This is a genomic window from Streptomyces sp. NPDC086989, assembly GCF_044745505.1.
In the GTDB taxonomy this organism is placed as follows: domain Bacteria; phylum Actinomycetota; class Actinomycetes; order Streptomycetales; family Streptomycetaceae; genus Streptomyces.
The window spans coordinates 624,558-681,804 of the sequence record NZ_JBIVAL010000001.1; the positions used below are offsets into that span (position 1 = coordinate 624,558).

Genomic DNA, 57,247 nt, shown 5'->3' on the forward strand with positions numbered 1-57,247 from the left:
TGCGCGGCCGTTTCTGGCGCGCCCCCACCCCCCCGCGGCGGCGCGCCGCCCGCCCCCCCCCCCCCGGCCGCCCCCCCCCCCCCCGGGGGGGGGCGCCCCCCCCCCCCCCCACCACCCCTTCGCCGTCCCTCCCCCCTCCCGCGCCCCGTGTCCCTGTGCACCGTGTCCCCGCTTCCCGCCCCGCGCCCCGTGTCCCCGCGCCGACTGGAGAACCGCCCATGCGCCCCCGTTCCCGCCCCCGCGTCCTCGCGTACGGTCCGCTGCTCGCCCTGCTGCTGGTCGCGGGCCTGCTCCTGCCGGCCACGACGGCGACGGCCGCGGACAACGGCACCTGGGGGGTGTTCCCGACGCCCCCGGCCGGCGCGCCGATGACCGACCGCGCGTACTTCTTCCACCAGGGCGCGGCCGGGACCACGGTCAGCGACAGCGCGACGATCCTCAACTCCTCCGACAAAGAGCTGACCTTCCAGATCTTCGCCACCGATGCGGTGAACACCCCGGCCGGTGGCGCGTTCGCACTGCTGCCGGTGGAGCAGAGGCCCCGGGACGTGGGCGCGTGGATCGCACTGCCGCCCGGGACCGCGACCACGGTGACCGTGCCGCCCAAGGGCCGCAAGGACATCCCGTTCACCGTGAAGGTCCCGCAGGACGCGACGCCCGGCGACCACGTCGGCGGGATCGTCGCCCTCAACACCGCCGTGGAGGGCATCCGGCAGGAGGGCAGGGTCCAGGTCGGGGTGAAGCGGCAGGTCGGCGCACGGCTGTACTTCCGGGTGCCGGGTCCGGTGACGCCGGGGCTGAGCGTGGAGGACGTGAAGGTCAGCCGGTCCGCGCCGCTGCTGCCGTGGGTCAAGGAGGCCCGCGCCACGGTCTCGTACACGCTGGTCAACCGGGGCAACGTGGTCGTCGGGCCCAAGGTGGCGGTGGCCGCCGAGGGGTTGTTCGGCCGTACGGTGCTGGACCGGCCGGCCCGCGAGCTGAAGCTGGTGCTGCTGCCCGGCCAGCGGGTGCGGCTGACCGAACCGTGGGCGGACGCACCGCAGTCGGACTGGGTCACCGTACGCATCTCGGCCGGGGCGACGGCCTATCCGGACCTGGCCTCGGAAGCCGGGGCGGAGTTCGTCGCCGTGCCGTGGCCCGCCGCCGGCGGGCTGCTCGTCCTGGCGGGCGCAGCCCTCGCCCTGCTGGTCCTGCGACGGCGCCGCGCCGCCCGGTCGGCCGCGGACGACGGCGAAGGCGCCGAGCCCGCGGCGGACTTGGCCGGGACGCGCTGACCCCGGGCCCGGGAGCAGGCCCGGGCCCGAGCCCGGCAGCGGGCAGCCGGCATCGGGCAGCGGGCAGCCGAGGCCGGGGCGGGCCGCAGGGGGCCGGGAGCGGGTGGGCAGCGGGCAGCGGGCAGCGAGGAGCGGGGGCAGGAGCAGGAAACGGAGCTCGCCCCCCGATTGAGGGGTGCGGGGGGCGAGCCGGACCGGGAGTCCCGGGGCCCGTCGGCCCCGGGGTCCTGCGTGCGGGTGGTGGTTGCGGGTCAGTGGTTGCGGGGGAAGCCCAGGTCCACGCCGATGTGGCCTTCCGACGGGTCCGGCCAGCGGGTCGTGACGACCTTGCCGCGGGTGTAGAAGTGGATGCCGTCGTTCCCGTAGATGTGGTGGTCGCCGAAGAGCGAGTCCTTCCAGCCACCGAAGGAGTGGTAGCCCACCGGCACCGGGATCGGCACGTTGACGCCGACCATGCCCGCCTCGATCTCCAGCTGGAAGCGGCGGGCCGCGCCACCGTCGCGGGTGAAGATCGCGGTGCCGTTGCCGAACGGCGATGCGTTGATCAGCGCCACGCCCTCCTCGTAGGTCTCGGCGCGCAGCACGCACAGCACCGGGCCGAAGATCTCGTCGCGGTAGGCGTCGGAGTCGGTCTTGACGTTGTCGAGCAGCGAGAGGCCGATCCAGTGGCCCTTCTCGAAGCCGTCGACCGTGTAGCCGGTGCCGTCCAGGACCACGTCGGCGCCCTGGTCGGCGGCGCCCTTCACGTACGAGGCGACCTTGTCGCGGTGCGCGGCGGTGATCAGCGGGCCCATCTCGGACGCCGGGTCGTTGCCGGGGCCGATCTTGATCTTCTCGGCGCGCTCGCGGATCTTCTCGACCAGCGCGTCGCCGATGGCGCCGACGGCGACGACCGCGGAGATCGCCATGCAGCGCTCGCCCGCCGAGCCGTACGCCGCCGAGACCGCCGCGTCGGCGGCCGCGTCCAGGTCGGCGTCCGGCAGCACCAGCATGTGGTTCTTGGCGCCGCCCAGGGCCTGGACGCGCTTGCCGTTGGCGGAGGCGGTGGTGTGGATGTGGCGGGCGATCGGCGTGGAGCCGACAAAGGAGACGGCCGCGATGCCGGGGTGGGCGAGCAGCGCGTCGACGGCGACCTTGTCACCGTGGACGACGTTGAGCACACCGTCCGGCAGTCCGGCCTCGGACGCCAGCTCGGCCAGCTTGTTGGCGGCCGACGGGTCCTTCTCGCTCGGCTTGAGGATGAAGGTGTTTCCGCAGGCCACAGCCAGCGGGAACATCCACATCGGCACCATCGCCGGGAAGTTGAACGGGGTGATGCCCGCGACCACGCCGAGCGGCTGGCGGATGGCGGCGACGTCGACCCGGCTGGAGACGGAGGTCGACAGCTCGCCCTTGAGCTGGGTGGTGATGCCGCAGGCCAGCTCGACGATCTCCAGGCCGCGCGCGACCTCGCCGAGCGCGTCCGAGTGGACCTTGCCGTGCTCGGCGGTGATCAGCTCGGCGATGGCGTCGCGGTTGGCGTCGAGCAGGGCGCGGTAGGCGAACAGCACCTTGGTGCGGGCGGCCAGCGAGGACTGGCCCCAGGTCTGGTACGCCTCCCGGGCGACGCGTACGGCGGCGTCGACCTCGTCGGCGGACGCCAGGGCGACCTGCGTGGTGACCTCGCCGGTGGCCGGGTCGGTGACCGGGCCGTAGTTGCCCGACGCGCCCTCGACGGTCTTGCCACCGATCCAGTGGTTGACGGTCTTCATGCCTATTGCTCCTTCACAGATGGCGACGTCGCTGCGCGGCTTGCCGGTCGTACTCTTCGCGGGCCGCGTTCGCGGACGCACGGGTCGCGGTCTCGGCCACAGGAACATCCCACCACGCCTGTGCCGGGGGCGGGCCCGACACAGTGTCGGGTGTTCGGGTCTGTGCGTAGACACATGTGGGGCGGTCTGCCTCACGTGCTTCGATAAGGGCTTTCCGCAGGTCACCGATGGTGCGGGTGCGGATCACGGCCATTCCCAGGGAGGCTGCGTTGGCCGCGAGGTCCACCGGGAGGGGTGCGCCGGTGTACGAGCCGTCCTGCGCCCGGAAGCGGTAGGCGGTGCCGAAGCCCTCGCCGCCCACGGCCCCGGAGAGGCCGCCGATGGAGGCGTAGCCGTGGTTGTCGAGGATCACCACCTTGATCGGAACGCCCTCCTGGACCGCCGTGACGAGTTCGGTCGGGTTCATCAGGTACGTCCCGTCGCCGACCAGCGCCCACACGGGACGGCCGGGCGCCGCGAGGGCGGTGCCGATCGCGGCCGGGATCTCGTAGCCCATGCAGGAGTACCCGTACTCCACGTGGTACTGGTCGGCCCCGCGGGCCCGCCACAGCTTGTGCAGGTCGCCGGGGAGCGAGCCGGCGGCGTTGATCAGGACGTCGTCGGCGCCGACGATCCGGTCGAGCAGCCCGAGCACCTGGACCTGTGTCGGGGCGGCGTCCTCGTCGGGGGCCGCCCAGGCCCGGTCGACCAGGTGCTCCCAGTTCCGTTTCCCCTCTTTGTACGCCGACTCGTACCCGGGGTCCACGCGGTACCCGGCAGCCGCGTCCCGGAGGTCCTCCAGGCCCACCCGCGCATCGCAGACCAGCGGCCGGGCGGCGAGTTTGTGGGCGTCGTACGGGTCGAGGTTGAGCCCGAGGAAGCGGACGGCGGGGTTCTGGAACAGGGTCGACGAGGCGGTGGTGAAGTCCGTCAGCCGGGTTCCGGCGGCGATGACCAGGTCGGCGCCGCGGGCCAGCTCGTCGGCGGTGGCCGTGCCGGTGTGGCCGATGCCGCCGACATCGGCGGGGTGGTCGTAGGGGAGCGCCCCCTTGCCCGCCTGGGTGGAGGCCACCGGGATCCCGGTGGCCTCGGCGAACTGCGCCAGCGCGGCCCCGGCCCCGCTGTGCCGGATCCCGCCGCCGGCGACGATCAGCGGGCGCGCGGAGCCCCGTACCGCCTCGGCGGCCCGCGCGAGCTCGTCCCGGTCGGGCCGGGGCCGGCGCACCCCCCACACCCGTTCGGCGAAGAACTCGGGCGGCCACTCGTGGGCCTCGGCCTGGACGTCCTGCGGCAGCGCCAGGGTCACCGCACCGGTCTGGACGGGGTCGGTGAGCACCCGCATGGCCTGGAGGGCGGCCGGGATCAGGGCTTCGGGCCGGGTGATCCGGTCGAAGTGGCGGGAGACGGGCCGCAGGGTGTCGTTGACGGTGACGTCACCGGCGTGGGGCACCTCCAGCTGCTGGAGCACGGGATCGGCGGGCCGGGTGGCGAAGCCGTCGCCGGGCAGCAGGAGCACGGGAATCCGGTTGATGGTGGCGAGGGCGGCCCCGGTGACGAGGTTGGTGGCGCCCGGTCCGATCGAGGTGGTGACGGCGTGGGCCGAGAGCCGCCCGCACTGGCGGGCGTACCCGACGGCGGCGTGCACCATGGCCTGCTCGTTGCGCCCCTGGAGGAACGGCATCTCGCGCGGGCCGCTCTCCAGGAGGGCCTGGCCGATGCCGGCGACGTTCCCGTGCCCGAAGATCCCCCAGGTGGCGGCGATGAGCCTGCGGCGCCGGCCGTCGCGCTCGGTGTACTGCTGCGCGAGGAAGCGGACGAGGGCCTGCGCGACGGTGAGCCTCATCGGGTCTCCTCCTCCTGCACCTGGTGGAAGGGCAGCCGGGAGTCGGCGTCCTGACCGGCCCAGGTGTCCCGGATCCAGGCGTGGTCGGGGTGGTCGCGGATCAGCCACTCCCGGGGCGGGCCCGGGGGTCCGGCCATGACGTTGAGGTAGTACATGTCGTGCCCGGGCGCGGCGATGGACGGGCCGTGCCAGCCGTCCGGGATGAGCACCGCGTCACCGGTCCTCACCTCGGTGAGGATGTCGGTCTTCCCCGCCGGTGAGGGGGTGACACGCTGGTAGCCGATGCCGGGGGTGTCGCCGTGCGGGGCGATCTCGAAGTAGTAGACCTCCTCGAGGCGGGACTCCTGGCCGGGGTGGAACTCGTCGTGCTTGTGGGGCGGGTACGAGGACCAGTTCCCGCCGGGCGTGAGCACCTCGACGGCGATGAGGCGGTCGCAGTCGAAGACGTCGGCGGCGGCGAAGTTGTTGACCTGGCGCGTGCACCGGCCGGCCCCGCGGATCTCCACCGGGACGTCCTGGGCGGCCCCGTACCGGGCGGGGAGCACCCTCTCGCACCGCGCCCCGACGAGCGCGAACCGCCCCCCTGCGGCGGAGCCGATCCCGGCCCGCCCGTCGCGGGGCAGGTACGCGAAGTCGGTGACGGCGGTGAACACGCCGTCGCGTCCGCGCAGTTCGAACACGGCGGCCGACGGACCGCCTTCGGGTTCCGCGCAGCGGACCGTGCACCCGCCGGCCAACGGGAGGACGATCCACTCCCGGTCCCCGCACGCGTGCGCGTACGTCTCGCCCGGGGCGAGGTCGAGCACCCGCAGCGCGGCGTACTCCATCTCGTGGGAAGCGGTCAGCGTCACGTCTCCAGCACCTCTTCCACTTCCCCGGCGTACGGCATCGCCGCCGAGCACGCCAGCCGCGAAGCCACGATCGCCCCGGCCGCGTTGGCGAAGCGCAGCACCCGTTCCAGGTCCCAGCCCGCCAGCAGCCCGTGGCACAGCGCCCCGCCGAAGGCGTCGCCCGCGCCGAGCCCGTTCACCACCTGCACCGGGACGGGAGCGGCTTCCGCCACCGTTCCGTCCCGCCGCATCGCCAGTACCCCCTCCGGCCCCCGTTTCACCACCGCCAGCTCGACCCCGGCCGCGAGCAGCGCCCGTGCGGCGGCCCGCGGTTCGCTCTCACCGGTCGCGATCGCGCACTCCTGCGTGTTGCCGACGGCGACCGTGGCCAGGCCCAGGGCCCGCGCGTACGCCTCCCCCGGCTCCTCCTGCCACAGCATCGGCCTCCAGTCGAGGTCGAAGACCGTGATCCCGGACTTCGAGCGCGCCTCCAGTGCGGCGAGGGTCGCGGAGCGGCTCGGCTGCGCGCTCAGCCCCGTACCCGTCATCCAGAAGACCCGTGCGGCCCGTACGGCGGCCAGGTCCAGCTCCTCCGGTTCGATCTCCAGATCGGGGGCCTTCGGCAGCCGGTAGAAGTACAGCGGGAAGTCGTCCGGCGGGAACACCTCGCAGAACGTCAGCGGGGTCGGGTACTGCGCCACTTCCCCGGCCCACCGGTCGTCGACCCCGAACCCGCGCAGCTCGGCGCGCAGATAGGCCCCGAAGGGGTCCGCGCCGGTGCGGGTGATCACTGCCACGCGTCGGCCCAGCCGGGCCGCCGCGACGGCGACGTTGGTGGGCGAGCCGCCCAGGAACTTCCCGAACGTGTCCGCCTCCGCCAGCGGTACGCCCGTTTTCAGCGGGTAGAGATCCACCCCGATCCGCCCCATCGTGATCAGGTCGAACCCGACATCGTCCGCGGTGGTCACAGGCAGTCCTCCCACTCGTCTCTCACCCTAAGGTGGCCGTCATGACGTCCTCCCCGCCCGCGTTGACCCGTATCCGCATCGGTTCGGCTCCGGACTCCTGGGGTGTCTGGTTCCCCGACGATCCGCTGCAGACCCCGTGGAACCGGTTCCTCGACGAGGTCGCCGAATCCGGGTACGAGTGGATCGAGCTCGGCCCGTACGGCTACCTCCCCACCGACCCCGCGCGCCTCACGGAGGAGACCGGCAAACGGGGCTTGCGCGTCAGCGCCGGCACCGTCTTCACCGGACTCCATCACGGACCCGCGGTCTGGGCGCAGACCTGGGAGCACGTGTCGCGGATCGCGGAGCTCACCCGGGCCACGGGCGCCGGCCACCTCGTCGTCATCCCGTCCTTCTGGCGGGACGACAAGACCGGCGAGGTGCTGGAGGACCGCACCCTCACCGCCGCGCAATGGCGTGAACTGACCACGCAGACTGAGCGGCTGGGCCGCGAGGTGCAGGACCGGTACGGGCTGCGGATCGTCGTCCACCCGCATGCGGACACGCACATCGACACTCCGGAGAACGTGGCCCGCTTCCTGGACGCCACCGACCCTGACCTGGTCTCCCTGTGCCTGGACACCGGGCACTACGCCTACTGCGGCGGCGACAGCGTCCAGGCCGTCGAGACCTTCGGCGAGCGGATCGGCTACCTCCACCTCAAGCAGGTCGATCCGCGGATCCTCGCGGAAGTGGTCGCGCAGCAGCTGCCGTTCGGGCCGGCCGTGGCCCGCGGGGTGATGTGCGAACCGCCGTCGGGGGTGCCCGCGCTGGAGCCCGTACTCGCGGCCGCCCAGCGGCTCGGCGTGGACCTGTTCGCCATCGTGGAGCAGGACATGTACCCGTGCCCGCCCGACCGGCCGCTGCCGATCGCCCGCCGCACCCGCGCCTACCTGCGCTCCTGCGGCGCCCGCTGACTTCCAGGAGGGACACACGACATGAGCACGCTGGGCATCGCCGTCATCGGGACGGGGAGGATGGGCGCCGACCACGTCCGCCGGATCGGCGGGACGGTCGGCGGGGCACGGGTGGTGGCCGTGGCCGACCCGGACGGGGACCGGGTCAAGGCGGTCGCCGCCGGGCTGGACGGCGCGAGCGCGCACACGGATCCGGCGGCGGCCATGGCCGCACCCGGGGTCGAGGCGGTGCTGATCGCCTCGCCGGGGGCCGCCCACGAGGAGGCGATCCTGCACGCGTTGGGGCGGGGGCTGCCGGTGCTGTGCGAGAAACCGCTGACGCCGGATCCGGCGGGGGCGCTGCGGGTGATGGAGGCGGAGCAGCGGCTGGGCCGACGCCTGGTGCAGGTGGGGTTCATGAGGCGGTTCGACGCCGAGTACGAGCGGCTGAAGGAGCTGCTGGACGCGGGCCGGATCGGCCGGCCGCTGTTCCTGCACTGCCGGCACCGCAACGCCGCCTCGCCGTCCTTCTTCACCAGCGACATGCTGATCAGCGACTCGGTCGTGCACGAGGTCGACGCGGCGCGCTGGCTGCTCGGGCAGGAGATCACCGCGGTGTCGGTGCTCTCCCCGGCACCGACCTCGGCGGCCCCGGAGGGGCTGCGCGATCCCCGGCTGGTGCTGCTGGAGACGGCGGGCGGGGTGATCGTCGACGTGGAGATCTTCGTCAACTGCGGCTTCGGCTACGAGGTGCGGTGCGAGGCGGTGGGCGAGTCCGGCAGCGCCCAGATCGGTGAGGGGCAGGCAATGGTGGTGCGGTCCGCGGGCCGCCGCTACGACGAGATCGCCCAGGACTTCACCGTGCGCTTCGCCGACGCGTACGACCGCCAGCTGCGGCGCTGGGTGGCCGCGGCGGCGCAGGGCCGGGTGGCCGGGCCCGACGCCTGGGACGGCTACGCGGCGGCCGCCGTCTCCGCGGCGGGGCTCACCGCCGCGCACGGCGGCGTGCGGACCCCGGTGGAACTGGTGGACCGCCCGGCCCTGTACCGCTGACACCTGAAGCCCTGAGCCGCTGAATCGCCGAGCCCCCGGCCCGCCCGGACTCCCGGGACCGCCCGGACCGCCGGGCTCGCCCGATCCGCCGATCCGCCGGACCGCCCGACCGCGGGATCGCCGGACCCGCCGGGCCGTCCGTCGTCCAGGGGGACCGTTGTGCCGCCGCTGTCACAAGGGTCGCCCTTGTGTCACGTATGTCCGCATGACGCGGGTTTTCCGTCACAGCAGGTCAACAGCCGCTCCCCGGCCTTCACCCTCCGTCGCTCTCCGGGCACAACCCGGGGTGATCGTCTTGTCCACGCGACGGTTCCCCCGACGGCCTCCAGGCCGGCCCCGCGCCGTGGACTAGGAGGTGTCGTCGATGAGCGACCGACAGCTGTGGTCGTACAGGGAGATCGCCGCCCACATCCGGGTCCAGCCGGACACGGTGCGCTCGTACCGCAAGCACGGACTGCTCCCCACCCCCGACCATGTGGAGGGCGGCAAGCCGTACTGGTACGCCGACACGATCCGCACCTGGGTGGCCCGCCGCCCCGGCAACCGGGGCCGCCGCGAGGACTGATCCGCGTCCGAGGGCCCGGCGGGCTGCTGCCCGCGGGGCCCTCCGGGGCGCGCCCGTGCCCCCGTGCGCCGTGCGTCGGCTACGGGTGCTCGACGTGGACGGCGCCCCAGACGGGCCCGGTCGGCGGTACGGGCCTGCGCCGCCGCGCGACCAGTGCGGCGATCCCCAGCCCGATCCCCACGGGCAGGAGGCACAGCCCGGCGAACACCGCCAGGCCGATGCCCATCGCCAGCGGGCTCTCCTGGTCCGCTTCGACCCCGGTGACGGCCGAGACCGGCAGCGTGCCCTCGTCGCGCCCCGGGTGGAAGCGGGAGTCCGCGGAGTTGCCCCGGTTGTCGCCCAGGATGAAGATCCGGCCCTGCGGCACGACGACGTCGAAGGGCACTCCGCCGTCCCCCGGGGCGTTCTTCACATAGGGCTCGACGAGCGGCTGCCCGTTGAGCTTCAGGGCTTCCTCCCCCCGCGCGTAGGAGATGCGGTCGCCGCCCACCGCCACCACACGTCCGAGGAACGGGCCCTGCAGCCCCCACTCGCGGGGGTCGTACAGCACCACGTCGCCGCGCCGGACCCGGTGCGGAGCCTTGTGCAGGACGACGGCATCCCCGCGGACGATCGTGGGCTGCATGTTGTCGCTGAACTCACGGGCCCCGGTGTACCGGCTCGCCATGAGCGCGACCGACCCGCCGATCAGTACGACTCCCAGCACCAGCAGGACGATCGCCCAGATGCCCCTTCTGCGCCCGGGCCTGCGTTGCATGGATCCGTTCCCCTCCGACCAACATCAATGGCCAGAACAATACGATCCGTCCGAAAGTCGAGGAAGCGGCCGGGCGCGGCACCCGCTAGCGGCTGCCCGCCGGTATCCGGTCCGGCTCCGGCTCCGGGGTTCCAGCACCCGGCGGCTGCGCCGCGGGGGACGGCGCGGACTCGCCCTCGCTCAGTCCGAACCGTTCGTGCAGCCTCCGCAGCGGGGCCGGCGCCCACCAAGTGGCCCTCCCGGTCAGCTTCATGACCGCCGGTACCAGCAGACTCCGTACGACCAGCGCGTCCATCAGGACGGCCAGCGCGATCCCGAGCCCGAGCATCTTGGTGTTGGTCACCCGGGAGCTGCCGATGGCGACCATCACCACCGCCAGGATCACGGCGGCCGCGGTGATCAGCCCGCCCGTGCGGACCAGTCCGGTGCGCACCGCCCTCTCGTGGTCCCCGGTCCGCTCGTACTCCTCCTTGATGCGGGATATGAGGAACACCCCGTAGTCCATGGAGAGTCCGAAGGCGATGCAGAACATCAGCACGGGCAGGTTGGTCTCGATGTCCCCGGTGGAGGTAAAGGAGAGCAGTCCGGAGAGGTGTCCGTCCTGGAAGACCCAGACGACCGCCCCGAACATCGCCGTCAGGCTGAGCGCGTTGAGAAGGACCGCCTGGACGGGTATCAGCACGCTCCCGGTGAGCAGGAAGACCAGCAGCAGCGTGGCCAGGACCACCAGGGCCAGAGCGGCCGGGAGTTTCCCGGCTATCGCCTTCTGGGCATCGACGAGGACCGCCGCCTGGCCGGTCACCGATGTCTCGAAGGGGGCTTCGACCCCGCGCACCTCGCCGACGAGTTCCTGGGCCCGCTCTCCGGCCGGCTCGCCGTCGGTGACCACCGAGATGTACGCGGTGCCCGACCCCGGCCCGGAGGTCACCGGCCCGTTCACCCGCACCCCGGGCAGGGCGGCCAGCCGGTCCCGGTAGGCGGCGAGCTCGGCGGGGCCGGAGGCGCCTTCGGCCAGCACGGTCAGCCCGGCGCCCGGACTGCCCGGGAAGCCGTCGCGGATCTGCTGCTGGACGATGTGGGAGCCGGCGGTCGCCGGCAGCTGGCGGTCGTCCACGGTGCCGAACTTCACCCCGAGGAAGGGCAGTCCGAGCAGCAGCAGCCCGGCCGTGGTGGCGAGGGCGAAGACCGGGGCCCGGCGCATCACCAGCGCCGTCGCCCGCGCCCAGCCCCGACCGTCCCCGGCGGCCGGTGTCCCGCCCGCCGGCAGCTCGTCGGCCGCGCCGGCCCGGTTGCGGTTGCGGCTGCGCGCCCACAGCCTCCGCAGGTCGAGGGAGTTGACCCGCTCGCCGAGCAGCACCAGCGCGGCCGGCAGCAGGAGGAGCGCGGCGGCCGCCGCGAGCAGGACGACCGCGACCCCGGCGTAGGCGAAGGAGCGCAGGAAGTACATCGGGAAGAAGAGCATCGCCGAGAGCGAGACGGCCACGGTCAGCGCCGAGAACAGCACCGTACGCCCGGCGGTGCGCAGGGTGGCTCCGACGGCCGCCGCCGGATCCCGCCCGGCGGCGAGCTCCTCGCGGAACCTCCGCACGATGAACAGGGCGTAGTCGATGGCCAGCCCGAGGCCGAGCGCGGTGGTCAGGTTCTGGGCGAAGACGGAGACGTCGGTGAACTCGGTGAGGCCGCGCAGCACGGCATTGGTGCCGAGGATGGCGACGATGCCCACGCCCAGCGGCAGCAGTGCGGCGACGGCGCTGCCGAAGACGAGGACGAGCAGGACGAGGGTCACGGGCAGGGCGATGACCTCGGCGCGCAGCAGGTCTTCCTGGATGGTGGTGGTCACCTCGCGCTGGACGGCGACCGGCCCCCCGAGGGAGACGCGTACGGGCCCGTGCTCGCCCCGGTAGTGCGGGGCGATGCGCTCCAGCACCGCGGCGCGGGTCTTCTCGTCACCGAGGACCCGGGCGGCGATCAGGGCCTGGCTGCCGTCCTCGGAGCGCAGCGCGGGCAGGTGGCTGCGCCAGTAGGAGCCGACCCCCGCCACCCCCTGCTCGGAGGCGAGTCGCGCGGTCAGCCGCTCGGCCTCGGCGGCGACGGCGGGATCGTCCACGCCCGCTCCGGCGCCGTCACCGGCGTCCACCAGCAGGAGCAGGTTGGGCTGCGAGCCCGGGAACTCGCGCTCCAGGACCTTGGCGGCGTAGGTGGACCGGGCGTCCGGGTCTTCCCAGCCGCCGCTGCCCATCCGTTCGGCGACGCCGCCGCCCGCGAGGACGGCCAGTGCCGTGACCACGAGGGCGAGCAGCAGCGACAGCCGCGGCCGGGCCGTGACGATCCGGGTCCACCGTCCGCTCTCCCCTGACGACGGCGCTTTTTTGACTTCGGACATGACTCGGTGTCCCCTTCACCGTGATTGCCAGCGACTTTAAACTGGCAAACACGAGCAGTCGCTCGCATTTCTCAAGAATGCGAGCGCCCTCTCGCGTTTGTCAATCACCCACGGGAAGCAAGGGACGGAACATGCCGGAGAGGTCCCAGGCCGAAAGCGCCACCAAGGCCCCAAAGGCCCCCAAAAAGACCGCCGCCCCGCGCCGCCAGGCCCGCGGGGAGCGCCGGATCGCCCAGCTCCTGGCGGCCGCCGCCAGCGTGTTCTGCCGCACCGGCTACGCCGCGGCCAGCACCAACGCCATCGCCCGCGAGGCCGAGGTCTCGCCGGGCACGCTCTACCAGTTCTTCCCGAACAAGGAGGCCATCGCCATCGAGCTGGGCGGCCAGCTGCTGCGGCGCGCCCACGAGATGCACGGGCAGGCCTTCCTCCCGGAGAACCTGGAGAAGCCCCTGCCCGAGCTGCTCGACGCGGTCCTGGACCCGGTCATCGCCTTCAACTGCGAGAACCCGGCCTTCTGGGCGCTCATGCACGGCACCGGCATCCCCGGCATCGCCCAGGAGCACGAGGAGCTGCACTCGGGGCTGCTGACCCGCGTCGAGGGCGTCCTGCGCACCTTCTGCCCGGACGGTACGCCCGAGGAGATCACCCGCACCTCCAACATGATCCTGGCCATCTTCAAGTCATCGCTCGACCTGATCCTGGCGAGCGAGGGCGCCGAGCGCGCCGCGTACATCGCCGAGGCGAAGACCGTCCTGCTGCGCTACGTCGAGCCCATGGTCACCGCGCCCCACCCCCACTGACCGCACCCCGGGGCCCCGGTCACGTCCGGACGGCCGGGCCCGGCGGCGAGCCCGGCCGGGACGGTCGGGGCGCTCCGGCCGGACCGGCCCGAGCGTCCGGAAGTGGCGGCACACACTCGCATTGATACCCCCTAGGGGTATAGTCTCGGAGTGTCGGGAGGACGGTGGAGTGACACCGCCGCCCCCGGCGACCGGATACGCCCTCGAAGAGGAGAACGACATGACCGCCGAGACGGACACCCAGACCACCACCGTCTACCGCGTGACCGGCATGACCTGCGGCCACTGCGAGGGCGCGGTGACCACCGAGATCTCCGCCCTCCCGGGCGTGAGTTCGGTCAAGGCCGTCGCCGCGACCGGCGAGGTCACCGTGGTCTCCGCCGCCCCGCTCGCCGACGACGACGTCCGCGCCGCCGTCGACGAGGCCGGGTACGAGTTCGCCGGCCTGGCCGGCTGAACGGCCCACCGCCCCGCCCCTCCTCCGCAGTACCCCGCCGGGCCGTACCGGCCAGCTCATACTGGTTCCGTACGGCCCGGCCCTCCCCCTGGAGCCGGACATGAGCAGCAGCACAGTGCACGACGGGCCCATAGCGGCGGCGCCCGCCGCCGAGGTCGAGCTGAGCATCGGCGGGATGACCTGCGCCTCCTGCGCCGCCCGCATCGAGAAGAAGCTGAACCGGATGGACGGGGTCACCGCCACGGTGAACTACGCCACCGAGAAGGCCCGCGTCTCGTACGGCGGCGGCGTCGAGGTCGCCGACCTGATCGCGACGGTCGTCAGGACCGGCTACACCGCCGAGGAGCCCCCGCCGCCGGCCCCTGAGCCCGAAGCGGAGGCGCCCGCGGCTCCCCGGCCCGCGCGCGACCCCGAACTGGCCGCGCTGCGCCAGCGGCTGCTGGTCTCCGCCGCCCTGGCCCTCCCCGTCGTCCTGCTCTCCATGGTCCCGGCCCTCCAGTTCGACAACTGGCAGTGGCTCTCGCTGACCCTGGCCGCCCCCGTGGTCGTCTGGGGCGCCCTCCCCTTCCACCGGGCCGCCTGGACGAACGCCCGGCACGGCGCGGCCACCATGGACACCCTGGTCTCGGTCGGCACGCTCGCCGCCTTCGTCTGGTCGCTGTGGGCCCTGTTCTTCGGCCACGCCGGCATGCCCGGCATGCGCCACGGCTTCGACTTCACCGTCTCGCGCACGGACGGCTCCTCCACGATCTACCTGGAGGTTGCCGCCGGCGTCGTCGCCTTCATCCTGCTCGGCCGCTACCTGGAGGCCCGCTCCAAGCGGAAGGCGGGCGCCGCCCTGAAAGCCCTGCTGGAGCTGGGCTCCAAGGACGTGGCCGTCCTGCGCGGCGGCGGTGAGGTACGGATCCCGGTGGCGCAGCTCACCGTCGGCGACCGGTTCGTCGTCCGCCCCGGTGAGAAGATCGCCACCGACGGCACGGTCGTCGAAGGCGCGTCCGCGGTGGACGCCTCGATGCTGACCGGGGAGTCCGTCCCGGTCGAGGTCGCCGTGGGCGACTCCGTCACCGGCGCCACCCTGAACACCTCGGGCCGCCTCGTCGTCGAGGCCGGCCGGGTCGGCGCCGACACCCAGCTCGCCCGGATGGCCCGGCTCGTGGAGGAGGCGCAGAACGGCAAGGCCGAGGTGCAGCGCCTGGCCGACCGGATCTCCGGGGTCTTCGTGCCGGTCGTGCTGCTGCTGGCGCTCGGCACCTGGGTCAGCTGGCTGCTGATCACCGACGACCCCACCGCCGCCTTCACCGCCGCCGTGGCCGTCCTGATCATCGCCTGCCCGTGCGCCCTGGGCCTGGCCACGCCGACGGCGCTGATGGTCGGCACCGGGCGGGGCGCGCAGCTCGGCATCCTGATCAAGGGGCCGGAGGTGCTGGAGTCCACCCGTCGCGTCGACACCGTCGTACTCGACAAGACCGGCACGGTCACCACCGGCCGGATGACCCTGTCCGGCGTGCACCCCGCCGCCGGTGTGGACGAGGTGGAGCTGCTCCGCCTCGCGGGCTCGCTGGAGCACGCCTCCGAGCACCCGGTCGCCCGTGCCATCGCCACCGGCGCGGCGGAGAGGGCCGGGGCCCTGCCGGTCCCGGAGTCCTTCGAGGCCCTCGCCGGGCTCGGCGTCCGGGGGGTGGTCGACGGCCACGCCGTCCTGGTGGGCCGCGAGCGGCTGCTGACCGACCGGTCGATCGAACTGCCGGCCGCCCTGGCCGAGGTCAGGGCCGCGGCCGAGGCGCTGGGCTCCACCGCCGTCCTGGTGGCCTGGGACGGGGCGGCCCGCGGGGTCCTGACCGTGGCCGACGCGGTCAAGGAGACCAGCGCCGAGGCGGTGTCGCGGCTTCGCGCGCTGGGCCTGACCCCGGTCCTGCTGACCGGCGACAACAGGGCCGTGGCCGAGACGGTGGCCCGCGAGGTGGGCATCGACGAGGTGATCGCCGAGGTGCTCCCGCAGGACAAGGTGGACGTCGTACGCCGGCTCCAGGCGCAGGGGCGTACGGTCGCCATGGTGGGCGACGGCGTCAACGACGCGGCCGCACTGGCCCAGGCCGACCTGGGCCTGGCCATGGGCACCGGTACCGACGCCGCGATCGAGGCGGGCGACCTGACCCTCGTACGGGGGGACCTGCGGGTCGCGGCGGACGCGATCCGGCTCTCCCGCCGGACCCTGGCCACCATCAAGGGCAACCTCTTCTGGGCCTTCGGCTACAACGTGGCGGCCCTGCCGCTCGCAGCCGCGGGCCTGCTCAACCCGATGATTGCGGGGGCGGCGATGGCGTTCTCCTCCGTTTTCGTGGTGAGCAACAGCCTCCGGTTGCGATCCTTCCGCTAGGGCGATCTTCTCCCCACTCTGCGCACACTTCCTTCACGGGAGACGCAGATCACAGTGATTGCAACGTAACCATCCGGCACTGCAGTGGGTCTAATGGGGCGATGCCAGGAACGTCTTGGGGGACGTTCACGGAGGTCTTGGGGGACGTCCGGGGCATCAGCCGGCCGGGACACGTGCTCAACGGGGTGCTTTGAGCGGCCCTCCCGACCCGTACGGGTCCCGGCAGACACCCATATGGGGCGCGCTCCGCGTGCGCCCCTCGCCGACGCCCCGGCTCGGGTCCCGTGGGGGGAATCCGTTCCGGGGAAAGGAAAGCGCCCCGACCGTCGACCCGTGGGGGGATCGACGGCGGGGCGCTTTCGCTTGCCTGCGGGTCTCGGACGGAGCCTCGGGTCAGCGGGCTTCCGGGTGAGACACGGGTCAGCGGGCCTCGACCGGGACGAAGTCGCGCAGGACCTCGCCGGTGTAGATCTGGCGCGGACGGCCGATGCGGGAACCCGGCTCCTTGATCATCTCGTGCCACTGGGCGATCCAGCCGGGAAGGCGGCCGAGCGCGAAGAGCACGGTGAACATCTCGGTCGGGAAGCCCATGGCCCGGTAGATCAGGCCGGTGTAGAAGTCCACGTTCGGGTAGAGGTTGCGCGAGACGAAGTACTCGTCGGCCAGCGCGTGCTCTTCCAGCTTGAGCGCGATGTCGAGCAGCTCGTCGCTCTTGCCGAGCGCCGAGAGGACGTCGTGCGCCGCCGCCTTGATGATCGTGGCGCGCGGGTCGAAGCTCTTGTAGACGCGGTGTCCGAAGCCCATGAGGCGGACGCCGTCTTCCTTGTTCTTCACCTTGCGGATGAAGGCGTCGACGTCGCCGCCGTCGTTCTTGATGCCTTCCAGCATCTCCAGAACGGACTGGTTGGCGCCACCGTGCAGCGGGCCCCACAGGGCCGAGATGCCGGCGGAGATCGAGGCGAACATGTTCGCCTGCGAGGAGCCGACCAGGCGGACGGTGGAGGTCGAGCAGTTCTGCTCGTGGTCCGCGTGCAGGATCAGCAGCTTGTCGAGCGCCGAGACCACGACCGGGTCCAGGTCGTACTCCTGGGCCGGCACGGAGAAGGTCATGCGCAGGAAGTTCTCGACGTAGCCGAGGTCGTTGCGCGGGTAGACCACCGGGTGGCCGACCGACTTCTTGTACGCGTACGCCGCGATGGTCGGGAGCTTGGCCAGCAGGCGGATCGTCGAGAGGTGGCGCTGCTTCTCGTCGAACGGGTTGTGGCTGTCCTGGTAGAAGGTGGACAGCGCGCTGACCACGGAGGACAGCATCGCCATCGGGTGCGCGTCGCGCGGGAAGCCGTCGTAGAACCGCTTGACGTCCTCGTGCAGCAGCGTGTGCTGGGTGATCTCGTTGCGGAACGACGCGAGCTGGTCGACGGTCGGCAGCTCACCGTTGATCAGCAGGTACGCGACCTCGATGAAGGTCGAACGCTCGGCCAGCTGCTCGATCGGGTAACCGCGGTAGCGCAGGATGCCCTGCTCACCGTCGAGGTAGGTGATCGCGGACTTGTAGGCAGCGGTGTTGCCGTAGCCGCTGTCCAAGGTGACGAGCCCGGTCTGGGCCCTCAGCTTCGAGATGTCGAAGCCCTGGTCACCGACGGTGCTTTCGACCACCGGGTAGGTGTATTCACCGTCCGCGTACCGGAGTACTACAGAGTTGTCGCTCACGTCATCCCTCACCGACGTAGTGCCTCTTCTTCGAGGTGCCCTGACTGCCTCTACCTTCCCCCATTTGGCGCAGGAGAGTGCACTCGGGGTCGGCCTTTGGTCCTTTTGACGGCACTGAGTGCCTTCAACCTGCTCATCCTGCCCCCTCCGCACCGGTGCGGGAACCCCAAATGATCGATCATTTAGGTGATGTTTCCCACCGGTATCCGGCCGGACAGTCTGGCCGCGACCGCCGTATGCCTCCTGCCTGCGGAAACGGTACGCACGGCTTGGGCGAGGGCCTTGCGTGACCCGACCAGCACGACGAGTTTCTTCGCCCTGGTCACCGCCGTGTAGAGCAAGTTGCGCTGGAGCATCATCCAAGCGCCGGTGGTGACGGGGATCACCACCGCCGGATATTCACTTCCCTGGGAGCGGTGGATCGTGACGGCGTACGCGTGCGCCAGCTCGTCCAGCTCGGCGAACTCGTAGGCCACCTCCTCATCCTCCTCCGTCCGCACCGTCAGCCGCTGCTCCTCCGTGTCGAGGGCGGTGACCACGCCGACCGTGCCGTTGAAGACGCCGTTGGCGCCCTTCTCGTAGTTGTTCCGGATCTGGGTGACCTTGTCGCCGACCCGGAAGACGCGGCCGCCGAACCGCTTCTCGGCGAGACCCGGCCGGGCCGGAGTGATCGCCTGCTGGAGCAGCCCGTTGAGGTTTCCGGCGCCGGCCGGGCCGCGGTGCATCGGCGCGAGGACCTGGACGTCGCGGCGCGGGTCCAGCCCGAACCGGGCCGGAATCCGCCGGGCGGCCACGTCCACGGCGAGCCGGCCCGCCTCCTCGGTGTCCTCCTCCGGGAAGAGGAAGAAGTCCGGCAGCCCGTCGGTGAGCGGCGGCAGTCCGGTGTTGATCCGGTGGGCGTTGGTGACCACGCCCGACTGCTGGGCCTGCCGGAAGATCCGGGTCAGCCGGACCGCGGGCACCGGGCCGCCCTCGGCCAGCAGGTCCCGCAGCACCTCCCCGGCGCCGACCGACGGAAGCTGGTCCACATCGCCGACGAGCAGCAGGTGGGCGCCCGGCGCCACCGCCTTGACCAGCTTGTTCGCCAGCAGCAGGTCCAGCATCGAGGCCTCGTCGACGACCACCAGGTCCGCGTCCAGCGGACGCTCCCGGTCGTACGCCGCGTCCCCGCCCGGTTTGAGTTCCAGCAGCCGGTGCACGGTCGAGGCCTCGGCCCCGGTGAGTTCCGCGAGCCGTTTCGCGGCGCGCCCGGTGGGCGCGGCGAGCACCACCTTGGCCTTCTTCGCCCGGGCCAGCTCCACGATCGAGCGGACGGTGAAGGACTTCCCGCAGCCCGGCCCGCCCGTCAGGACGGCCACCCGCCGGGTCAGCGCCAGCCGGACGGCGTCCCGCTGTTCGGGGGCCAGCTTGGCTCCGGTGCGCCCGGCGAGCCAGCCCAGCGCCTTGTCCCAGTCCACGTCCCGGAAGCCGGGCATCCGGTCCTCCTCGGCGTTCAGGAGCCTGCGCACCTGCCCGACCAGCGAGAGCTCGGCCCGGTGGAAGGGCACCAGGTACACGGCGGTCAGCGGCGGCCCGCCCTCCGGATCGGGCACGGGCTCCCGCACCACGCCCTCCGGATCGGCGGCGAGCTCGGCCAGGCATTCGATGACGAGGCCGGTGTCCACCTGGAGCAGCTTGACCCCGTCGGCGATCAGCCGTTCCTCGGGCAGGAAGCAGTGGCCCTGGTCGGTGGACTGGGACAGGGCGTACTGGAGCCCGGCCCTGACCCGCTCGGGGCTGTCGTGCGGGATGCCGACGGCCTGTGCGATGCGGTCGGCGGTGAGGAAGCCGATGCCCCACACGTCGGCGGCGAGCCGGTACGGCTGGTTCCTGACCACCGAGATGGAGGCGTCGGCGTACTTCTTGTAGATCCGGACCGCGATGGAGGTGGAGACGCCGACGCCCTGGAGGAAGACCATGACCTCCTTGATCGCCTTCTGCTCCTCCCAGGCGGCGCCGATCAGCCTGGTCCGCTTGGGGCCGAGCCCGGGCACCTCGATCAGCCGCTTCGGCTCGGCCTCGATGACGTCGAGGGTGTCGGTGCCGAAGTGCTCCACGATCCGGTCGGCGATCTTCGGGCCGATGCCCTTGATCAGGCCCGAGCCGAGGTAGCGCCGGATGCCCTGGATGGTCGCGGGGAGCACCGTGCGGTAGTTCTCGACCGTGAACTGCTTGCCGTACTGGGGGTGGGATCCCCAACGGCCCTCCATGCGCAGCGATTCGCCGGGCTGCGCCCCGAGCAGGGAGCCGACGACCGTGAGCAGGTCGCCGCTGCCGCGCCCGGTGTCGACCCGGGCGACCGTGTACCCGCTTTCCTCGTTCGCGTAGGTGATGCGCTCCAGCACCCCCTCGACCACTGCCTGTTGCACCGCCCCGTTGCCCGTCATGGCACGAAGCTACAGCCCGGCGCCGACAGCCCGTCAGGCCTGTGGAAAACCCGGGCGCGGATCCGGCGGGATCCGGGTGCGGAGAGAAACGAAAGGGGGTCCGGCCTCGCGGCCGGACCCCCTCACGGTTACCCCTCCCGTGCCGGACTTCCCGATCCCCCCAGATCCCTCCCCGGAAGTGCCGACGCACCATACGACCCGCTGCCCCGCCCGGGGGTTGCACCCGGAATCGGAACTTTACGTTTCTATTACCTCAGGAGCCCCAGGCGTCCATCCGAGGTGCCGTCGAACCACCGCAGAAGTAGCGTTTCCGGCATGAGTGAATCTTCGTTCCAGGAGGATGTGCTCGGTGAGCTCGGTCCGGACGGGCTGACCGAGATCGCCGGCCTGCTCGGCACCGACGCCGCGGGAGCGCGCGAGACCGTCGCGACCACGGTCGGCGCCATGACCGGTGGCCTCCAGGAGAAGGCCGGGGCCGGGGACGCCGAAGGCGACGAGGTCCGCGAGGCCCTGGCCGAGGTGGCCGAGCCCCCGCTGAAGGGTGCGGCGACGCTCGGCGGAGGCCTGCTCGCCAGCGGTCTGATGGCCGGGGTGCTCGCGAAGGTGAGCAAGCCGGTCGCCGCGGCGGTGTCCAAGAAGACCGGCGTCCCGGTGGCCACCGTCAGCCGCGTCATCGAACTGCTGATCCCGGTGCTGCTGGCGGTCTTCGCCAAGCGGGCGGCCGCCGGCCAGGGAGCCCCCGGCCGGGGCGGCGGCGACGGAACCGCGGCACCCGGCGCCACCCCGGCGGCGGGCGGTGGACTCGGCGACCTGCTCGGCCAGATCCTGGGCGGCGGCAAGAAGTAGCGGGCCGGCCTCGCCCACTGCGGGCCGACCTCGCCCACCCGGGCCCCCGCCCCTGCGGACCCTCACCCCCGGACCCTCGCCCCCGGTCCCTCGCCCCGCCGGCCCCCTCCCGGCCCTGCCCGGCGGCCCCGTCCGGCCCCGCCCCGCTCCCCCGACCCCGGCCCGCCTGCCCGGCGGCCCCGCCGGACCCGGCCCCGGCCCCGGTCACCCGTACGGCGGAGCGCGCGGCCGGGGCGCGAGCCACGTGAGGCCGCCGCCGCGCCGCCCCGCGCCGCGCTATCCTCGGGCGCCATGGAGCCCCCCGCCGACAACCCCTCCGCCCCGGTACGGCTGCGGGACCCGGAGCCCGGAGACCTGGGCTGGATCGTGCAGCGGCACGGCGCGCTCTACGCCGCCGAGTACGGCTGGAACACGGACTTCGAGGGCCTGGTGGCCCGGATCGTCGCGGACTTCGCCGAGGACCACGACCCGTATCTGGAGCGGGTCTGGATCGCCGAGCTGGACGGCCGCCCGGTCGGCTCGGTGATGTGCGTCCGCGAGGACGGCTCGCCCGGCACGGCGCGGCTGCGGCTGCTCCTGGTCGAGCCTCAGGGCCGCGGGCACGGCATCGGCGCGCTCCTGGTCGACACGGTCGTCGCCTTCGCCCGCTCCGTCGGCTACCGCGAGCTGGTGCTGTGGACCAACGACGTGCTGACCTCGGCCCGTTCCCTCTACCTGCGCGCCGGGTTCGTCCTGGTCGCCGAGCGTCCGCACCGCTCGTACGGCGTCACGCTCACGGGGCAGGACTGGCGGCTGCCGCTGCAGGAGGGTTCCCCGCACTGACCGCGGCCGCGCCGCCCTGGGCCACCGTACGGGTGCCCGCGCGGGCGGGGGCCAGGGACGTCATGCCCACCCCGCAGACCAGCAGCAGCGCCGCCACCCACCGCAGCCCCGAGATCCCCTCGCCCAGGACCAGCGCGGCCGAGGACATCCCGAACACCGGCACCAGCAGCGAGAACGGCGCGACCGACGAGGCCGGGTAGCGCTTGAGCAGGTGGTTCCAGGCGCCGAACCCGAACACGGTGGACACCCAGGCGACGTATCCGATGACCGCGGCCCCGGCCCAGTCCAGCCCGCGCAGCGCGGCCAGGTCCCGCTCGGGCCCCTCCAGCAGCAGCGACAGCGCGAACAGCGGCAGCACGGGGACGGTGCACACCCAGACCATGAAGTTCAGCGCGTCGGGCGGGGACGCCTTCCGCGTCAGCACGTTGGACACGCCCCAGCAGGCCGCGGCCGCGACGACCAGGGTGAAGCCGAGCACCGGCCCTGAGGCGCCCTCGTCCACGGCGGCGACGGCGATCCCGGCCAGCGCCACCGCCATGCCGGCCATCCGGACCCGGCCGGGCCGCTCACGCAGGACGATGGAGGCCAGGACGGCGGTGAAGACGGCCTGGACCTGGAGCACGAGGGAGGACAGTCCGGCCGGCATCCCGGCCGCCATGCCGGTGAAGAGGAGGCCGAACTTGGCGACGCCGAGGGCCACTCCGACGGCGACGATCCATTTCCAGGCGGTCTTCGGCCGCCCGACGAAGAACACGGCGGGCAGTGCGGCGACGAGGAAGCGCAGGGCGGACAGGAGCAGCGGCGGGAAGTGACCGAGACCGATCTCGATCACGACGAAGTTGAAGCCCCAGACGGCGGCGACGAGTACGGCGAGTGCAGTGTGAACGGGACGCATGCTTCGAGCATCGACGCGGCGACCATGTAGCACCAGCGCGGATTCCTTCCGGGATGGATGAAGCGCTGCTTACGGGTGACCTGTGGTCCGGCGGTGCCTACGATGGGCCGCATGCTCGACCTCTCCCGGCTGCGCGCCCTGCACGCCGTCTCCGTCCACGGCTCGGTCGCGGGCGCGGCGGCCGCCCTCGGCTACACCCCCTCCGCCGTGTCCCAGCAGATCGCCAAGCTGGAGCGGGAGACCCGGACCACGCTGCTGGAGCGGCGCGGGCGCGGGGTCGCGCTCACCGAGGAGGCCCGGCACCTCGCCGAGACCGCGCAGCAGTTGCTGGCGATCGTGGAGCGCGCCGAGACCACCCTGGAGGAGCGGCGCGGGCAGCCGAGCGGGCTGCTGACGGTGGCCGCGTTCGCCTCGGCGGCACGCGGCCTGCTGCCGGGGGTGCTCGCCGGTCTCGCACGCCGGCATCCCGCGCTGGACGTACGCCTCACGGAGGTGGACCCGCACCTGTCGGTGGACCTGGTGGCCCGGGGGGTCACCGATCTCGCCGTGGCCCACGACTGGGACATCGCCCCGCTGCCGGCTCCCGAGGGCATCGAACAGGCGGTCATCGGGGACGACCGCTGCGATCTGGTGGTGCCGCAGGGCCACCCGTTCACGGAGCGGGCGGTCATCCGCAGGGCCGACCTCGGCGGCCAGCGCTGGGTCTGCCAGCCGCCCGGCCGGGTCTGCCACGACTGGCTGGTGCGGACGCTGCGCACCGCCGGGTTCGAGCCCGACATTGCCCACGTGGCCGAGGAGAACCACACCATCGTCGCGCTGGTCGCCGCCGGGCTCGGGGTGGCCGTCGTACCCCGGCTGGGCACCGGGGCGCTGCCGCCGGGCGCGGTGGCCGTGCCGCTGGAACCCGGCCCCGTACGCAGGTTGTACGCCCTGTGGCGGACGGGGGCGGCCCGCCGGCCGGCGATCACCGAGGCCGTACGGGCCCTGCAGGAGCACTGGGCGTACGCGGCCCCCCTTCCGGGGGACCTCCCGAGTGTCCGCGGCGGCGGGGACGCGGCCCGGCAGTAGGGTCCGGGCGTGCCGTACGACGCCTCCCGCAGGTCCCTGCTCACCACGGCCGCCATGGCCGCCGTCACGGCCGCCGGGCTGGCCTCGTACGCCGTGGGCGGCGGTCCGGGCCACCCGCACGGCGGGCCCCGCCCCGACGATGCGCGCCCCGGCGACCGGCCGCCCGGTCCGGCGCCGGACCGGGCAGCGCTGCGCCGCCTGGTGGCCGGGATGAGCCTGGCCGAGAAGGTCGGGCAGCTCTTCGTGTCCCGCGCGTACGGCCATTCGGCGACCGATCCCGACCCGGCGGACGCCGATGAGAACCTGAAGCTGTTCGGGGTGCGCACGGCCGCGGAGCTGGTCGCCCGCTACCACCTCGGCGGGATCATCTACTTCTCCTGGGCGCACAACACCCGTGACCCGCAGCAGATCGCCGAGCTGTCGGCCGCGCTCCAGCGGACCGCCGCCGGCTCCGGTTCCGGCGTCCCGCTGATGCTCTCCACGGACCAGGAGCACGGCGCGGTGGCGCGCATCGGCAAGCCGGCGACGCTGCTGCCGGGGGCGATGGCCCTGGGGGCGCGGCACGGAGCGCCGGCCGGGGGCCCGGCGGCGAACGCCACCTCCGCGGCCGCCGGCGCCGGCCCCGCGGGCACCGGCTCCGCCGCCGGCAATGCGGCCGGCCCGGATGCGTCCGGCAAGGGCGGCGCCGATTCCGCCGGCATCGCCGAGGCCCGCCGCGCCGCGCGCATCGCCGGGGCCGAGCTGGCCGCGATGGGCATCCGGCAGGACTACGCGCCGGTGGCCGACGTGAACGTGAACCCGGCCAATCCGGTGATCGGCGTACGCTCCTTCGGCTCCGACCCACAGGCGGTGGCGGCCCTGGTCGCCGCGCAGGTCCGCGGCTACCAGGGCGCCGGGGTGGCGGCCACCGCCAAGCACTTCCCCGGCCACGGGGACACCGAGACCGACAGCCACGTCGGACTCCCGGTGATGCGGCACAGCCGAGCCCAGTGGGAGGAGCTGGACGAGCCGCCGTTCCGGGCGGCGGTGGCGGCGGGCGTGGACGCCGTGATGACGGCGCACATCGTCTTCCCCGCGCTCGACCCCTCGGGGGACCCGGCGACCCTCTCCGGGCCGATCGTGACGGGCATCCTGCGCGAACGCCTGGGCTTCCGGGGGGTGGTGGTCACCGACGCCCTGGACATGGCCGGGGTCCGCCAGAAGTACGGGGACGACCGGGTCCCGGTCCTGGCCCTGAAGGCGGGCTGCGACCAGCTGCTCAACCCGCCGGACCTGGGACTCGCGCACCGCAGCGTGATCGCGGCCGTCGAGGCGGGCGAGCTGACGCAGGAGCGGATCGAGGAGTCGGTGCTGCGGATCCTCGAACTGAAGGCCCGCCGGGGTCTGTTCGACGCCGCGCACACCGTCGCGGGGCAGGTGGGCGCCCTGGTGGGGATCCCGGCGCACCTGAGCGCCGCCGACGAGATCGCGGCGGGCACGACGACCCTGCTGGCCAATCCCGTGAAGCTGCTGCCACTGGACCCGGCGACGGCGCCGAAGGTCCTGGTCACCGGGACCGACCCGGCCTCCCCCAGCGGTACGACGGGCCCCCCTACGGTGGTACTGGCCCGGGAGCTGACCGCCCTGGGCTGCCGTGCGACGGCCGTGCCGCCCGCCCGGGCGGTGGCCGCGGCCGCCGGCAACGCGGCGGTGCTGGTGTGCACGTACAACGTCCCGGAGGGGGACGGTCCGCAGCGCACGCTGGTCACGGAGCTGCTGGCCACCGGGGTGCCGGTGGTCGTGGTGGCGATCCGCAATCCGTACGACCCCGCGCGGCTGCCCGGCTGCGCGGCGGAGCTGGCGACGTACACCTGGACGGACGTGGAGATGCGGGCGGCGGCCCGGGTGGTCACCGGTGCGGTACGGCCCACGGGCCGCCTCCCGGTCCCGGTGCCGGGCCGCTACCCGCTGGGCCACGGGCTGGCGTACGACTAGCGCGCGTACGCCGGCCCGCGGCGGGAAAGCCGCCCGGGGGCTACGGCCGCAGCTGCGGCTCGCGCTCCTGGTCCTTCTGGTCGAGCACCGCGTCGGGCTTCGCCAGCGGCGTCGCCCGGCCCGCGTCGGCGAGCGCGGCGGCGGGGGCGACCCCGGCCCACTGCAGGATCTTCTGCGTGGCCAGCGCCTTCTCGCCGTCCTGGAGCTTGGCGACGTTGGCCCCGTGGTTGGCGCCCGGCGCGATCATCACGTAGCTGTCGCGCACGCCGTAGCCGAGGTGGAACGGTTCGGCACCCCACGGGTCGTTCTGCCCGTACACGAACAGCATCTGGTTGGCGTTGCGCTTCACCCAGTTGTCCACGTCCGCCATGACCCCCGGCTGGAAGGTCATCGGGATGTCGCGGGGCACGAAGGTGCGCGGCGGCTGGTAGCCGTAGCGGCTCAGGCCCTTGAGGTGCGGCTGCTTGATGTCGGGCGAACCGAGCTGCGTACCCGCCTGGTAGTAGTACGGCGTGTACGTCTCCAGTCCCTGGTCGGCGTAGGCCGAGAAGCCGGAGATCGTGTCGACCGAGTCCCAGATCTCCTGGTCGCTCGCGGTCGCGGCGACCGGGACGGAGGCGCAGTCGGCCAGCAGGCTGTACTGCCAGAACGCCCAGACGTAGTCGAGCACCACGGCCTCGTAGGCCTTGTCCAGGCTGCCGACGGTGGTGAAGGTCCAGCCGTTCGCGGCGGCGGCGGCCGCGTACTTGGCCTCCAGCGGCTCACGGCGTACGAGCGCCTCGCGCTGCACCGCGTTCAGCTTGTCGCGGCACTCCTTGGTGCCGACCTTGGTGAAGAACCGGTCGTACGCCGAGTCCTCGTCGTTGACGACGTCGTTGGGCGCGACGTACGCGACGACCCCGTCCATGTCACGGGGGTAGTAGCGCTCGTAGTACGTCGCCGTCATACCGCCCTTGCTGCCGCCCGTGGCCAGCCAGTTCTTCTTGTAGACCTTCTTCAGGGCGGTGTAGAGGCGGTGCTGGTCGCTGGCGGCCTGCCAGATGTCCAGGTTCCCCCAGTTGGCCGGGTCGGGCCGGGAGGGCGTGAAGAACCGGTACTCCAGCGACACCTGGTTGCCGTCGACGATCGTCGTGGGCTCGCTGCGGCGCGGGCTGGTGTTGACGTTGTAGCCGGAGGTGTAGAAGACCGTGGGCCGGGAGACGTCCTTGTGCAGCAGGGTGAAGCGCTGCTTGAAGGTGCCCTTCGACGGGTTCCGGTGGTCGACCGGCTGCTCGTAGTTCAGTACGAAGAAGCGGTACCCGGGGTACTCCTTCTCCTCGATCAGACTCATCCCCGCAATGGCGAGGATCTCGTCCTTGATGTCCGTCGCGGCGGACGGCCCTGCGGCGGTGGCCGCCTGGGCCGTGAAGCCGGCTGCGCCCATGGTGCCGATCAGCACCACGAGCGACAGCAGCCAGCCGAGCGTCTTGCGCATTCACCCTCCCCTTGAGTTCACTTCGGTCGAACGTGAACCTAGCCGGGCCAACGCGCCACTGAATAGACCTAGTTGGGCCGCTCGTTCAGCACAGAATCCAGCCGGAATCGACAGATCCGGACTCGATGCTCCCCTTTACATACACGCAGCGGCTGATCGCTCCGACGGTGACGGGACCGGCGTACCGGGTGAATTGCCCCGAGTCGCCGACGGGCACCCCGCCGCGCGGCTGGATGCTCACCGCCATCGGCCGGCGCCGCCCCGGATCGCCGGCGACCGTCACCGCGCAGGCCTGGGTACGGCTCTTGTAGACCCGCACCTCGCCCGTCGGCAGGGGCAGCGTCCTGACCAGGTCGCCGGCGCAGCCACCGGTCGCCGCCTGCGCCGACGGCGCCGCGAACAGGCCGCCGACGCACAGCACCAGCGCGAGAGCCCCTGCCGACGCGGCCCCCCGGCCGCGCCCCTTCCGCCCGTACCCCACGTTGCCCCCCGATCGGTCGTACGTGACACGTACGCACGTACGACGCGTGGACGCGCCGGAAGGTTGCGCGCCACACCTTCCTGCCCGGACCGCGGGCCGGGCCCCGCCGGCCCAGGGAGTGCCGTCAAGGCCCTGCCGGCCAGACGGGACCTTGACGACACGAGCTAGACGGCTGCGGCCGGTTCGTCCTCGCCCACGAAGGTGCGCCACAGTTCGGCGTAGCGGCCGCCGCGGGCCACGAGTTCGGCGTGGGTGCCGTCCTCGACGACCCGCCCGCGGTCCATGACCACGACCCGGTCGGCGCGCGCGGCCGTGGTCAGCCGGTGCGCCACCACGAGGGTGGTGCGCTTGCCGGCGAGCCGGTCGGTGGCCTGGTTGACCTGGGCCTCGGTGGCCAGGTCGAGCGCGGCCGTGGCCTCGTCGAGCAGCAGGACGTCCGGGTCGACGAGTTCGGCGCGGGCCAGCGCGATCAGCTGGCGCTGGCCGGCCGAGAGGTTGCGGCCGCGCTCGGCGACGGTGTGCAGGTAGCCGCCCTCGAGGGTGGCGATCATGTCGTGGGCGCCGACCGCGCGGGCCGCCGCCTCCACCTCGGCGTCGGCCGCCTCGGGCCGCCCGTACGCGATGGCGTCGCGGACCGTCCCGGGGAAGAGGTACGGCTCCTGCGGGACGACCCCGAGCCGGTGGCGGTACTGCGTCAGGTCGAGCTCGCGCAGGTCGGCCCCGTCGGCGGTGACCCGCCCCGAGGTCGGGTCGTAGAACCGGGCCACGAGCTTGACCAGCGTGGACTTGCCCGCGCCGGTCTCGCCGACGAAGGCGACGGTCTGGCCGGCGGGTATCCGGAGGCTGATCCCGGCCAGCGCGTCGCCCTTCTCCCCGCGCTCCTCGGCGGTGCCGTACGCGAACCGGACGTCCTCGAAGGCGATCTCCCCGCGCAGCTCCCCGACCTCGCGCGGCGCCGTGGCCCGCGGGGTGCTGGTGGGCTCGCGCAGCAGGCCCTGGATCCGGCCGAGGGAGACGGTGGCCTGCTGGTAGCCGTCGAAGACCTGAGAGAGCTGCTGGACAGGGGCGAAGAACAGGTCGATGTACAGCAGGTACGCCACGAGCGCACCGGTGGTCAGGCTGCCTGCGCCCACCCGACCCGCGCCGACGACCAGCACGGCGGCCGCGGCCCCGGAGGACAGCAGCTGCACGAAGGGGAAGTAGACGGATATCAGCCACTGGCCGCGCACACGTGCCTGGCGGTACGAGTCGCTGCGCTCCGCGAAGCGGGCGGCCCCGGCGCCCTGACGTCGGAAGGCCTGGACGATGCGCAGTCCGGAGACGGACTCCTGGAGGTCGGCGTTGACCAGGCTGACCCGGTCGCGGGCCAGCTCGTACGCGGCGACCGACTTGCGGCGGAACACGATCGTGCCGACCACCAGCAGCGGGAGGGTCGCGAACACGATCAGCGCGAGCTCGACGTCGAGGACGAGCAGGGCGATCAGGATGCCGAAGAAGGTGAAGACGGAGACGACGGCGGTGACGAGCCCGGTCTGCAGGAAGCTTGAGAGGGCGTCCACGTCGGTGGTCATCCGGGTCATGATCTTGCCGGTCAGCTCGCGCTCGTAGTAGTCGAGTCCGAGGCGCTGGAGCTGGGCGAAGATCTTGACGCGCAGGGCGTACAGGACGCGCTCGCCGGTGCGTCCGGTCATCCGCGTCTCGGCGAACTGCGCGGCCCACTGGGCGGCCACCACGGCGAGCGCGAGAGCGGCGGCCACCCAGACGGCGCCGAGGGCGGCCTGTTCGACGCCCTTGTCGATGCCGTGCCGGATCAGGATGGGCAGCAGCAGCCCGGAGCCGGCGTCGACGGCGACGAGGGCGAGGCTGACGGCGAGCGGCGCCCAGAAGCCCTGGAGCAGCCTGCGCAGGTTGTAGCTCTCTTCGGCGGCCGCCGCGCGGTCCTCGTCCACGGCGGGTTCGTCGTCGGCGGGCGGCAGTGCGGCCACCTGGGCGAGCAGCTCGGGGGTCGCCGGCATTCCGGCGACGGCGCCGGCCATGGAGTGACCGGCGCCGGGGGCGCCGGTCCCGGCGGCGGGGGAGGCGGCGGACTCCTCTTCCCCCTCTTCCTCCTGGCGGCGCCAGAGCTCGGGGGTCACCCCGTCCACGACGCGGCGCTTGGCGTTGACGGGCTCGGAGTCGATCTCGGCTTCGAGCTCGATGTCCCGTTCGAGCCTGCCTTCGATGTCCCGCTCGAACTCGGCCATCGCGGGCGCCTCGGGGGTGCGCGGCGAGCCGGCGCCGAGTGCGTCCGGGTCGGTCAGCAGCCGCCGGTACAGCGGCGACCTGCGCTCCAGCTCCTCGTGCGTACCGATGTCGGAGAGCCGCCCGCGGTCGAGCACGGCGATCCGGTCGGCCAGTGCGAGGGTGGAGCGGCGGTGGGCGATGAGGAGGGTGGTGCGCCCCGCCATGACGGTGCGCAGCGCCTCGTGGATCTCGTGCTCGACGCGGGCGTCGACTGCGGAGGTGGCGTCGTCGAGGAGCAGCAGCCGGGGGTCGGTGAGGATGGCGCGGGCCAGTGCGATGCGCTGGCGCTGGCCGCCGGAGAGGGTCAGGCCCTGTTCGCCGACCTTGGTGTCGTACCCGGCGGGCAGGGCCCGGATGAACCCTTCGGCCTGGGCGGCGCGGGCGGCGGCCTCGATCTGTGCGTCGCCGGCGTCGGGCTGCCCGAAGGCGATGTTGGCGCGGATGGTGTCGGAGAAGAGGAAGGAGTCCTCCGGTACGAGTCCGATGGCGGCGCGCAGCGATTCGTAGGTCAGTTCGCGCACGTCGTGGCCGCCGACGCGGACGGTGCCCCGGTCGGCGTCGTAGAAGCGCGGCAGCAGGAGCGAGACGGTGGACTTGCCGGAGCCGGAGGCACCGACGACGGCGACGGTCTCGCCCTCGGCGATGGAGAGCGAGAACCCGTCGAGCACGGGACGCTGGGGGTCGTATCCGAAGGCGACGCCGTCGAACTCGACGGTGGCGGGGGCGTCGGCGGGCAGGACGTGCGTGCCCTCCTCGATGACGGGCTCGGTGTCGATGAGCTCGAAGACCCGCTCGACGCCGGCGCGGGCCTGCTGGCCGACCGTGAGGACCATGGCGAGCATGCGGACGGGGCCGACGAGCTGGGCGAGGTAGGTGGAGAACGCGACGAAGGTGCCGAGGGTGATGTGCCCGTTGGTGGCCATCCAGCCGCCGAGGGCCAGCATGGCGACCTGCCCGAGGGCGGGAACGGCCTGCAGCGCGGGGGTGTAGCGCGAGTTGAGCCGGATGGTCCGCATCCGCCCGGCGAACAGTCTGCGCCCGGCGCTGCGCAGCTTGCCGGTCTCCTGCTCCTCCTGCCCGAAGCCCTTGACGACGCGGACGCCGGTGACGGCCCCGTCGACGACGGTGGCGACGGCGGCGGCCTGGCCCTGGGCCCACCAGGTGGCGGGGAAGAGCCTCTTGCGGCTGCGCTTGGCGATGAACCAGAGGGCGGGTGCCATGAGCAGCGCGACGAGGGTCAGCAGCGGGGACAGCCACAGCATGATGCCGAGGGATATCCCGAAGAGGAGGAAGTTCCCGATGGTCATCGGGAGCATGAAGAGCAGACCCTGGATGAGCTGGAGGTCGCTGGTGGCCCGTCCGACGACCTGTCCGGTGGACAGCTCGTCCTGGCGGCGCCCGTCGAGGCGGGCGATGGTGTCGTACATGTCGGTGCGCAGGTCGTGCTGGACGTCGAGCGCGAGGCGGCCGCCGTAGTACCTGCGTATGTACGTCAGGACGTACACGAGGACGGCGGCGCCTATGAGCATCCCGGCCCAGACACCCATGGGTTTGCTGTGGTCGCCGATGACGTCGTCGATGATGACCTTGGTGACCAGCGGCACGAGCGCCATGACGGCCATGCCGGCCAGCGAGGACCCGAGCGCGAGCAGCACGTTGGCCCGGTACCGCCAGGTGTAGGCGGTGAGCCGCCTGGCCCAGCCCTGTTTTCCGCCCGCTGCCTTCTCTGCCGCCGCCACGTGACGCCTCCCCGTTGGTCCTGTCCTGCCGCCTCCCCCAACGCCCCGACCGGCGGATTTCATCCCGCCGCAACAATTCGGACCGGCGTACGGGCCCGGCTACGGGGCGTCGAACTCGTACTCCAGTACGTAGGCAGAGGCGTCGAGGGTCATCTCGTTGACCTCGACCGCGTGGCCATCAGCGGTGTAGGCGGTACGGCAGACGAGCACCACCGGGGTCCCGGACGTGAGGCCGAGCCGGTCGGCCTCCTCCGGCGCGGGCATCCGGGAGCGGACCTCCTCGCGGAACCGCACCGGCTTGCGGCCGAGGTCCGCCAGGCGGGCGTAGATGCCGCCGGGGCCGGAGTCGGGCTCGGCGATGGCGGTGCCGGCGGTGAGGGCGGCGTCCAGATAGGAGGTGGCGAGCATGACCGGCTTGCCGTCGAGCAGAAACCTTCGGCGGCGGACACACGCACGAGCGCCCTCGGCGAGGCCGAGGACCGCAGCGATTGCCGACGGAGCCTGCTCGTCGGCGACGGAGAGGAACTCGACAACGGGCTCACGATCCTCCGTGTCGGCGGCCCAGATGGACCTTCCTTGACCCCAGACGTCGGCAGCCAGCCGCTGGATTCCCCGACGCCGGATCAGCCGGAACTCGCGTACGAAGACCCCGGCCCCCTTGCGGGCCTCGGCAAGTCCCTCGGTCTGCAGCACGCCGAGCGCTTGACGCGCGGTCATACGAGCGACGCCGTGGGCGGCCATCAGGTCGTTCTCGCCGGGCAGACGGTCGCCGGGCCCGTACCTGCCGGACCGGATGGCGGCCTTCAGCTCTGCGGCGATCCGCCGGTACTTGGGCTGCCGCCCGGAGCCGTCACTCGACATACGTCCTCCTGATCATCTCTAGACATCGTAGGCGTGAAATACGGCAGGGCTCGTGCAGCGTGAATCACGAGAGAACATCTCTAGAGAAGAGTTGACGGTAGACGCCGTCACCGCTTAACTCGACACATCTCTAGAGATGTGAGGTGCCCGGTGGAACCACCCCTTCTGCAGCAGCTCGACGCCTTCTGGCTCCTGCCCCGAACCCCGCGAACCCCCGGCTGGGCGCGCGCCTTCTTCCGGGTGCAGGCCCGTTGCTGGGGCGTCGCCCCGCAGGTCGCCGAGGCGGCCGAGCTGGCGCTGTCGGAGCTGGTCACCAACGCCGTGCGGCACGCTCGCGCACCCCGGGGCCGCGAGATCGGGGTCAAGGCGCTGTGGGGCGGCATGTGCCTGCGCGTCGAGGTCGCCGACGCCGGACCCTGGGAGGATCTGGAACCGCGGACGGACCGGCCTGACGGCGAGGACGGGCGCGGCCTCGCCGTCGTCACCGCCGTGGCCGCCCGCTGGGGCGTCGAGCCCCGCGCCCACGGCATCGGCAAGACGGTCTGGGCGGAGTTTCCCGCACCCGGCGGCGGTGCGTGAGGCGCACCGAGCACCGAAAGGAAGGGCGCGGTCATGGCAGGTGGGTCGGGGCGAACATTTTCAGGGTGGCCGGGAGGACCAGGACGGTGGGGCCCGGGGTGGTCAGGGACTTCTTCAGGTCCTCGCGGAGGGTTTGCGGGGTCGTCGTCGTTGCCGGGACACCGAAGGATTCGGCCAGGGCGGCGAAGTCGGGGCGGGTGAGTTCGGTGGCCGTCGTGCGGCCCTCGAAGGAGTCCGTCATGTACTCGCGCAGGATGCCGTAGCCGCCGTCGTCCACGATCAGCCAGGTGACGTCCAGGTCGTGCTGCTTAGCCGTCGCCAGGTCCGCGATCGAGTACATCGCGCCGCCGTCGCCCGAGACCGCCAGGACCGGGGTGCCCGGTTCCGCGACGCAGGCGCCGAGGGCCGCCGGGAAGGCGTAGCCGAGGCCGCCGGCGCCCTGCGCCGAGTGCATCGTGTTGGGGTGCTTCGCGTCGAACGCCGACCAGGCCCAGTAGGACAGGATCGTCATGTCCCAGAAGGACGGGGAGCGGGCGGGGAGCGCCGCGCGGATCGAGGTGAGGAGCTCGCGCTCCAGCGTCACGTCCTGCGCCGACAGGCGGGCCTCGATCTGCGACAGGAGCAGGCGGACGCGTTCCGGCGCCTGCGGGTCCTCGCGTTCCCCGACCGTCTCCAGGAGGGCCTGCAGGGCCAGGCGGGCGTCCGCGTGGATGCCGAGGGCCGCGTGGTTGGACTCCAGCTTGCCGAGGTCCGCCTCGATCTGGACGACCCGGCCCGTCGGGAGGAACGTGTGGTAGTTCGACGACAGTTCGCCCAGGCCCGAGCCCACCACCAGCAGGACGTCCGCGTCCTCCAGGAAGTCCGTCATGTGGCGGTCCTCCAGCCAGGACTGGAGGGACAGCGGGTGGGTCCACGGGAAGGCGCCCTTGCCGCCGAACGTGGTGACCACCGGGGCGTTCAGCCGCTCCGCCAGCTGCCGCAGCTTGCCCGCCGCGTCCGAGCGGACCACCCCGCCGCCCGCGATGATCACGGGACGCGAGGCCCGCTCCAGCCAGTGCGCCGCCAGCGCGGTGAGCTCGGGGCGCGGGGCCAGCTCGTGCGGGGTCGCGTCGACACCCGTGACCTGCGGGATCATCGTTTCCGCGCGGAGGACGTCCTCCGGGATCTCGACCCAGACCGGGCCGTGCGGAGCGGTCAGCGCAGATTCCCAGGCCTCGGCGATCACGGAGGGGATCTGCGAAGGCGTGCGCGCCGTGTGGACCGACTTGACCACGTCCCGGAACGACGCCGCCTGGTCCCGCAGTTCGTGCAGGTGTCCCCGGCGTCCGCCGCCCAGGCCCGCCACCGGGACCTGCGAGGCGATGGCGAGGACGGGGGCCGAGGCGGCGGCCGCCTCCGCCAGGGCCGGCAGCGCCATCAGGGCGCCCGGTCCGGTCGAGAGCAGCAGGGGGACGGCCTCGCCCGTGATGCGGCCGTACGCGTCGGCGGCGAAGCCCGCGTTGTTCTCCGTACGCAGCCCGATCAGCCGCAGGTCGGAGCGGCCGACCGCGTCGAAGAGGGCGAGTGCGTGCTGCCCCGGCAGACCGAAGACCGTGGTCGCGCCGAGGCCGCGGAGCGTCTCCACGACCAGGTCCCCGCCCGTCCGCCCCGGCGGCGGCGCGAGGGCGGCCGCCCGCTGGGCGTCGGTGGGACGGAGTACCAGGTCGTGGTCGTGCGTCACGTGCGCTTACTCGCCCTTCTGAGGTACTGCTACGCCTTCTTCGCGGCGGCGATCTGGCGGCTCATGATGGTCGTCAGCTCGTACGCGGTGTGCGAGGCCGCGACCGAGGTGATCTCGGCGTGATCGTACGCCGGGGCGACCTCGACGACGTCCGCCGAGACCAGGTTGCAGGAGGACAGGCCGCGGATGATCTCCAGCAGCTCGCGGGAGGTCATGCCGCCCGCCTCCGGCGTGCCGGTGCCGGGCGCGTGCGCCGGGTCCAGCACGTCGATGTCGATCGAGATGTACAGCGGACGGTCGCCGATGCGCTGGCGCAGCTGGTCCGCGACCTCGTCGGCACCGCGCCGGTAGACGTCGGCCGAGGTCACGATGCCGAAGCCCATCTTGGCGTCGTCGTCGAGGTCCTGCTTGCCGTACAGCGGGCCGCGGGTGCCGACGTGGGACAGCGCCTCGGTGTCGAGGATGCCCTCCTCCACGGCGCGGCGGAACGGGGTGCCGTGCGTGTACTCGGCGCCGAAGTACGTGTCCCACGTGTCCAGGTGGGCGTCGAAGTGCAGCAGCGCCACCGGGCCGTGCTTCTTCGCAACCGAGCGCAGCAGCGGCAGGGCGATGGTGTGGTCGCCGCCGAGGGTCATCAGGCGGGAGCCGGCGCCGAGGAGCTCGTCCGCGGCCGCCTCGACCGTCTCGACGGCCTCGTTGATGTTGAAGGGGTTCACGGCGATGTCGCCGGCGTCCGCCACCTGGGCGAGCGCGAACGGAGAGGCGTCCTGCGCCGGGTTGTACGGGCGCAGCAGGCGGGAGGCCTCGCGGATGGCGTTGCCGCCGAAGCGGGCGCCGGGGCGGTAGGAGACACCGGAGTCGAACGGGACGCCGACGACGGCGACGTCGGCCGAGCCGACCTCGTCCAGGCGGGGCAGCCGGGCGAAGGTCGCCGGGCCCGCGTAGCGCGGGATGCGGGAGGAGTCGACGGGGCCGCGCGGCTGCGTGCTCATGGGGGTGCCCTTCTGGTGGTCCTACGGTGCGGTCCTTCGAGCGTAAGCGGCGGGTGCGGGGGCGCGAAGTGTACGTTTTATCCACCGAGCGCCCTCGAACTGTACGGAGCATCCATGGCGAAGCCTGCCGGCGCCGACGGCCCGACCCCGCCCACGCCCGCGGTCGGGCTCGGGGCGCTGCTCGCGGACCGGACGCTGGACCTGCGGCTCGTCGCCGGGCCGGAACGGGTGGAGGTGCACGGGGTGCACGCCTCCGAGATGGCGGACCCGTCGCCTTATCTCCTGGGCGGCGAGCTGCTCCTCACGGCGGGGGCGGGCCTGACGGTGGGGGCGTCCGGTCCGGCCGGCGAGGGCCACACCGGGCGCAGCCCGGCCCCGGCCGGCGAGGCCGACGCGGGCGGCCCGGGCGCCGGGCCGGGCGACGCCGGCAGCGCGCCCGAGGTCGGGGACGTCACGGCCGCCTCAGGCAGCGCGGCCGGACCGAGAGGCACGGCAGACGCCGCCGCCCACGAGGCCTTGGCCGCCGGGATCGGCTCGGGGGGCCGGGATGCCGAGGAGGCCGCCGATGCGTACGTGCGGCGGTTGGTCGGGGCGGGGGTGGCCGCGCTCGGGTTCGGGGTGGCGCCGCTGCACGCGGAGGTTCCCCCGGAACTCGTACGGGCGAGTGCCCGGCACGGGCTGCCGCTGCTGGAGGTCCCGCCGCAGACCCGGTTCACGGCCGTGGCCCGCGCGGTCTGGCGCCTGATGGCCGAGGCGCGGACCCGCGAGCTGCGCCGGGTCACCGAGGCCCAGCAGGCCCTGGCGGCGGCCGCCGCCCGCCCCGACCCGGTCCCGGCGGTACTGCGCCGCCTGGCATCGAGCCTGAACGGCTGGGCCGCCGTACTGACCCCACCACTCCCCGCCGCAGACACCACGGCCGCAGGGCCCACCGAGCCCGCAGGGGGCACCGGGTCCGCTGCCGGGCCGGCAGGGGCCACCGGGGCCGCAGGGGCCGTCGAGAGTGCAGGGTCCGCAGGGGTTAGCCAGGCCGCAGGGGGCGCTCGGGCCGCAGAGGCTGCTGGGCGGGGTGGGGGCGGGGTGGGGCGTGTATCCGTCTCCGCCGGGCCCGTGCCCGGTGGAGAGGCGGTGGAGGCGCTGGTCGCGCTGGCCGGCCGGGTGGCCCCCGGCACCGCCGCCACGGCCACCGCCACCGCGGGCGGGGTCCAGCTCTCCGCCTACGCCCTCGGCGGCGGCCAGGCCCTGGGCGTGGCCACGGCCGGGCGGGCGCCCGGCGACCACACGATCGCGTCCGTGGCCGCCGTCCTGCTGGCCCTGCTCACCGCCGACCGGCCGGCCGGGGCCGAGGCCGCCGCGCTGGCCCGGCTGCTGCTGGGCGGCTCGCCCGCCGCCGCGCTGGGCGGACCCGGGCCCTGGTACGCCGTCCACGCCCGGGGTGGCACCGACCCGCAGGCCCTCGCCGCCGCGCTGGGCACCGTACTGCTGGACCCGCACGGCCCGGCCGTACGGCTGCTGACCGACCGGGACCCAGCACCGCAGCCGGGATGGCGGCTGGGTGTCAGCGCACCGGCCGGGCCCGACGCCCTGGCCGCCGCCGACGCACAGGCCCGCCGCGCCCTGGAGCGCGCCGAGGCGGCCCGCGCCCCACTGGCCCGGCACGCCGACCCCGGCCTCGCGGGCCTCGTGGGCGAGGCCGAGGCCCGGGCCCACGCGGAGGCCCTGCTGGGACCGCTCTCCCCCGCCCTGCGCGACACCGTGCGCGCCTGGCTGTCGCACCACGGCAGCTGGGACCGCAGCGCCGCGGCCCTGGGGGTGCACCGCAACACGGTCCGCCAGCGCATCGCCCGCGCCGCGTCCCTGCTCGGCCGCGACCTCGACGACCCGGACACCCGGATGGAGCTCTGGTTCGCCCTGCGCCGGGACGCCGGAATCTGACGGGCCGCGTCCCGCGGCTGCGCCGTCAAGGACGGACTCGGGCCGCACCGCAGCGGGTCGCTGCCGCGCGGCGTGGGGCGGCCTGCGTTCGCACTGCATCCCCCGCCCCACCCCGCCCCACCCCGCACCCCACCCCACCCTGAAAGGCAGTAGCCGTGCGCTCGGTCCGCCTCGCCCTGACCGCTCTCGCCTCCGGTGGCATCGTCCTGGCGGGCGCGTCCGCCGCCTCGGCCGACGACGCCTTCACCGTCTACGCGCCGATCGACAACACGTACTCGATCGTCTTCGGCGACCTGAACCAGCTGGCCGGCGGCGACGTGTTCAACGCCGGCCGCGACAACACGGTCGGTTCCCACAACGGTGCGGCCACGGCGGGCGACATCGGCACGGCGGCCCTGCCCGGGACGCAGGTCCTGGGCAACGGCACCCTGACGCGCGGCGCCGCCGGCCAGTGGACCGGCGGCATCTCCGGCACGTAGCCCCCGCCGCCGGACGGCCGACGGGGCACCGCTGCGGCGGTGTGCCGTCGGACATCACACCCGCTACCCCTTCCCCCTCTCTGGACAGCCCGCCCAACCCACCGGTAACTTAGAGGGTCTGAGCAAGCGCTTAGACACGGCGCGACAGCGCGACGGGCGACAGGATCAAGGAGGCGGCTGTGCGCCGTACCGTTTTCAACGAGGACCACGAGGCGTTCCGCGAGACCATCCGTGCCTTCATAGAGGCCGAGGTCGTCCCCGTCTACGACGAGTGGTTCGCGGCCGGCCAGGCCCCGCGCGACTTCTACTACAAGCTCGGCGAGCTGGGCGTCTTCGGCATCAACGTCCCCGAGGAGTTCGGCGGCGCCGGCCTGGACACCCACAAGTTCGAGGCCGTCCTGTACGAGGAGACCTCCCGCGCGGGCGTGAACTTCGGCGGCTCCGGTGTGCACGTGCTGCTCGCCCTCCCCTACATCAAGATGCTGGCCGACGACGAGCAGAAGAAGCGCTACCTGCCGAAGTTCGTCTCCGGTGAGGAGATGTGGGCCCTGGCCATGACCGAGCCGGGCACCGGTTCCGACGTCGCGGGCATGAAGACCACCGCCAAGCTCTCCGAGGACGGCACGCACTACGTCCTCAACGGCTCCAAGACCTTCATCACCGGCGGCGTGCACGCCGACCGCGTGATCGTCTGCGCCCGCACCGCCGCCCCGCGCGAGGACGACCGCCGCTTCGGCATCTCCCTCTTCGCCGTGGACACCAAGTCCGAGGGCTACTCGATCGGCCGCAAGCTCGACAAGCTGGGCCTGCGCACCTCCGACACCGCCGAGCTGGCGTTCGTCGACGTCAAGGTCCCGGTCGAGGACCTGCTCGGCGAGGAGGGCAAGGGCTTCTACTACCTCGGCCACAACCTGGCCTCCGAGCGCTGGGGCATCGCGTTCGGCGCGTACGCCCAGGCCGCCGCGGCCGTCCGGTTCGCCCAGCAGTACGTCACCGACCGCACCGTCTTCGGCAAGCCGGTCGCCCACTTCCAGAACACCAAGTTCGAGCTGGCCGCCTGCCAGGCCGAGGTGGACGCCGCCCAGGCCGTCGCGGACCGCGCCCTGGAGGCCCTGGACGCCGGCGAGCTGACCCCCGCCGAGGCCGCTTCCGCGAAGCTGTTCTGCACCGAGGTCGCGCACCGCGTGATCGACCGCTGCCTCCAGCTGCACGGCGGCTACGGCTACATGAACGAGTACCCGATCGCCCGCCTGTACGCCGACAACCGCGTCAACCGCATCTACGGCGGCACCAGCGAGATCATGAAGTCGATCATCGCCAAGTCGATGGGCCTGTAACCCTCTTGGCCGAGTTCGAAAAAGACGCGGCCCTGGCCGACCTCCTCGATCTGCTCGACCTGGAGCAGATCGAGGAGAACATCTTCCGCGGCACCAGCCGGACCTCCCTGGTGCCGCGCGTGTTCGGCGGCCAGGTCGCCGCGCAGGCACTGGTCGCCGCGGGCCGGACGGTGCCCGGCGACCGGCTGCCGCACTCGCTGCACTCGTACTTCCTGCGCACCGGCGACTCGGGCGCGCCGATCGTCTACTCCGTGGACCGGATCCGCGACGGGCGCTCCTTCACCACCCGCCGGGTGGTCGCGGTCCAGCACGGGCAGCCGATCTTCCACCTCTCCGCGTCCTTCCAGAAGTACGAGGACGGGTTGGAGCACCAGGGCGCGATGCCCGCGGCACCCGACCCGGAGTCCCTGCCCACGGCGGCCGAGGCGCTGCCGCACTACCGGGACGCCTTCCGCGACCCCGGCACCGTCGAGCGGCTGCTCGAAGCGCGCGGCGCGGTGGACCTGCGGTACGCGACCACCCCGCCCTGGGGTTCGGTCGGCCGGCCGACGGAGCCGCGCTCACAGGTCTGGTTCCGCACCCGGGGCAAGCTCGTGGACGACCCCCTGCTGCACATCTGCCTGGCCACGTACGTCTCGGACATGACCCTGCTCGACTCGGTGCTGCTCGCGCACGGCCGGGGCGGCTGGGCGGTCGGCGACGTGGTGGGCGCCTCCCTGGACCACGCGATGTGGTTCCACCGGCCGTTCCGTGCCGACGAGTGGCTGCTGTACGACCAGGAGTCCCCGTCGGCGGCCGCCGGACGCGGCCTGGGACAGGCCAGGATCTGGACGCAGGACGGCCGCCTGGCGGTGACCGTCATCCAGGAGGGCGTGGTCCGCGTCCCGCGCGCGTAACGCCTCCCCGGGCGGTCAGTCCCACCAGAACCCCCAGTGGGCGACGCCGGTCACCGCCTCGTCGGCGTAGGCGCGGATGCTGCCGGAGCCCTGCCAGACGTTGTCGGGGCAGAAGGCGAAGTGCTCGGCGGCCACCGGCAGGGCCGCGACCGCCGTCGGGGGCGGGGCGGCCACCGACAGGTGGAGCTCGTCGAAGCCGAGCGCCACGACCCGGGCGCCGAACCGCTCCTCCCACGAGCGCACGACGGTGGTGAGCAGAGCCGTGTCCTCCTCGTGGTTCGCCGCTCCCTGCCAGCCCATCGCGGTGGGCACGTCGGCCCCCCGGCCGGCGGGGATCAGCGCGAGCCGCGGGCCCGGCAGGACGCCGTCCCGGATCAGGTCGTCGGCGAGGGCGAGGGCGGCCTCCTCCGGATCCTCCAGCGCCACCCGCTGCTCCGCCAAGCCGGGCCAGTCGCGGCCGAAGGGGGCTATGAGCCCCGCGCCGTCGGGCCCCTCGCCCTCCTCGGGATCGGGAACCACCCCGGCCCAGAACTCGCGCAGCACCGGCTCGACGTGGTGGTCGTCGGGGTCGGACATCGAACCGGGGCGCAGCTCGTCGCGGGTCCACCAGTGCTCCAGGCCGCGCCGGTCCTGGAGGAGCACCGCCTGCAGGCCCGCGTCGGCCAGGGCGGGACGGGCGCGGCAGGCGGCCAGCGCGCCGACGCCGACCGGCTCGTCGGAGACCCACAGCAGCGGCTCCCGCCGCGCTCCGGCGCGCAGCGGGGTCCGCCGCCCGGCGGGTCCGTCGACGATCGTGCCGCGCGGCAGGTCAAGCCCCAGCGCACGGCCTTGCGGGTCCCCGGCCAGCAGGGACAGCGCGTTCTGCTTCTTCGGCGGTTTCGTCACGCCTTCGACGCTAGCCCCGGCCACTGACAACGCCCTTTGGCGGAAGGGCCGGTGACGCGCCTCAGGCTTCGGGCCTCGCGCCTCAGGCTTCGGGCTTCGCCTTGAGCTTGGCCCAGACCGCTTCCAGCGCGGCTATGTCCTCGTCGTCGAGGCGGTCGTCGAAGGCCTCGGCGAGGGCTTCCCGGCGGGTGGCGTCGGCCTCCGCGAAGGCGCGGCGGCCGGCGGCGGTGAGGGCGATGCCCACGGACCGGGCGTCCGTCGGGGAGGGGACCCGTTCGACCAGGCCGCGGGCCCGGAGCGAATCGGCGACGCGGGAGACCTGGCTACGGCTGAGCAGGGTCCTCGTGCCCAGCTCGGACGGGGCGACCGGCTCCTGCTGCACGCTCAGCCACAGCATCACCTCGAACCACGACAGCGGCAGGTCATGCCGGCGCGTGAGCGCCTGGTCGACCCGGGCGGTCAGGGTGGTTCCGGCCCAGACCAGACCGTAGAAAGCGTGGTCGCGGGGGGTGAGGCCGTCCAAGTTGAGATTCGCGTGCGCCATGGGGAAAGGATACCGGGTTGCGTGCACGTGCACACATCGTTAATGTGTGTGTGCACGCACAAATCGAGGGAGCCTTCCATGACCACCAAGACCACCGCCAAGACCGTCCTCATCACCGGCACCTCCTCCGGCATCGGCCTGGCCGCCGCGGTCGCCGCCGCACGGGCCGGCTGGCACGCCGTCGCCACCATGCGCGACACCACCCGCTCCGACGCCCTGGTCAAGGCCGCCGCCGAGGCCGGCGTCACCGACCTCGTCCAGGTCAAGCGGCTGGACGTGACCGACGCGGACTCCGTGGCCGCCTGCGTGGCCGAGGTCGTCGCCGAGCACGGGCACCTCGACGCCGTCGTGAACAACGCCGGGGCCGGCTTCGTCGGCACCGTCGAGCAGCACGGCATGGAGCAGGTGCGGTCCGTGATGGAGGTCAACTTCTTCGGCGTCGTCGAGCTCACCCGCGCCGCACTTCCCCACCTGCGCGCGTCGGGCGGCCGGGTCATCACCGTGACGAGCGTCGGCGGCGTCGTCGGCCAGCCGTTCAACGAGTCCTACTGCGCGGCCAAGTTCGCCGCCGAGGGCTTCATGGAGTCCCTCGCGCCGGTCGCTTCGGCCGCGGGCGTCCAGGTCTGCGTCGTCGAACCGGGCGCCGTCTCCAGCGAGTTCGTGAACAACGTCGGGCTCGACATCCCGGCCCTGCTCGCCCAGGCCGGTCCGTACGCCCCGCAGCTCCAGGGCTACATCAACCACGCCCTGCAGTCCTTCGGCAGCGACACCGCGCAGACCCCGGAGCAGGCGGCGGCGCCGGTCGTCGAGGCGCTGACCGCCGAGAAGATGCCGTTCCGGATCCAGACCTCCGACTGGGCCCGCACCTTCGTCGGCATGAAGCTCGCCGACCTCGACGGCTCCGCGGTCCAGACCGAGATGGGCTCCTGGCTGGGCTAGTCGGCGGGCCGGCCGGTCCGCCGGAACGCCGGCGGGGCCAGGTGAGGCCCCGCCGGTCGGGCTACAACAGGCCGGCCGACGACAGCAGGTAGGCCACCATCGGGTCGTAGAAACGCGGGTCGCGCACGTGGTCGTCCAGCGGGACCGCCACCTGGAGGGTGCCCTCCGCCTCACCGAGGAACAGCGCGGGGTCGTTGCAGTCCGCGTACCCCACCGCGTCCAGCCCGCGCTGCGCCGCACACCCCGCCCAGCCGTGGTCGGCGACGACCAGGTCCGGCTGGGGGCGGTTCGCCGCCGCCAGGCCGTCCAGGATCGCGGCCATCGGCTCCGGGGAGTGGGTGTGCCACAGCGTGGCGCCCCGTTCCAGCACGGCGACGTCGGCGAACTGCCAGACCGAGCCCTCGTCCGCGACCAGGTCCGGCGGGATCACCACGATCTCGCAGCCCGCCGCGCGCAACGCCGCCGCCGTCGCCCGGTGGACGTCCAGCAACCCGCCCGGGTGTCCCGTGGCGAACAGCACGCTCTGCCGGTCCAGGGCCGCCTTGCGCAGCCGGGCCGCCATCCGGTCCAGGCCGGAGACGGTCAGCTCCGGGTCGATGGTGTCCTGGCCGAAGCGGTGCGCGGCGTCGTCGACGACGCCGACCCGCTCCGCCATCACGGCGAGCACGTCCTGCTCGTCCGTCCAGCGGTCGCCCAGCTCCAGGCCCAGCCAGTAGTGCCGGTCGCCATTGGCGAGCTTGCGGTAGTGCGACAGGTTGTTCTCGCGCGGCGTGGCGACCTGACCGGAGATCCGGGTGCGGACCAGGTGGTCGATGAGTTCGGCGCGGTTCGGTACGGGCGTCTCTATCGGCTTCGGCATACGGCCCATTCTGCCGCCGCCGAACCCCCGTCGCCGGTTCCATTCCGACCAGCGGACGTGTCGCCTCACCCCGACAGCGCCCCGAACGCCCCGTGCGCCAGCCGCCGCAGCAGCGATTCCGTCGCCGCCCGGCCGAGCGCCGCCAGGTGCGGCGTGGAGTTGAGCAGACCGAACACGGCGTGGACGGAGACGCGCACCTCGGCCTCGGCGACCTCCGGGTGCAGTTCGCGCACGACCTCCACCCACAGCTCGACGTACTGCCGCTGGAGCTGGCGCACCAGCTTGCGGTCGGCCTCCCGCAGCCGGTCCAGCTCCCTGTCGTGCAGGGTGATCAGCGCCCGGTCGTCGAGGGCGAAGTCGATGTGGCCGTCGATGAGGGAGGCCAGCACGCGGTCCGGGTCGCCCGCGGCCTCGGCAACCCGGTGGCGGCCGCCGGTCAGCAGGCGCTCGCTGATCCCGACCAGCAGCTCGGCGAGCATCGCGTCCTTGCCCGCGAAGTGGCGGTACAGTCCGGGCCCGCTGATGCCCACCGCAGCCCCTATCTCGTCCACGCCGACGCCGTGGAACCCGCGCTCGGCGAAGAGGCGGGCGGCCTCACTGAGGATCTGCTCGCGACGGGTCGGGGCGGCCGCTCTGGTGCTCATGGGAATCCATTCTAGACAGGGCCGTTAGCGCTCGTTAACCTAGGCGGTACATGCGTTAACGCTCATTAACAGCGTGCACCGAGCAAGGGAGCTCGACCGATGCAGCAGGCACCAGTGCTGACGAGCGCCGCGGACCCGGCGTCCGAGGCCTGGCGGACCAACGAGGCCGCCCACCGCGAGCTCGCCGAGGGGCTGCGGGCCCGGCTCGACGCGGCCCGGCTCGGCGGCGGCGAGAAGGCCCGCGCCCGCCACACCGCCCGCGGGAAGCTGCTCCCCCGCGACCGCGTGGACACCCTCCTGGACCCCGGATCGCCCTTCCTGGAGCTGGCCCCGCTGGCCGCCGAGGACATGTACGGGGGCGCGGCCCCGGCCGCCGGGGTCATCGCGGGCATCGGCCGGGTCAGCGGCCGCGAGTGCGTGATCGTCGCGAACGACGCCACCGTCAAGGGCGGCACGTACTACCCGATGACCGTCAAGAAGCACCTGCGCGCGCAGGAGGTGGCCCTGGAGAACCGTCTCCCCTGCCTCTACCTGGTCGACTCGGGCGGCGCCTTCCTGCCGATGCAGGACGAGGTCTTCCCCGACCGGGAGCACTTCGGCCGCATCTTCTACAACCAGGCCCGCATGTCCGGCGCGGGCATCCCGCAGATCGCCGCCGTCCTCGGCTCCTGCACGGCGGGCGGCGCGTACGTCCCGGCGATGAGCGACGAGGCCGTCATCGTCCGCGGCCAGGGCACGATCTTCCTGGGCGGCCCGCCGCTGGTGAAGGCCGCCACCGGCGAGGTGGTCACGGCCGAGGAGCTCGGCGGCGGCGAGGTCCACTCCCGGACCTCCGGCGTCACCGACCACCTCGCGGAGGACGACGCGCACGCGCTGCGGATCGTACGGAACATCGTGGCGACCCTGCCGGAACGCGGGCCCCTGCCCTGGCCGGTCGAGGCTCCCGAGGAGCCGAAGGTGGACCCGTACGGGCTGTACGGCGCGGTGCCGGTCGACTCGCGCACCCCGTACGACGCCCGCGAGATCATTGCGCGGATCACGGACGGCTCCCGCTTCCAGGAGTTCAAGGCGGAGTACGGGCAGACGCTGGTCACGGGCTTCGCCCGGATCCACGGCCACCCGGTCGGCATCGTCGCCAACAACGGCATCCTGTTCTCCGAATCCGCCCAGAAGGGCGCGCACTTCATCGAACTGTGCGACCAGCGCGGGATCCCGCTCCTCTTCCTCCAGAACATCTCGGGCTTCATGGTCGGCCGCGACTACGAGGCCGGCGGCATCGCCAAGCACGGCGCCAAGATGGTCACGGCCGTGGCCTGCACCCGCGTCCCGAAGCTGACCGTGGTCGTCGGCGGCTCGTACGGCGCGGGCAACTACTCGATGTGCGGCCGGGCTTACTCGCCCCGCTTCCTGTGGATGTGGCCCAACGCCAAGATCTCCGTGATGGGCGGCGAACAGGCGGCGTCCGTGCTCGCCACCGTCAAGCGCGACCAGATCGAGGGCGCCGGCCAGGAGTGGCCCGCCGAGGACGAGGAGGCCTTCAAGGCCCCGGTCCGCGCGCAGTACGAGGAACAGGGCAACGCCTACTACGCCACCGCGCGGCTGTGGGACGACGGGGTCATCGACCCGATGGAGACCCGGCAGGTGCTGGGACTGGCCCTGACCGCGTGCGCGAACGCCCCGCTGGGCGACGCGGGCTTCGGCATCTTCCGAATGTGACGTGTGACGTGAGGACTTCTTCGATGTTCAGCACTGTTCTGGTCGCGAACCGGGGCGAGATCGCGGTGCGCGTCATCCGCACCCTGAGGGAGCTCGGCATCCGCTCGGTGGCCGTCTTCAGCGACGCGGACGCGGACGCCCGTCACGTGCGGGAGGCCGATACGGCCGTCCGGATCGGCCCGGCCGCCGCCGCCGAGAGCTACCTGTCGGTGGAGAAGCTGCTCGACGCGGCCCGCCGCACCGGCGCCGAGGCCGTCCACCCGGGCTACGGCTTCCTCGCCGAGAACGCCGCCTTCGCGGCCGCCTGCGCGGAAGCCGGCCTCGCCTTCATCGGGCCGCCGGCCGCTGCGATCTCCCTGATGGGCGACAAGATCCGGGCCAAGGAGACCGTGAAGGCGGCCGGGGTCCCGGTCGTACCCGGTTCCTCGGGCAGCGGCCTGTCGGACGCCGAACTGGCCGCGGCCGCAGCGGAGATCGGCATGCCGGTGCTGCTCAAGCCCTCGGCGGGCGGCGGCGGCAAGGGCATGCGCCTGGTCCGGGACGCCGCGCTGCTGGGCGAGGAGATCGCGGCGGCGCGCCGCGAGGCCCGGTCCTCCTTCGGCGACGACACGCTGCTCGTGGAACGGTGGGTGGACCGGCCCCGGCACATCGAGATCCAGGTGCTCGCGGACGCACACGGGAACGTGGTGCACCTGGGCGAGCGCGAGTGCTCCCTCCAGCGGCGCCACCAGAAGGTCATCGAGGAGGCCCCGTCGGTCCTGCTGACCCCGCAGATCCGGGCGGCGATGGGCGCGGCGGCCGTGGAGGCGGCGCGCTCCTGCGGTTACGTCGGCGCGGGCACGGTGGAGTTCATCGTCCCGGGCGGGGACCCGTCCTCGTACTACTTCATGGAGATGAACACCCGCCTCCAGGTCGAGCACCCGGTGACGGAGCTGATCACGGGCCTGGACCTGGTCGAACAGCAGCTGCGGGTGGCCGCGGGCGCGGAACTGGGCTTCGGCCAGGACGACGTCACCCTGACCGGCCACGCCATCGAGGCCCGCGTGTGCGCCGAGGACCCGGCGCGCGGGTTCCTGCCGTCCGGCGGCACGGTGCTGGCGCTGTCCGAGCCGTCCGGCGGTGCGGTGCGCACGGACTCGGGGCTGCTGGCCGGGGTGGACACGGGTTCCACGTACGACCCGATGCTGTCGAAGGTCATCGTCCACGGCCCCGACCGGGCGACGGCCCTGCGCATGCTGCGGGCCGCCCTCGCCGACACCGTGATCCTGGGTGTCCAGACCAACGCCGGCTTCCTGCGCAGGCTGTTGGCGCACCCGGACGTGGTGTCCGGGAACCTGGACACGGGACTGGTGGAGCGGGACCTGTCCGGCCTGCTCCCGGACGGCGTGCCGCCGGAGGTGTACGCGGCGGCGGCCCTGCTGGCGCTCCCCGCCGCCGCTCCCTCCCGGCCGGCCGGGGGCTCGGGGAACCCGGGCTGGGTGGACCCGTTCTCGGCCGCCGACGGCTGGCGCCTCGGCGGCACCCCGGCCTGGACGGTGCACCACTTCCGCCTCCCGGGCCGGGACCCGGTCCAGGTCCGCACCCGTCCCGCCGGGCCGGGCACCGGAACCGGTCCCGCCACGGAGCTCCTCGTGGCCGAGGGCCCCGGCGCTCCGGCCCGCGGGCGGGTCGTCAGCCGCACCCCGGACGAGGTCACCGTCGAACTGGACGGCGTCACCCACCGGTTCAGCCACGCCGCCTCCGCGGAGGGGACCTGGCTGGGCCGCGACGCGGACAGCTGGCACGTGCAGCGGCACGACCCCGTCGAGGCGGCCCTCAGCGGTCGCGGCCACGCGGGAGCCGACACCCTCGCCGCCCCCATGCCCGGCACCGTCACCGTCGTCAAGGTGGCCGTCGGGGACCAGGTGGTGGCCGGCCAGAGCCTGCTCGTCGTCGAGGCGATGAAGATGGAGCACGTCATCGCCGCCCCGCACGCCGGCACCGTCACCGAGCTCGACGTCTCCCCCGGTACGACCGTCGCCATGGACCAGGTCCTGGCCGTCGTCACCCCCGACGAGGAAGAGGAGGCGGCCGCGTGAACGGGCTGCCCATGAGCGTCCCGGCCCCCGGGCTGCCGCCCCGCGTCCGCATCCACGAGGTCGGGGCGCGCGACGGGCTGCAGAACGAGAAGACGGCCGTACCGACCGGGGTGAAGGCCGAGTTCATCCATCGGCTCGCCGCCGCCGGGCTCACCACCATCGAGGCCACCAGCTTCGTGCACCCCAAGTGGGTCCCGCAGCTCGCCGACGCCGAGCAGCTCCTCCCGCAGCTCGCCGACGTGGAGGCGCACCTGCCGGTGCTCGTCCCCAACGAGCGCGGCCTCGACCGCGCGCTCGCGCTGGGGGCCACCCGCATCGCCGTGTTCGGCTCGGCGACCGAGACCTTCGCCTCGCGCAACCTCAACCGGACCGTCGCCGAGTCCCTCGCGATGTTCGAGCCCGTCGTGGCCCGGGCGAAGGAGGGCGGGGCGCACGTCCGCGGCTACCTGTCCATGTGCTTCGGCGACCCCTGGGAAGGCGCGGTCCCGGTCCACCAGGTCGTCCGCGTGGCCAAGGCCCTGCTCGACCTCGGCTGCGACGAGCTGAGCCTCGGCGACACCATCGGCGTCGCCACCCCGGGCCATGTCCGGGCCCTCCTCGGCGAGCTCAACGAGGAGGGCGTGCCGACCGACCGGATCGGCGTGCACTTCCACGACACCTACGGCCAGGCCCTGTCCAACACCCTCGCCGCCCTCCAGCACGGGGTGACCACCGTCGACGCCTCCGCGGGCGGCCTCGGCGGATGCCCGTACGCGAAGAGCGCCACCGGCAACCTCGCCACCGAGGACCTGGTGTGGATGCTCGACGGTCTCGGCATCGAGACCGGCGTCGACCTGGCCGCCCTCACCGCCACGAGCGTGTGGATGGCCGAACAGCTGGGACGCCCCAGCCCCTCCCGTACCGTCCGCGCCCTCTCCCACAAGGAGTGAAGAAGATCATGGCCCTCGACCACCGGCTCACCCCCGAGCACGAGGAACTCCGCCGTACCGTCGAGGCGTTCGCGCACGACGTGATCGCCCCCAAGATCGGCGATCTGTACGAGCGGCACGAGTTCCCGTACGAGATCGTCCGCGAGATGGGCCGCATGGGCCTGTTCGGCCTGCCCTTCCCGGAGGAGTACGGCGGCATGGGCGGCGACTACCTCGCCCTCGGCATCGCCCTGGAGGAGCTGGCCCGCGTCGACTCCTCGGTCGCGATCACGCTGGAGGCGGGCGTCTCGCTCGGCGCCATGCCGCTGTACCTGTTCGGCACCGAGGAGCAGAGGCAGCAGTGGCTGCCGAAGATGTGCGCCGGTGAGGTGCTCGGCGCGTTCGGCCTGACCGAGCCGGACGGCGGTTCCGACGCGGGCGGCACCCGCACCACCGCCGTCAAGGACGGCGACGAGTGGGTGATCAACGGTTCGAAGTGCTTCATCACCAACTCCGGCACGGACATCACCGGTCTGGTCACCGTCACGGCCGTCACGGGCCGCAAGGCCGACGGCCGCCCGGAGATCTCCTCGATCATCGTCCCGTCCGGCACGCCGGGCTTCACGGTGGCCGCGCCGTACTCCAAGGTCGGCTGGAACTCCTCGGACACCCGTGAGCTGGCCTTCGACAACGTACGGGTGCCCCTGGCCAACCTCGTCGGCCAGGAGGGCCGCGGCTACGCCCAGTTCCTGCGCATCCTCGACGAGGGCCGCATCGCGATCTCGGCGCTCGCGACGGGCCTGGCCCAGGGCTGCGTGGACGAGTCGGTGAAGTACGCGAAGGAGCGCAAGGCCTTCGGCCGGCCCATCGGCGACAACCAGGCCATCCAGTTCAAGCTGGCGGACATGGAGATGCGCGCGCACATGGCGCGGGTCGGCTGGCGCGACGCGGCCTCCCGCCTGGTGGCCGGGGAGCCGTTCAAGAAGGAGGCGGCGATCGCGAAGCTGTACTCCTCCACGGTCGCCGTGGACAACGCCCGGGACGCCACGCAGATCCACGGCGGCTACGGGTTCATGAACGAGTACCCCGTGGCCCGCATGTGGCGGGATTCCAAGATCCTGGAGATCGGCGAGGGCACCAGCGAGGTGCAGCGCATGCTCATCGCCCGTGAGCTGGGCTTCGCCGGGTAGCGGGCCCGGCGTGCAGCCGGACGTGGACGACCGCCGGGCCCAGGAGGGGGCCGGCGGTCGTCCGCGTCCCGGCTACGCCTGTTCCCGCTCCGCGTCGGAGACGAACGGCTGCAGGAAGTGCGCGATGTGCTGCTCGACGTCGGTGATCCGCTGCTCGAACGCGTAGAGCTGGTCCCGCATGCCCGTCTTGTCCTGCTCGTCCTGCCGGGACTCCTCGATGTTGCGCTGGACGATGCCGATGAGGTCCTGGAGCTGGAGGTGGAGCGTTCCGCTGATTCCGCCCCACATCTCGCGCAGGTCGGCCGAGCGGCTGCCCGCGTACTGGCGGGCGGTCTGGGCCGCCGAGTCCTTCACGTGGGCCGCGAACTCCTCGGCCGCGCGCGTCTGCAGCTTGCCGTCGGCGAAGAAGACCGCCCCCGAGGCCAGCAGCGGCCCGATCGCGGCGCCGATGGCCACTGCCACGCCGACCGGCGGAACGGCCAGGCCCAGGCTGATCAGACCGGCCGCCGCGGCCGCGGTCGTCCCGCCGGCGACCACCGCGCCGCCGCCCGCGCCGAGCGCCATGAGGGAGCTGGGGCGGAACATCAGCGGCACGTCGTCGCGGCGGCGGGGCCCGTCGCGTCCGTTGCCCTTGCCCGCCGCGATGGCCAGCGTGTAGATCAGGTAGTTCTGGTCCCGCTCCGACTGTGAGCCGGTGAGTTCCGCGCGCAGCTTGTCGAGGAGGTTCGCGTGCGCCCGGATCAGCGGTTCCAGCTGGCGCACCAGATCGGCCTGCCGCTGCTCGATGACCTGGTCGAGCTCCTGCGCGCAGAACACCTGCATGTGTTCCTGGAGCCGGACCGTGTACGCGTCCATCAGCTCGTGCTGGGCGGCGACGCGGCCGCCCTTGGTGAAGGACCGGATGGCCCGGCTCAGGCGTCCCGGGCCGCTCGTGAGGTGCCACTCGCCGATCTCGCGGCTGACCTCGGTCAGGAACGCGGCGAACCTCAGCTGGAGTTCGTTCTCGATGCCCTGGATCTTGCCGCTGACGATGTCGCGGATCGCGTCGGCGCTGGCGCGCAGCTGGTCCTGGGTGGACTGGCTGCGGTCGAGGAGCTCGCGCAGCTCCGCCGTCGACTTCATCAGGATCGCGCCCTCGTCGTGCAGGCGCACGCGCAGGTTGACGGCGTTGTGGCGCAGGAACTCGGCGAGCCGGACGAACTTCACCCGGGCCGCGTCGCGCATGCAGAAGACCTCCAGCGCGGACTCCAGCGCTCCGATCCCCGAGGCCGCCAGCTGCGCCTCGTCCCCGTCGATCCGGGACCGCAGGGCCTGCAGGGCGCTGACGAAGAAGACGTTGGCGGCGGCCGTACCGGATTCCCCGGCGAGCTCGGCGACCGCGTTGCGGCAGCGGCTCATCACCTCCGCCCGTTCCTCCTCCTCGATCCGGTCGAACTGGTTCACGACGAAGAAGATGTCGCGGTGTCCCAGCTTCCGGACCCGGGTGAGGTAGTTCTCGGTCTCGTGGAGGGTGAACGGCCGTCCGGCGTCGGTGACGAACACGACGGCGTCCACCTCCTCCAGGTACCGCAGGGTGACCAGCTCACGGTCGGAACTCTCGTTGATCCCGGCCGAGTCCACGATCTCGACTGACCTGCGCAGCAGCTCCAGCGGCTGCTCGACGACGGCCAGCGCGAAGGACGGGGTCCGGGGTGCGCCCTTCGCATCGATCTGGAGGGCGACCTCCCGCTTGAACTCCTCCGTCGTGACGGCCGTCTCGGCGCCCCGCCGGTCCCCGTCCCGGTACAGCCAGGCCCGCTCGGTCTCACCCCAGCGCAGGACGGTGGTGAAGGCGGTGGCCGGATTGGCCTTGGTGGGCAGCAGCCGCTTGCCCAGCAGGGCGTTGATCAGGGTGCTCTTGCCGCTGCTGAACTCGCCGATCACCATGATCCGGAAGGTCTCGCGCTCGAAGACCGCCCCGTTGATGCCGAGGTCCAGTGGCCCGCCCGGGGTGCCCGGCGGGGCTATGACGACCGCGGCCTCGCCGGCCACCTGCTGGAGGCGCTGGTAGTACGAGCGCAACGTGCCGATGTTCTCGCTCCAGCCGCGGAACTGCGCGGCCGGTGACTCCTGTCCGGCCGGCCGCCGGTTCTCGTGTGCCATCAGGCCCCTTCCAGGGGTGAGAGGTGGGCGTGCACGGAGCGGCTCAGCGTGCGCGCCGTGCTCTGCAGTGAACGCCAGTGGTCCAGGGACTCCGGCCGGGCGGCGACGGCCGTCGTGTGCAGCCGCCACCACTGCTCGTCGCGGTCCCGCGCCTGGTCCAGCAGGTGGTCGTACACCTGGCCGATGCGCGCCTCGGTCCGTGCCACCTGCTCCGCGAACGCCGCCTGGACGATGCGTTCCAGGTCGTCGATGGCGCGTTCGCGGCGCTCCGCCTGGCCGTGTTCGAGCGCCTCCGTCACGAGCGCCGTACCGGCCGCGCCCGCGATCTGCCCCACGGCCTCGGCGGACATCGGCGTCAGCACGCTCTCGATGGCGGTGCCGACGAACTCCGGCAGCCAGGAGGCGTCCCAGCCGGTCGCGCTGCGCGACTCCGCGGCGGCGGCCTCCTCGGCGACTCGGGGCAGGGCCGCGGCCGGTACGACCCGCCCGGCGCCGGGGGCGGCCAGCCCCTGGAAGAGTTCCTCGCCGGGCCGGTTGCGGAGCAGGGCCTCCCGCAGCCGGCGGATGTCCCCTTCGAGCGCCCGGTCGACGGCCCCGGTGATCCACGCCTCGAAGTGCTGGAGTGCCTCGGCGGTGTACGGGACCGCGTGGAGGCGTATGAAGTGCTGCTCCTCCGGTGTGTCCAGCATCGCGGAGAAGCGGGCGGCGAGTTCGCGGGCCGCGGCGGCCCGCCGCCTGCGCGCCTCGGCGGCGATCGTCTGGACGAGGGTGGCGCGCCACTCCCCCGCGTCGGCGCTGAGCACGATCCAGTGGAAGCGGGCGCTCTCGTGGGCCGTGTGCCAGATCTGGGCGGCCCGCGTCCGGACCGGGTCGGGCCGGTGCACGTCCGCGAGCGCCCGCCCGGCGGCCTCCTCCACGAGGGCGCAGGTGGCGGCGAGGAGGTGCAGTCTGCGGATGGTCCGCAGCGCTCGGCGCAGGCGGATCCCGGCCAGGTGGCCCAGGACCGCGCGGAGCGGGTCGACGCCGTCGGGCTCCCCGGCCCCGGGGGCCGCGCCGGGCGCGGGGACCGGTCCGGGCGCGGGGACCGGTCCGGGCAGTACCAGCGCCTCGGGGGCCAGGACCGAGACGAGGTGGTTGACGCGGCGCATGATGTCCGCCGCTTCGTCGTCGACCTCGGCGAGCTTGGTGACGACGACGGCGAGTGGAGGGCTGTGCGGGGCGGCGGCGAGCGCCTTGATCCGGGCCTGTTCGGTGGCGAGCATCGCGCGGCGCGCCTCGGTGACGACGACCACCACGTCGCAGTCGCCGACGATCCGGGCGAGGGCGGCGGTGTCGGGCTGCCGGATTCCGGACCAGCCCTCCCAGCCGGGGGTGTCGACGAGCTCCACGCCGGTACGGGCCGCCCAGGCGCCGGAGGGGACCTCAACGCGTACGGTACGGAGGCCGGACCCCGGGCCGGCGGACCGGCCGGATCCCGCGGGTGCGGCGGGCGCTGAGGAACCGTCGGCCCCCGGGGCCCCGGCGGCCCCTAAGTACTCCCCGGACTCCCCCGGCTCCTCCGGCTCCCCCCGCTCCTCCGGCCCTCCCGGCTCCGCGGCGTACGGGCGCACCACCACGGGCGGGCCGTCCGTCGGGTGTACGGACACCGGCACGCACACCGCGCCGATCAGCTCGTTCACGAGGCGGGACTTGCCGACGTTGCTGCCGCCGATCACGCATATCCGGGCTCGCGGGGATTCCGCTCGGCGGGCGGTGCGGCGGATCAGCGAGGCGGCCGAGTCCGCCCCGGCGCGGTCGGCCAGCAGGGCGACCTGTTCCGCGAGTTCGCCCTGTCGCAGCTCACGCCCGTGCTCGTCCGTACCGGCCACAGCGCCGCCACCCCACCCCGTCGGGACCTCCTGGCAGGGCCATGATGCCAACGGATGGAGCCGGGCGCCCCCGGTTCGGCGGGAAGGTCCCGCGTACGCGCCGGGGAGGCGCGGGGGAGAAGGAGCCCAAGCAAACTTAGGCCCGCCTTACCAACTTCAGACAAGGTTAGGCTAACCTTCCCTGAGAACGGCCCAGTGGCCGCCCGGCAACGCATGAAAGCGGACAGAGACATGCCCAAGTCCCGTACCCCCTACCTCTCCCGCCGAGGTCTCATCGCGGCCGGTGGCGCCCTCGGCCTCGTCGCGGCCCTCACCGCGTGCGGCGGATCCGACGCGAAGGACGGGGCGGGCGACAAGGACAAGGGCGCCGCCGCGTCCGGCCCCTGGACCTTCAAGGACGACCTCGGCAAGGACATCAGCCTCAAGGCGAAGCCGAAGAACATCGTCGCGTTCACCGGGACCGCCGCCGCGCTGTACGACTACGGCATCCAGGTCAAGGGGGTCTTCGGGCCGACCAGGACCGCCGACGGCAAGGCCGATGTCCAGGCCGGCTCGATGGACATCTCCAAGGTCGAGATCCTCGGCAACGTCTACGACGAGTTCAACGTCGAGAAGTACGCGGCCCTCCAGCCCGACCTGCTCGTCACCAACACCTGGGACGGCACCTACTGGTACGTGCCCGAGGCCTCCAAGGACAAGATCCTGAAGCTGGCCCCGGCCGCCGCCGTCGGCGTCGGCGGCGACGTCTCCATGGACAAGGCCCTGGAACGCACCGCGGACCTCGCCAAGTCCCTCGGCGCCGACATGAACGCCAAGTCCGCCGCCGACGGCAAGGCCCGCTTCGACGCCGCCGCCGCCAAGGTCCGCGAGGCCACCAAGGCCAACCCGGGCATCAAGGTCCTCGTCGGCTCCGGCTCCGCCGACCTGTTCTACGCCTCCTCCCCCGACACCTCGGCCGACCTGAAGTACTTCAAGTCCCTGGGCGTCGAGTTCGTCACCCCGGACAAGCTGGGCGAAGGCAACTTCTTCGAGAGCCTGAGCTGGGAGAACGCCGGCAAGTACAAGGCCGACCTGGTCCTGCTCGACAACCGCACCGGCACGCTGCAGCCGGAGGAGCTCAAGGCCAAGCCGACCTGGGCCGAGATGCCCGCCGTCAAGGCCGGCCAGGTCGCCCCGCGCGTGACCGAGCCCATCTACTCGTACGACAAGTGCGCCAAGGTCCTGGAGGACCTCGCGAAGGCGATCCAGAACGCCAAGAAGGTCAGCTGACCCTCGACGCCCGGACCAGGCGCCGCTTCCACTCCCAGGGGGACCTCCGCATGACCGCCACCGCATCCGACGCCACCGCCTCCGACGCCGCGTCCGACGCCGCCCCGGCCGCAGCCCACTTCCGGTTCTTCGAGCTCGAAGTGCTCCGCACCCGTCGGATCGGCCACTCGTTCCTGCGGGTCACGTTCGGCGGAGAGTCCCTCGCGGGCTTCCGCTCGGGCGGCTACGACCAGAGCCTCTCGCTCTTCCTGCCGCCCGAGCACGAGGAGCACACCGTGCTCCCGTCCACCGACGAGGACACCTGGTTCGGCGCCTGGCGCGCCGTGCCCGACGCCGACCGGCCGGTGATGCGCTCGTACACCGTGCGCGAGCAACGCCGTACGCCCGGGGGCGTGGACGAGGTCGACATCGACTTCGTCCTGCACGGGGATGCGTCGCCCGCGTCCCGCTGGGCCGGGCGGGCCGTGACCGGGCGCCGGATCATGGCGATCGGCCCGGCCGTCGCGGAGAACAAGTCCGTACGGTTCCAGCCGCCGGCCGCCACCGACGCACTGCTGATGTACGCGGACGAGACGGCGCTCCCGGCCGCCGCCGCGATCCTGGACCGGCTCCCCGCCGGCACCCCGGTCGCGGCCTGGTTCGAGGTCCCGCACCCCGACGACCGGCTCGTCCTGCCGACCCCCGCCGACGCGGACATCACCTGGATCGTGCGGGAGGGCGGCACGGGCAAGGAGCGCGTCGAGCGCGTGCTGGAGGTGCTCCGGGCGGCCGGACCGCCGGTCGCCGAGGCTCCGTACGCCTGGCTCGCGGGCGAGGCCGGCACGGTGCGGGCGGTCCGCCGGCACCTCGTGCAGGAACGTGCCGTCGACCGGCGCGCCGTGCGGTTCACCGGCTACTGGCGCCTGGGCGCGAGCGAGGAGGAACTCCTCGCCGAGGCGTACGCGGGCCAGGCCGCCAGCGAGGACTCCACGTCCGAGCTGTAGTCAACTCCCCTTTTCCACAACGGTTTTCAGCGATGGGCCCCGGCTTTTGGCCGGGGCCCATCGCCATTTGGTGCGTAGGTTAGGTTAGGCTAACCTAAGGCTCTTCCCCGCCCCTCTTCCCCACCTGCCCGGAGGAACGTTGATGCGCTCGCATCTGCTGAACGAGACGACCGCAGACCTCTACCGGCGTTCCGTCACCGAAGGCGTCGAGCGCGTGGCGGCCAAACTCGCGACCACGCAGCGCCCCCACACGGGGATTTCCGTCGACGAACTCGCCCCGCTCATCAACGGGATCGACCTGGACCGGCCGCTCGATGACCCGGCCGCCGTCCTCGACGAACTGGAAGACGTCTACCTGCGCGACGCGGTGTACTTCCACCACCCGCGCTACCTGGGCCACCTCAACTGCCCGGTCGTCATTCCCGCCGTCCTCGGCGAGGCCGTCCTGTCGGCCGTCAACTCCTCCCTGGACACCTGGGACCAGTCCATCGGCGGCACGCTCATCGAGCGCCGCCTGATCGACTGGACCGCCCGGCGCATCGGCCTCGGCCCGGACGCGGACGGCGTCTTCACCTCCGGCGGCAGCCAGTCCAACTTCCACGCGCTGCTGCTGGCTCGCGACGAGGCCTGCCGCAAGGTCATGCAGAGCGGCGACCGCCCGCTCGCCAAGTCCGAG

At 73.0% G+C, this 57,247-nt stretch carries 44 protein-coding genes and 1 pseudogene (1 of these 45 running past the window's edge); 24 read left to right on the plus strand and 21 right to left on the minus strand.

What is annotated here, in order from left to right; translation table 11 throughout:
• Nucleotides 1–218: 218 nt before the first annotated feature.
• Nucleotides 219–1,274: a WxL protein peptidoglycan domain-containing protein gene (locus ACIPK4_RS02940; RefSeq protein ID WP_402308847.1), complete on the plus strand. Its 1,056-nt coding sequence runs from the start codon at nt 219–221 to the stop codon at nt 1,272–1,274.
• Between the two features lie 251 nt (nt 1,275–1,525).
• Here the strand turns inward: ACIPK4_RS02940 and ACIPK4_RS02945 are convergent, their stop codons facing one another.
• From ACIPK4_RS02945 to iolC, 4 genes are read right to left on the minus strand one after another with little or no spacing between them, the layout of a single operon-like run.
• Complete coding sequence (locus ACIPK4_RS02945; protein WP_402308849.1) at nt 1,526–3,025, minus strand: CoA-acylating methylmalonate-semialdehyde dehydrogenase; 1,500 nt, start codon at nt 3,023–3,025, stop codon at nt 1,526–1,528.
• Between the two features lie 13 nt (nt 3,026–3,038).
• On the minus strand, nt 3,039–4,907 hold the full coding sequence (gene iolD / locus ACIPK4_RS02950; protein ID WP_402308850.1) for a 3D-(3,5/4)-trihydroxycyclohexane-1,2-dione acylhydrolase (decyclizing): 1,869 nt from the start codon (nt 4,905–4,907) through the stop codon (nt 3,039–3,041).
• Entirely contained in the window at nt 4,904–5,734 is an 831-nt protein-coding gene (iolB, locus tag ACIPK4_RS02955) for a 5-deoxy-glucuronate isomerase (protein ID WP_402309067.1), read from the minus strand. Before iolB ends, iolD begins: the two co-directional genes overlap by 4 nt.
• Before the next feature lie 20 nt (nt 5,735–5,754).
• Nucleotides 5,755–6,666 carry a 5-dehydro-2-deoxygluconokinase gene (gene iolC / locus ACIPK4_RS02960; protein ID WP_402309069.1) on the minus strand — a complete coding sequence of 304 codons (912 nt, stop codon included), beginning with the start codon at nt 6,664–6,666 and terminating at the stop codon, nt 5,755–5,757.
• Nucleotides 6,667–6,746: 80 nt separating this feature from the next.
• Between iolC and ACIPK4_RS02965 the strand changes: the two genes are divergently transcribed.
• The 3 genes from ACIPK4_RS02965 to ACIPK4_RS02975 all read left to right on the plus strand — a co-directional run bounded on the left by ACIPK4_RS02965 (nt 6,747) and on the right by ACIPK4_RS02975 (nt 9,258).
• Nucleotides 6,747–7,661, plus strand: coding sequence for a sugar phosphate isomerase/epimerase family protein (locus tag ACIPK4_RS02965; RefSeq protein WP_402308851.1), 915 nt, complete (start codon nt 6,747–6,749; stop codon nt 7,659–7,661).
• Between the two features lie 21 nt (nt 7,662–7,682).
• Complete coding sequence (locus ACIPK4_RS02970) at nt 7,683–8,693, plus strand: Gfo/Idh/MocA family protein (protein ID WP_402308853.1); 1,011 nt, start codon at nt 7,683–7,685, stop codon at nt 8,691–8,693.
• A gap of 364 nt (nt 8,694–9,057) precedes the next feature.
• Nucleotides 9,058–9,258, plus strand: a complete 201-nt coding sequence (locus ACIPK4_RS02975; RefSeq protein ID WP_402308855.1) for a helix-turn-helix transcriptional regulator — start codon at nt 9,058–9,060, stop codon at nt 9,256–9,258.
• A 79-nt stretch (nt 9,259–9,337) separates the two neighbouring features.
• Here the strand turns inward: ACIPK4_RS02975 and lepB are convergent, their stop codons facing one another.
• A complete protein-coding gene (gene lepB, locus ACIPK4_RS02980) occupies nt 9,338–10,015 on the minus strand; it encodes a signal peptidase I (protein ID WP_402308856.1) in 678 nt (225 codons plus the stop codon).
• Between the two features lie 85 nt (nt 10,016–10,100).
• Nucleotides 10,101–12,398, minus strand: a complete 2,298-nt coding sequence (locus tag ACIPK4_RS02985) for an MMPL family transporter (RefSeq protein WP_402308858.1) — start codon at nt 12,396–12,398, stop codon at nt 10,101–10,103.
• Between the two features lie 131 nt (nt 12,399–12,529).
• Here ACIPK4_RS02985 and ACIPK4_RS02990 point away from each other — a divergent pair, with 131 nt between their 5' ends.
• The 3 genes from ACIPK4_RS02990 (at nt 12,530) to ACIPK4_RS03000 (ending at nt 16,032) form a co-directional block, all read left to right on the plus strand.
• Nucleotides 12,530–13,198 carry a TetR family transcriptional regulator gene (locus tag ACIPK4_RS02990; protein WP_402308860.1) on the plus strand — a complete coding sequence of 223 codons (669 nt, stop codon included), beginning with the start codon at nt 12,530–12,532 and terminating at the stop codon, nt 13,196–13,198.
• Between the two features lie 220 nt (nt 13,199–13,418).
• Nucleotides 13,419–13,655 carry a heavy-metal-associated domain-containing protein gene (locus tag ACIPK4_RS02995; RefSeq protein ID WP_402309071.1) on the plus strand — a complete coding sequence of 79 codons (237 nt, stop codon included), beginning with the start codon at nt 13,419–13,421 and terminating at the stop codon, nt 13,653–13,655.
• Between the two features lie 100 nt (nt 13,656–13,755).
• Nucleotides 13,756–16,032 carry a heavy metal translocating P-type ATPase gene (locus ACIPK4_RS03000; protein WP_402308862.1) on the plus strand — a complete coding sequence of 759 codons (2,277 nt, stop codon included), beginning with the start codon at nt 13,756–13,758 and terminating at the stop codon, nt 16,030–16,032.
• 420 nt (nt 16,033–16,452) lie between these two features.
• On the opposite strand, the gene ACIPK4_RS03005 is transcribed toward ACIPK4_RS03000, so the two are convergent.
• Nucleotides 16,453–17,742 (minus strand): citrate synthase, encoded by a 1,290-nt coding sequence (locus ACIPK4_RS03005; RefSeq protein WP_054220810.1) that lies wholly within the window; start codon nt 17,740–17,742, stop codon nt 16,453–16,455.
• Between the two features lie 182 nt (nt 17,743–17,924).
• Nucleotides 17,925–20,168 (minus strand): ATP-dependent RecD-like DNA helicase, encoded by a 2,244-nt coding sequence (locus tag ACIPK4_RS03010; RefSeq protein WP_402308864.1) that lies wholly within the window; start codon nt 20,166–20,168, stop codon nt 17,925–17,927.
• A 315-nt stretch (nt 20,169–20,483) separates the two neighbouring features.
• Here ACIPK4_RS03010 and ACIPK4_RS03015 point away from each other — a divergent pair, with 315 nt between their 5' ends.
• Nucleotides 20,484–21,014: a DUF937 domain-containing protein gene (locus tag ACIPK4_RS03015; protein ID WP_402308865.1), complete on the plus strand. Its 531-nt coding sequence runs from the start codon at nt 20,484–20,486 to the stop codon at nt 21,012–21,014.
• A gap of 330 nt (nt 21,015–21,344) precedes the next feature.
• Nucleotides 21,345–21,836 (plus strand): annotated as a pseudogene (locus tag ACIPK4_RS03020) (GNAT family N-acetyltransferase); the annotation flags it as partial.
• On the opposite strand, the gene ACIPK4_RS03025 reads toward ACIPK4_RS03020, so the two are convergent.
• Entirely contained in the window at nt 21,787–22,731 is a 945-nt protein-coding gene (locus ACIPK4_RS03025) for an EamA family transporter (protein ID WP_402308866.1), read from the minus strand. The pseudogene ACIPK4_RS03020 and the gene ACIPK4_RS03025 overlap by 50 nt on opposite strands.
• Before the next feature lie 111 nt (nt 22,732–22,842).
• Between ACIPK4_RS03025 and ACIPK4_RS03030 the strand changes: the two genes are divergently transcribed.
• Together ACIPK4_RS03030 and ACIPK4_RS03035 are read left to right on the plus strand one after the other, a co-directional pair.
• Nucleotides 22,843–23,799: a LysR family transcriptional regulator gene (locus ACIPK4_RS03030; RefSeq protein WP_402308868.1), complete on the plus strand. Its 957-nt coding sequence runs from the start codon at nt 22,843–22,845 to the stop codon at nt 23,797–23,799.
• A 54-nt stretch (nt 23,800–23,853) separates the two neighbouring features.
• A complete protein-coding gene (locus ACIPK4_RS03035) occupies nt 23,854–25,773 on the plus strand; it encodes a glycoside hydrolase family 3 protein (RefSeq protein WP_402309072.1) in 1,920 nt (639 codons plus the stop codon).
• Between the two features lie 40 nt (nt 25,774–25,813).
• On the opposite strand, the gene ACIPK4_RS03040 is transcribed toward ACIPK4_RS03035, so the two are convergent.
• The 4 genes from ACIPK4_RS03040 to ACIPK4_RS03055 form a co-directional block, all read right to left on the minus strand.
• Complete coding sequence (locus ACIPK4_RS03040) at nt 25,814–27,247, minus strand: S28 family serine protease (protein WP_402308870.1); 1,434 nt, start codon at nt 27,245–27,247, stop codon at nt 25,814–25,816.
• Between the two features lie 85 nt (nt 27,248–27,332).
• A complete protein-coding gene (locus ACIPK4_RS03045) occupies nt 27,333–27,728 on the minus strand; it encodes a hypothetical protein (RefSeq protein ID WP_402308874.1) in 396 nt (131 codons plus the stop codon).
• 164 nt (nt 27,729–27,892) lie between these two features.
• Complete coding sequence (locus tag ACIPK4_RS03050) at nt 27,893–31,750, minus strand: ABC transporter ATP-binding protein (RefSeq protein WP_402308877.1); 3,858 nt, start codon at nt 31,748–31,750, stop codon at nt 27,893–27,895.
• 99 nt (nt 31,751–31,849) lie between these two features.
• Nucleotides 31,850–32,611 (minus strand): GntR family transcriptional regulator, encoded by a 762-nt coding sequence (locus tag ACIPK4_RS03055; RefSeq protein ID WP_402308879.1) that lies wholly within the window; start codon nt 32,609–32,611, stop codon nt 31,850–31,852.
• Nucleotides 32,612–32,761: 150 nt separating this feature from the next.
• Between ACIPK4_RS03055 and ACIPK4_RS03060 the strand changes: the two genes are divergently transcribed.
• A complete protein-coding gene (locus ACIPK4_RS03060; protein ID WP_402308881.1) occupies nt 32,762–33,190 on the plus strand; it encodes an ATP-binding protein in 429 nt (142 codons plus the stop codon).
• Between the two features lie 31 nt (nt 33,191–33,221).
• On the opposite strand, the gene ACIPK4_RS03065 is transcribed toward ACIPK4_RS03060, so the two are convergent.
• Nucleotides 33,222–34,910 carry a thiamine pyrophosphate-binding protein gene (locus ACIPK4_RS03065; RefSeq protein ID WP_402308883.1) on the minus strand — a complete coding sequence of 563 codons (1,689 nt, stop codon included), beginning with the start codon at nt 34,908–34,910 and terminating at the stop codon, nt 33,222–33,224.
• 29 nt (nt 34,911–34,939) lie between these two features.
• A complete protein-coding gene (speB, locus tag ACIPK4_RS03070) occupies nt 34,940–35,902 on the minus strand; it encodes an agmatinase (protein WP_119096088.1) in 963 nt (320 codons plus the stop codon).
• A gap of 114 nt (nt 35,903–36,016) precedes the next feature.
• On the opposite strand from speB, the gene ACIPK4_RS03075 reads away from it, so the two are divergent.
• From ACIPK4_RS03075 to tesB, 4 genes are all read left to right on the plus strand, one after another.
• A complete protein-coding gene (locus ACIPK4_RS03075; protein ID WP_402308886.1) occupies nt 36,017–37,834 on the plus strand; it encodes a PucR family transcriptional regulator in 1,818 nt (605 codons plus the stop codon).
• Nucleotides 37,835–37,989: 155 nt separating this feature from the next.
• Nucleotides 37,990–38,313 carry a hypothetical protein gene (locus tag ACIPK4_RS03080; protein ID WP_402308888.1) on the plus strand — a complete coding sequence of 108 codons (324 nt, stop codon included), beginning with the start codon at nt 37,990–37,992 and terminating at the stop codon, nt 38,311–38,313.
• Nucleotides 38,314–38,492: 179 nt separating this feature from the next.
• Entirely contained in the window at nt 38,493–39,650 is a 1,158-nt protein-coding gene (locus tag ACIPK4_RS03085; protein WP_030297823.1) for an acyl-CoA dehydrogenase family protein, read from the plus strand.
• Between the two features lie 5 nt (nt 39,651–39,655).
• Nucleotides 39,656–40,546 (plus strand): acyl-CoA thioesterase II, encoded by an 891-nt coding sequence (gene tesB, locus ACIPK4_RS03090; protein ID WP_402308890.1) that lies wholly within the window; start codon nt 39,656–39,658, stop codon nt 40,544–40,546.
• Between the two features lie 15 nt (nt 40,547–40,561).
• On the opposite strand, the gene ACIPK4_RS03095 is transcribed toward tesB, so the two are convergent.
• Both ACIPK4_RS03095 and ACIPK4_RS03100 read right to left on the minus strand, forming a co-directional pair.
• Entirely contained in the window at nt 40,562–41,431 is an 870-nt protein-coding gene (locus tag ACIPK4_RS03095; protein WP_402308892.1) for a DUF4253 domain-containing protein, read from the minus strand.
• An 82-nt stretch (nt 41,432–41,513) separates the two neighbouring features.
• Nucleotides 41,514–41,975 (minus strand): MarR family winged helix-turn-helix transcriptional regulator, encoded by a 462-nt coding sequence (locus ACIPK4_RS03100; protein WP_054220795.1) that lies wholly within the window; start codon nt 41,973–41,975, stop codon nt 41,514–41,516.
• Between the two features lie 78 nt (nt 41,976–42,053).
• Between ACIPK4_RS03100 and ACIPK4_RS03105 the strand changes: the two genes are divergently transcribed.
• Nucleotides 42,054–42,914: an SDR family NAD(P)-dependent oxidoreductase gene (locus ACIPK4_RS03105; protein ID WP_402308895.1), complete on the plus strand. Its 861-nt coding sequence runs from the start codon at nt 42,054–42,056 to the stop codon at nt 42,912–42,914.
• A gap of 61 nt (nt 42,915–42,975) precedes the next feature.
• Here ACIPK4_RS03105 and ACIPK4_RS03110 read toward each other — a convergent pair whose 3' ends face one another.
• Complete coding sequence (locus ACIPK4_RS03110; RefSeq protein WP_402308898.1) at nt 42,976–43,782, minus strand: phosphatase; 807 nt, start codon at nt 43,780–43,782, stop codon at nt 42,976–42,978.
• A gap of 56 nt (nt 43,783–43,838) precedes the next feature.
• Complete coding sequence (locus ACIPK4_RS03115) at nt 43,839–44,417, minus strand: TetR/AcrR family transcriptional regulator (protein ID WP_402308900.1); 579 nt, start codon at nt 44,415–44,417, stop codon at nt 43,839–43,841.
• 99 nt (nt 44,418–44,516) lie between these two features.
• Between ACIPK4_RS03115 and ACIPK4_RS03120 the strand changes: the two genes are divergently transcribed.
• From ACIPK4_RS03120 to ACIPK4_RS03135, 4 genes are read left to right on the plus strand one after another with little or no spacing between them, the layout of a single operon-like run.
• Nucleotides 44,517–46,133 (plus strand): carboxyl transferase domain-containing protein, encoded by a 1,617-nt coding sequence (locus ACIPK4_RS03120; protein WP_402308902.1) that lies wholly within the window; start codon nt 44,517–44,519, stop codon nt 46,131–46,133.
• A 23-nt stretch (nt 46,134–46,156) separates the two neighbouring features.
• Nucleotides 46,157–48,211, plus strand: a complete 2,055-nt coding sequence (locus ACIPK4_RS03125) for a biotin carboxylase N-terminal domain-containing protein (protein WP_402308904.1) — start codon at nt 46,157–46,159, stop codon at nt 48,209–48,211.
• Nucleotides 48,212–48,222: 11 nt separating this feature from the next.
• Entirely contained in the window at nt 48,223–49,140 is a 918-nt protein-coding gene (locus tag ACIPK4_RS03130; protein ID WP_402309074.1) for a hydroxymethylglutaryl-CoA lyase, read from the plus strand.
• A gap of 8 nt (nt 49,141–49,148) precedes the next feature.
• Nucleotides 49,149–50,309, plus strand: coding sequence for an acyl-CoA dehydrogenase family protein (locus ACIPK4_RS03135; RefSeq protein WP_402308906.1), 1,161 nt, complete (start codon nt 49,149–49,151; stop codon nt 50,307–50,309).
• Nucleotides 50,310–50,381: 72 nt separating this feature from the next.
• Here ACIPK4_RS03135 and ACIPK4_RS03140 read toward each other — a convergent pair whose 3' ends face one another.
• Both ACIPK4_RS03140 and ACIPK4_RS03145 read right to left on the minus strand, forming a co-directional pair.
• Complete coding sequence (locus ACIPK4_RS03140; protein WP_402308908.1) at nt 50,382–52,451, minus strand: dynamin family protein; 2,070 nt, start codon at nt 52,449–52,451, stop codon at nt 50,382–50,384.
• Nucleotides 52,451–54,319 (minus strand): dynamin family protein, encoded by a 1,869-nt coding sequence (locus ACIPK4_RS03145; protein WP_402308910.1) that lies wholly within the window; start codon nt 54,317–54,319, stop codon nt 52,451–52,453. The genes ACIPK4_RS03140 and ACIPK4_RS03145 overlap by 1 nt, the downstream gene beginning before the upstream one ends.
• A gap of 231 nt (nt 54,320–54,550) precedes the next feature.
• Here ACIPK4_RS03145 and ACIPK4_RS03150 point away from each other — a divergent pair, with 231 nt between their 5' ends.
• The 3 genes from ACIPK4_RS03150 to ACIPK4_RS03160 form a co-directional block, all read left to right on the plus strand.
• Nucleotides 54,551–55,588 carry an ABC transporter substrate-binding protein gene (locus ACIPK4_RS03150; RefSeq protein WP_376205004.1) on the plus strand — a complete coding sequence of 346 codons (1,038 nt, stop codon included), beginning with the start codon at nt 54,551–54,553 and terminating at the stop codon, nt 55,586–55,588.
• Nucleotides 55,589–55,638: 50 nt separating this feature from the next.
• Nucleotides 55,639–56,571, plus strand: coding sequence for a siderophore-interacting protein (locus ACIPK4_RS03155; RefSeq protein ID WP_402308912.1), 933 nt, complete (start codon nt 55,639–55,641; stop codon nt 56,569–56,571).
• Between the two features lie 142 nt (nt 56,572–56,713).
• Nucleotides 56,714–57,247, plus strand: partial view of a pyridoxal phosphate-dependent decarboxylase family protein gene (locus ACIPK4_RS03160; RefSeq protein WP_402308914.1) — the 5' end (the start) only. 948 nt of this gene lie beyond the right edge of the window; 534 of the gene's 1,482 nt are visible here — the first part of the coding sequence; the start codon lies at nt 56,714–56,716; its stop codon lies beyond the right edge, outside the window.

What these genes read in the sequence shown, in the direction of transcription:
- ACIPK4_RS02940 (WP_402308847.1), top strand. Translation starts at nt 219, where the DNA reads ATGCGCCCCCGTTCCCGCCCCCGCGTCCTCGCGTACGGTCCGCTGCTC.
- ACIPK4_RS02945 (WP_402308849.1), bottom strand. Translation starts at nt 3,025, where the DNA reads ATGAAGACCGTCAACCACTGGATCGGTGGCAAGACCGTCGAGGGCGCG.
- iolD (WP_402308850.1), bottom strand. Translation starts at nt 4,907, where the DNA reads ATGAGGCTCACCGTCGCGCAGGCCCTCGTCCGCTTCCTCGCGCAGCAG.
- iolB (WP_402309067.1), bottom strand. Translation starts at nt 5,734, where the DNA reads ATGGAGTACGCCGCGCTGCGGGTGCTCGACCTCGCCCCGGGCGAGACG.
- iolC (WP_402309069.1), bottom strand. Translation starts at nt 6,666, where the DNA reads ATGGGGCGGATCGGGGTGGATCTCTACCCGCTGAAAACGGGCGTACCG.
- ACIPK4_RS02965 (WP_402308851.1), top strand. Translation starts at nt 6,747, where the DNA reads ATGACGTCCTCCCCGCCCGCGTTGACCCGTATCCGCATCGGTTCGGCT.
- ACIPK4_RS02970 (WP_402308853.1), top strand. Translation starts at nt 7,683, where the DNA reads ATGAGCACGCTGGGCATCGCCGTCATCGGGACGGGGAGGATGGGCGCC.
- ACIPK4_RS02975 (WP_402308855.1), top strand. Translation starts at nt 9,058, where the DNA reads ATGAGCGACCGACAGCTGTGGTCGTACAGGGAGATCGCCGCCCACATC.
- lepB (WP_402308856.1), bottom strand. Translation starts at nt 10,015, where the DNA reads ATGCAACGCAGGCCCGGGCGCAGAAGGGGCATCTGGGCGATCGTCCTG.
- ACIPK4_RS02985 (WP_402308858.1), bottom strand. Translation starts at nt 12,398, where the DNA reads ATGTCCGAAGTCAAAAAAGCGCCGTCGTCAGGGGAGAGCGGACGGTGG.
- ACIPK4_RS02990 (WP_402308860.1), top strand. Translation starts at nt 12,530, where the DNA reads ATGCCGGAGAGGTCCCAGGCCGAAAGCGCCACCAAGGCCCCAAAGGCC.
- ACIPK4_RS02995 (WP_402309071.1), top strand. Translation starts at nt 13,419, where the DNA reads ATGACCGCCGAGACGGACACCCAGACCACCACCGTCTACCGCGTGACC.
- ACIPK4_RS03000 (WP_402308862.1), top strand. Translation starts at nt 13,756, where the DNA reads ATGAGCAGCAGCACAGTGCACGACGGGCCCATAGCGGCGGCGCCCGCC.
- ACIPK4_RS03010 (WP_402308864.1), bottom strand. Translation starts at nt 20,168, where the DNA reads ATGACGGGCAACGGGGCGGTGCAACAGGCAGTGGTCGAGGGGGTGCTG.
- ACIPK4_RS03015 (WP_402308865.1), top strand. Translation starts at nt 20,484, where the DNA reads ATGAGTGAATCTTCGTTCCAGGAGGATGTGCTCGGTGAGCTCGGTCCG.
- ACIPK4_RS03025 (WP_402308866.1), bottom strand. Translation starts at nt 22,731, where the DNA reads ATGCGTCCCGTTCACACTGCACTCGCCGTACTCGTCGCCGCCGTCTGG.
- ACIPK4_RS03030 (WP_402308868.1), top strand. Translation starts at nt 22,843, where the DNA reads ATGCTCGACCTCTCCCGGCTGCGCGCCCTGCACGCCGTCTCCGTCCAC.
- ACIPK4_RS03035 (WP_402309072.1), top strand. Translation starts at nt 23,854, where the DNA reads ATGGCCGCCGTCACGGCCGCCGGGCTGGCCTCGTACGCCGTGGGCGGC.
- ACIPK4_RS03040 (WP_402308870.1), bottom strand. Translation starts at nt 27,247, where the DNA reads ATGCGCAAGACGCTCGGCTGGCTGCTGTCGCTCGTGGTGCTGATCGGC.
- ACIPK4_RS03055 (WP_402308879.1), bottom strand. Translation starts at nt 32,611, where the DNA reads ATGTCGAGTGACGGCTCCGGGCGGCAGCCCAAGTACCGGCGGATCGCC.
- speB (WP_119096088.1), bottom strand. Translation starts at nt 35,902, where the DNA reads ATGAGCACGCAGCCGCGCGGCCCCGTCGACTCCTCCCGCATCCCGCGC.
- ACIPK4_RS03075 (WP_402308886.1), top strand. Translation starts at nt 36,017, where the DNA reads ATGGCGAAGCCTGCCGGCGCCGACGGCCCGACCCCGCCCACGCCCGCG.
- ACIPK4_RS03100 (WP_054220795.1), bottom strand. Translation starts at nt 41,975, where the DNA reads ATGGCGCACGCGAATCTCAACTTGGACGGCCTCACCCCCCGCGACCAC.
- ACIPK4_RS03105 (WP_402308895.1), top strand. Translation starts at nt 42,054, where the DNA reads ATGACCACCAAGACCACCGCCAAGACCGTCCTCATCACCGGCACCTCC.
- ACIPK4_RS03110 (WP_402308898.1), bottom strand. Translation starts at nt 43,782, where the DNA reads ATGGGCCGTATGCCGAAGCCGATAGAGACGCCCGTACCGAACCGCGCC.
- ACIPK4_RS03115 (WP_402308900.1), bottom strand. Translation starts at nt 44,417, where the DNA reads ATGAGCACCAGAGCGGCCGCCCCGACCCGTCGCGAGCAGATCCTCAGT.
- ACIPK4_RS03120 (WP_402308902.1), top strand. Translation starts at nt 44,517, where the DNA reads ATGCAGCAGGCACCAGTGCTGACGAGCGCCGCGGACCCGGCGTCCGAG.
- ACIPK4_RS03125 (WP_402308904.1), top strand. Translation starts at nt 46,157, where the DNA reads ATGTTCAGCACTGTTCTGGTCGCGAACCGGGGCGAGATCGCGGTGCGC.
- ACIPK4_RS03130 (WP_402309074.1), top strand. Translation starts at nt 48,223, where the DNA reads ATGAGCGTCCCGGCCCCCGGGCTGCCGCCCCGCGTCCGCATCCACGAG.
- ACIPK4_RS03135 (WP_402308906.1), top strand. Translation starts at nt 49,149, where the DNA reads ATGGCCCTCGACCACCGGCTCACCCCCGAGCACGAGGAACTCCGCCGT.
- ACIPK4_RS03140 (WP_402308908.1), bottom strand. Translation starts at nt 52,451, where the DNA reads ATGGCACACGAGAACCGGCGGCCGGCCGGACAGGAGTCACCGGCCGCG.
- ACIPK4_RS03150 (WP_376205004.1), top strand. Translation starts at nt 54,551, where the DNA reads ATGCCCAAGTCCCGTACCCCCTACCTCTCCCGCCGAGGTCTCATCGCG.
- ACIPK4_RS03155 (WP_402308912.1), top strand. Translation starts at nt 55,639, where the DNA reads ATGACCGCCACCGCATCCGACGCCACCGCCTCCGACGCCGCGTCCGAC.